Origin of the sequence: Bacillus sp. CCB-MMP212 (assembly GCF_022748145.1) — a bacterium.
Lineage (GTDB): Bacteria > Bacillota > Bacilli > Bacillales > Bacillaceae_G > Bacillus_A > Bacillus_A cereus.
Genome location: NZ_JALDQE010000002.1, coordinates 288,358 through 344,966, shown reverse-complemented (window position 1 = coordinate 344,966; position 56,609 = coordinate 288,358). Strand labels below are relative to the sequence as shown.

The following is a 56,609-nucleotide window of genomic DNA, read 5'->3' as shown; positions in this document are numbered from 1 at the left end:
TTACAAATATGTTTTCTTTTATGTAATCTCCTAAAGGTTTTTTCGAGATATGTTCTATTATATAAGCAAGAACCATATAATTATAATCTGTATATCTCCAACCTGTTCCTGCAGGAAATTCTAAATTTTGACGTCCAATCCAATTAACTAACTGTAAACGGGAAGCAGCATTCACATTCCCTTTCGCATGTTCAGGTAAACCAGAGGTATGGGTTAACAAATGATATAGTGTAATATTTTTATTCTCCGGAAATGAAGGAATATATTTATTTACATTATCTTGAATATTCAATTTACCTTGTTCTTGCAACTGTAAAATAGATGTGGCAACAACTGTTTTCGTAATAGAACCAATACGATATTTTGTTTGAGGCGTATTTTCTATTTTATTTTGAACATCAGCATACCCATATCCTTTATTCAATATAACACGCTCTTTATCTGTTACCAAAACTGTTCCATTAAATTGCTTTCCGACTAAATATTGATCTAATTTTTGAGATATGCTAGCATAATCAATTTGTTGCTCTTCTTTTTCTTCTATATTCCCTTGTACTTCTGATTCAATAGTAGGATTCACTTTAGTTGTTAATACAGTGTTTTCCTTTATATTGGGGCTAACAAGAAAATAGTATACTCCGCCGCCAACTATAGCAGACAGTGAAGCCATCACCATTACTTTTTTTATCATATTGATCCTCCATAATTCCTTCGCTAAAAATTGTCCCCCTATTCTATTATCAAACAATAAAAAAAAATCGCAACAATTTGTTGCGAAAAATTACATTTTTTCTTTTCTATACACACATACTTGATTCTTCCCATTTTTTTTCGCTTCATATAATGCAATGTCCGCTCGTTGCATTAATTCTTCTCTTGTAGTTCCTTGTTCATATAACGCAACTCCAAAGCTAGCTGTTAGCTTCGAAATTCCAGTGAATTGCTTTGTTTCAATGAAGAATCGTAATGACTCCGCAACTTGAAATGCTTCCTTTTCTACTGTATTTGTCACTAATATAATGAATTCTTCTCCTCCCCATCTTGCAAATACATGTTGTTGCTCCACTTTAGATTTCATAAGCTCTGCAAGTTGTATTAATGCCAAATCACCAAAATCATGACCATATGTGTCATTAACCGTTTTAAAATTATCTATATCAAATAAAATGATAGCTATTTTCTCATCACTACGTATTACCTTTTCCCACTCTACCTCTAGTATTTGTTGAAACTTTAAACGATTATAAATCTCTGTCAATGAATCTACCATAGCAAGTCTTTCTTGCTCTTGATAGATTTCATCTAATTCTGTAATTTCCGTGCACTTTACAATAAATCTTGATAAATCTTCTGGCAATGGTGTCGCACGTAATAAAAAAGTGGATACTACCCCTTCATAATTTAGCATCTTAATTCTTCTACCACTTGATAAAGTATCGTCTAACCATGTGATATCATGCGTCGTCGAATAGTATCCACTTTCTCTAATAAAATGTTCAGCAAATACTAAATGTTGCTCACGATAGGCAAACAGATTTTCATATCCAAAAAAAGCTAAAAAATTTGTATTACAATCAACAATCTCATCATCTTCTACTATAAATAATAGATCATTTTGAAAATCAAACATCGTTTGAAGCAATTCCTGCTGCAAACCGACTTGCCTTACTAAAGAAAGTTGATACAAACTCTTATTCACTTCCTCTAACACTGCTTGCGGAGTTACAGGAGCTATTACAATATTACGTATTCCTAATGCAAGTACATCTGTGAATTCTTTTGTTATTTGTTGATCCCAAATGACAATGAATGTACTGTGCGGAGTATACATATTCTTTATATATTTTATTTGAGAATAATCTGTTACATACGTAATGATAATGTGTGGTTTCGTTCTTTGAAATAATAGTTCGCCCTCTTCAAAACTATTTGCTATAAACATACATTTTGGATGGATATTTTCTACCGTTTGTTGATGCTTACATCCATTTTCTATATAAAGGACATTTAACTGCAGATCTTGTAACACATTTTGGAAAACCGTATTCTCTAATAAAAAATGTAGTATGTTCATCACTAGTCTTCACTCACTTCATATATCTTGTTCTACTGAATTCCTCACAAACTTTTTTAAAAGACTGTTCTCCAATAAACTTTAATTTGTGAGAGATACATATTAACAAGCTAATTGAGAATGTTATCTTCGCTTTTCACTCTATAAATTCCTTTTTTAGTGTATGATTGTAGGAATTGTATCGTTTGTATGAATGCCCTAGCTTATTTTTAAAACTTGACAATTAAAATAAAGATATTATATTCTTAAATTCGATAACTTACAAAATGTAAGTAGTGTATATTATTTTTTTGAAAATAATTCGATATACAATTTGGAGGATATACAATGACAAACGACAACTTTTTTAACGTTCTATATGAACGCACATCTACACGTGCATTCAACCCAAATAAAGAAATCTCATCTACAGAATTACATGAGATTTTAAAAGCCGCAGCACAAGCACCTTCCGCTTGGAACTTGCAACACTGGAAATTCCTCGTTTTTCAAGGTGAAGATGTACAAAAACGATTACACCCAATAGCTTATAACCAACAACAAATTCTTGATGCTTCTGCAGTAGTCGCTATTTTAGGTGATTTAGAAGCTTATAAAAATGTTGAGCCAGTATATGGTCCAATTGTAGAACAAGGATTTATGAAAGAAGAAGCAAAAGAACGCTTAGCTAAAAATATTGAATCTGCATATGCTCGTGAACAATTCCCAAGAGATGCTGCCTTTTCAAATGCATCTTTAGCAGCAATGCAACTTATGCTTGCAGCTAAAGCAACTGGTTGGGATACTTGTGCTATTGGTGGCTTCAATCCACAAGCACTGACAGACGAATTTAACGTTTCATCTCGTTACGTTCCAATTATGCTTATTACAATTGGTGAATCAACTTTAAAAGGACACCCTGCACCTCGTATGAGCGTAGAGCAAGTGAGTGAGTGGGCAAAATAATAAAAAACGAAGGTAACTACATTGCCTTCGTTTTTTTTATTCCCTGTCATACTTTTGTAATATTACTACAAATCATTCGACATTTATACTTATGGAAAAGTATATTCTATTCCCTTATCATAAATAAACTTGACGTTTTGTGTCGAATTTTGTTTAGGTGTTGAAATATACCCGTGTGTTTTTGTTACAATTGTGATACAATGATAACAAATAGATAACAAGAGAGGGATTTTCATTGAGTTCATACGGAAGCTTTATCGCACTTTTATGTTACATAGTAACTGTACTGCTTCTATATTTTATTGGTGATGCCGCAAACATCTCCATTTTACAATTCCCAAAAGAAGAAGCATTCCAATTAGAATCAGAAAAACATACTGCACGATCCATTGTACCACTACTCCTAGCTCTTCCTGTATATATCATCGTTTTATATAAAAGTAAAAAAGTGTAAAGGCTACCTATTTCATTTATTTCGGTGGTTTTTACATTTTTTGTTATATTTCCCCTATTTTAAACATCATTCCGTACTAAACACCCAGCTAGTCATTTAAAATGAGAAAATCCCCTAGAAAAAATTCCACTCTCTGTCCAGTCACTCACTACCGAACTTACATAGATTATAAGTGTGAAGGGGGTGATGAGGATTATGTTTGGATCATTTGGATGCTGTGATAACTTTAGAGACTGTCATCATCATGAAAGAGAGTGCAGACATCATGAGAAAGAGAAAGAGAGAGAAGTAGTTAGACCACAACAACCAGCTGTATGTAACGTACTTGCTAGCATTTCAGTTGGAACAGAGCTTTCTCTTTTAAGCATTAGAGGTAATGGCACTTTCAACAATGTAATTTTTGAAGGTTTCGCTAACGGTGTTGCTCTTTTCTCTGCTTTAGCTCGTAATAACAAAGACGACAAAGATAACAATAAAGACGATAAGAACAATCAAAATCGAAATACTTTTACTGGTATTTTACGTGTATGCCCAACTGATATCGTTGCTATCGCTATCTAATTCCGTTCCTTATCCTCTATAGTAAGAAAATAAGATTTATTTTTCTCATAGAAAAAACCTGAGACCGATTTCAAATCGACTCAGGTTTTTTTATTGGTTATATGCTTTTAACTAGTTCAACAACTTCTTCAGCAGTTGACATCATTAATGCTTTTTCTGCTAATGTTTCCATTTCTGCTTTTGACAACTTGCTTAGTTGTGTTCTTGCAGGAAGAATAGATGTTGCACTCATACTGAACTCATCTAAACCTAATCCTAATAATAATGGGATAGCAAGTGAATCGCCTGCCATCTCACCACACATACCAGCCCATTTGCCTTCTTTATGAGCAGCATCGATAACCATTTTTACAAGACGTAAAATAGATGGGTTATATGGTTGGTATAAGTATGATACTTGTTCGTTCATACGGTCTGCAGCCATTGTGTATTGGATTAAATCATTTGTTCCGATAGAGAAGAAGTCAACTTCTTTCGCGAATTGATCTGCTAATACAGCTGAAGCTGGGATTTCAACCATCATACCAACTTCAATAGAATCAGAAACAGTTGTACCCGCTTCTACAAGTTTCGCTTTCTCTTCTAATAAAATTGCTTTTGCTTGACGGAACTCATCAAGAGTTGCAATCATTGGGAACATAATTTTTAAGTTACCGTATACGCTAGCACGAAGTAATGCACGAAGTTGTGTACGGAACACATCTTGCTCATCAAGACATAAGCGAATTGCACGGTATCCTAAGAATGGGTTCATTTCTTTTGGTAAATGTAAGTATGGAAGCTCTTTATCTCCACCGATGTCAAGTGTACGAACAACGACTGGTTGACCTTCTTTTACACCTTCAAGAACTGCTTTATACGCTTCGAACTGCTCTTCTTCTGTTGGAAGATTGTCACGACCCATGTATAAGAATTCTGTACGGTATAAGCCAACGCCTTCTCCGCCATTATCGATAATACCTTGTACATCATTTGGTGTTCCGATATTTGCAACAAGCTCAACGTGATGTCCATCACTTGTTACAGTAGCTTGGTCTTTTAATTTTGCCCATTCAGTTTTTTGCTCTTCAAATTTCGCTTTCTTTTCTTCAAACGAACGAAGAGTTTCTTCTGATGGGTTTACAATTACTTCTCCATCTAAACCGTCAATGATAACGATATCGCCGTTTTGGATTTTCTCCATAACAACTTTCGTACCAACAACAGCTGGAATTTCCATAGAACGAGCCATAATTGCAGAGTGAGATGTACGTCCACCGATATCAGTAGTGAAACCTTTTGCATACTTACGGTTTAACTGAGCTGTATCAGATGGTGTTAAATCTTCAGCAATAATGATTACCTCTTCAGAAATTGTACCAGGATTTGAGAAGTTAATTCCTAGTAAATGTGCAAGAACGCGTTTTGTTACGTCACGAATGTCCGCAGCACGTTCTTTCATATATTCATTATCCATGTTTTCAAACATAGAAATAAACATTGATGCAACTTCATCCATTGCAAATTCAGCATTTACTTTTTCGCTATTTACTTTATCTTTTACTGGGTTTACTAGTTCTGGATCATTTAACACTAATAAATGTGCTTCAAAGATCGCAGCTTTGTCAGCACCTAGCTCAGCAAATGCGTGGTCCTTAATAGCTTCTAATTCAGTTTTTGCTTTCTCAAGCGCAGCGTCTAAGCGTGCAATTTCTGCAGCTTCGTTTGTAATTGATTTCTTTTCGATGTTAAATTCAGGATTTTCAAGTCTGAAAGCCTTTGCAATAGCAATCCCACTTGATGCAGCGATCCCTTGAATGTTAAGAGTCATTATTCTCCTAATCCTTCGTTTTTCATAGTTTCTTCGATAGCTGCTAGTGCTTGAGCTGCATCATCACCATTTGCAGTGATTTTAATTTCTGCGTTTTGTTGAATGCCTAAAGACATAACGCCCATGATTGATTTTAAGTTAACGTTCTTTCCGTTATACTCTAAGTTAATGTCAGAACCGAATTTGCTTGCAGTGTTTACAAGTAGAGTTGCTGGACGAGCATGAATTCCTGAGTCGCTAGTTACTTTAAAGATTTTTTCCATGATTATTTATCTCCTTTAAATTACAGTTTTTTTTAGTTGTATAGACGTGAGTACTACATCATCTATTGTATATAATAGGCGATGTTCGGTCAACCACATCGCCTATTATAATTATAAACATTTTGCGTCAAATTCCTACTGAATGTCAATAATAGCGGTTTCGCCCTTCTTAACATTTCCATCTTTTTTCAATTCGACTTGTTGCCCTTGTTGTAAGTTTGTAAATACAATTGGTGTAATGATAGATGGTGCATTTTCTTTTACAAATGCAAGATCTACTTTTAATAATGGTTGGCCTTGCTTCACTTTATCACCTTGTGCTACAAGTGCCTCGAATCCTTCACCATTTAATTTTACAGTATCAATACCAAAGTGGATTAAAATTTCTTTTCCGCCTTCAGATTGAATACCAATCGCATGTTTTGTAGGGAATACATTGACAATTTCACCATTAACTGGAGAAACTACTGTTCCTTCAGTTGGCTCAATTGCAAATCCGTCTCCCATCATTTTTCCTGAGAATACTTGGTCAGGCACTTCTGTAATTGGTAAGATTTTCCCTTCGATTGGTGATACAATTGTTTCATTTTCATCAACTTTTTGAGGAGTTTCTTCCACTTTTACAGGTTCTTCTTTTTCAACATGAGGTGTACGACCTGACATTATATCATGAATTTGTGATTTTAATGTGTCAGATTTCGGTCCGAAAATAGCTTGAATGTTATTTCCAACTTCAAGTACACCAGCTGCTCCAAGTTCTTTTAAGCGGTCTTTGTTTACATTCTTTTGTTCGTTAACTTGAACACGTAAACGAGTAATACAAGCATCTAAAGAAGCAATGTTTTCTTTACCACCAAGTGCTACTAATACTTCACGAGGAAGTTCGCCTGCCTCTGTTTTTCCTGCACCGTCATTCGCATTTGCCTCTTCACGACCAGGTGTTTTTAGATTCCATTTACGGATTGCAAAGCGGAATCCGAAGTAGTAAATAACTGCTAGTACAAGACCAACAATAATTACCCACCACCATGCTGTACGGCCTGGTAATACACCGAATAATAGGAAGTCAATTAAACCACCAGAGAATGTCATACCAATTTTAACACCTAAAATTTGCATTGTCATAAATGATAGACCAGCAAATACAGCGTGAATTCCGAATAATACTGGCGCTACGAATAAGAATGAAAATTCAAGTGGCTCTGTAATACCTGTTAAGAAAGATGTTAATGCTGCAGAACCTAAAATACCTGCTGCTAATTTTTTATTTTCTGGACGTGCTTCATGGTACATTGCTAAAGCTGCTGCTGGAAGACCGAACATCATGAACGGATACTTACCAGTTGTAAATGTACCTGCTGTTAATTCTACACCGTCTTTTAACTGTGCCATAAAGATTTTTTGGTCACCACGGATTAATTCGCCAGCTGCATTTGTATACTGACCGAATTCGAACCAGAACGGTGAATAGAAAATGTGATGTAGTCCAAATGGAATTAATGAACGTTCAATTAAACCGAATATAAATGCTGCGATTGTTCTATTTGCATCAATCATTTGATGTGAGAACGTGTTTAAGCCACCTTGAATGTATGGCCAAACGAAGCACATGATAATACCTACTATTAAAGAGAATGTTGCAGTTGCGATCGGTACGAAACGCTTACCTGCAAAGAAACCTAAGTATGATGGTAATTCAATGTTGAAGTATTTATTATAGCAATATGCCGCTACTATACCGACGATAATACCACCAAATACCCCTGTTTGTAGCGTTGGAATACCTAATACGTTTGCATACGCTGGATCTGCAAATCCAATTTTTACTGGGTCTGCTCCAGAACTTGTTACTTTCACTAGCTTATCTACTTCTAAGAACACACTCATCGTTTTGTTCATAATTAAGTAGCCGACGAATGCTGCTAAACCAGCTACTCCATCTCCACCAGCTAAACCAATTGCTACCCCAACTGCGAATAATAATGCAAGGTTAGCGAAAATAATATCACCAGATTGTTCCATAATTTTTGCAACCATTACGAACCAATCTGCTTTTAAAGCAGGAATAACATTTGTTAACTGTGGATTTTGAAATGCATTACCAAATCCAAGTAAAATACCTGCTGCCGGTAAAATCGCTACTGGAAGCATTAACGCTTTTCCGACTTTTTGAAGAACACCAAAGATCTTCTTAAACATGGAAACCCTTCCTCTCTTATCTATATTGATACCTTCCGACAAACGCCAAAAAGACATGAGGAAAAAAAGATAGAACGATAGCTATACAAAGGGTAGTATATCCCTTTCTCTAGCTTACATTCCTTACTTTTCTCCACTCATGCCTGATCGAATCAGTAACACGTGTCAAAAATAGGTTTACGTATAAGTTCACTATAATTAAGGCAAACGTTTTCGTTACTCACCTTAATGTGTTTGTCGAAATTTGTATAACTTTGCAATAGTTATTATACATAACTATTGTAAGCGATTCAATCATTTTTTTTAACGTTTTCATTTTAGACAAAAATATATGACTTATTACACATGCTCTGCCTTGACTAAGCGTTGCAAGTGCATCGTTAAATAAATACTTTCAGCTTCATATACAGGTAGTTGCAACTCTTTTTGCATGACCTTAACTAGCTTCCAAGCTACGTTATAGCAAACTGGATACTCCGCCTTTAATAAATCAGCAAAACTTTGCGATTCTTCTACTTTTTCTCCTTTTTTCACCCTCTCAATAGCATATTGGAGATGACGAATAAGGCGTAAATAATGAATGCTCTCTTGATCTAATGTAATTTCTAAGTTTGTCTCAATTAAAGATACAAGTTGTGCAATGAGACGGGAGTTTTGATTAACTGAAGATAAATCAGAATTTGTAAGCGAACTGTAAATGTGAAGTGCAATAAAACCAATTTCTCCTTCTGGCAATGTAATTTGCAAACGAGAATTTAAAAGTTCTACAACACCTTCCGCAATTTCATACTCCTCCGGATAGAGCATTTTTGTTTCAACTAAAAAAGGATTATCAATTGTAAGTCCTTGTTTTAACCTTTTAATTGCAAATGAAATATGATCTGTTAACGCAATATGAATATGTTCATTTAGTGGAGATTTCGCTTTTTCTTGAATGTACAGCATAATATCGTTCATCAATTCAATTAATTTTTCACTAACATGCGGCACTAATAATTTATATTGTTCACGATCACGTTCATTTTTTAAGACAAACATTTTTTCGATTTGTTCTTGCTCCAATACATCTTTCGCTTTTTTCCCAAATCCAATTCCTTTACCAATCACTACTACTTCCTCGTGTTCAGGATGGCTAGCAATGATGACATTATTATTTAAAACTTTTTTAATTTCTAGATAATTATTCATATAACACCACCCTCGTACTTAAATAGCCTACTTTTATGTTACAGAATATTCTTCTTTGTCGTCAATGTAAAACATCTGCCATTTAATAAAAATTCATTTTTTAGACATGTTTATATATGATGCGTATAATGTAAGAGCAACTGTACATAGAAAGGAGATAACAGCATGATTAAAATGTTTGTAAGTGATATCGATGGTACAATGATGCAACACGGAGGTCTTATTGATGAACAAGATGTTGCAGCACTACGCAGCCTCGCCGAGCAAAATGTTATTCTTTGCTTCGCTTCCGGAAGACTTGATAATGAAATTGCAGACTTAATGAAAGCTGTAAATACAAATTTTCATCGTATTAGTGTAAATGGTGTTTTTGTATATACACATGAAAATAAACAACTATTATCTGCAACTTTTGATTCCAGCATACTTCCCGATTTGTTAGCTATGACGAATGAAAATCCTTATTTCCGTTATGTAAGTGATGAGCATAATTATTACATTGAAGAGAGAACACCTTTTATTCAAGAACTTGAACAACAAGTAACAATGACTTCTGTTGAAGAACCAAACTTACTACAGAAGATTGATGATACAATTTTCCCAAATAAAATTTCTGTCGGTGGAACAAAGGAGAGCTTACAACTCCTTCAAAAAAAAATTGATGAAAAATTCCACGGGAAAGTTAGTACTTTCATCTCAGCAGAACAATGTTTAGATGTAATGCCACCGAATGTTAGTAAAGGCTCTGCCATTTCTGTTTTATTAAATGAGTTTCAAATAAAACCTGAGGAAATTGCTTGTATAGGGGATTCTTACAATGATATTCCTATGTTTTCTTTAACTCCTCACAGTTTTGCTATGTCGCAAGCAGATGATGCAGTAAAAAAACACGCTCACTATGTAGTAAATCACGTCAAAGATGCTGTTAACCACGTAATTGCTCATAATAAAAATACGACTCATTCCTTATAAGGATGAGTCGTATTTTTATTTCTTTACATGTTATCCATTTTCATTTCGACTGTACTTCACAAACTGAAATATACTATTTGTTACGTGCGATATTCGTAATAAATTTATAACGATCTCCACGATAAATACATTTCACGTACTCTAGCGGTATCTCACCTTCTGAATATGACCATTGACGCATTACAAGTACAGGCGCCTTTTTAGGAATATGCAGATGTTCAGCTTCATTTTCCGTCGCAACAGAAGCTTCAATTGACTGAGTAGCGCTAACAAGTTTAAAGCCCAGTTTTTTCTCTAAATGTTCATATAAAGATTGTTGCAATATCTCTTCGTTAATATCTTTTACAAGAGCTGGCGACAAATATGTCGTCTCAAAAGCAATCGGTTCATCATCAGCTAAGCGAATACGCCTCACTTCATAAACCGATTCCCCCTCCTGTATTCTCAACCGGTCTGCTATTTTAGCAGTAGCTGGAACTAGGCGGAAACTAAGTAATTGACTACTTGGGTTCATTCCACGAGAAATCATATCTTCTGTGAATCCCGTCATTCCTTGCAATTTTTGTTCCACTTTCGGAAGTTGGACAAATGTTCCAATTCCACGCTTCCGATATAAATAGCCTTGTTCCACTAAATTATTAATCGCCTGTCTGATTGTCATACGACTCACTTCGAACTTATCACAAAGTTCATTCTCAGATGGGATTTTATCTCCCGGCTTCCATTCGCCGTCCTCAATTAGCTGTTTCACCCACTCTTGAATCTGATAATAGATCGGAAATGGTGAATACTTGTCGATGTTCATCAGCAATCGCCTCACTGCATAAAGATAGAGCTTCTTGATCTGCGATTACGGTTACATTCGGATGACGTTGTAAAACTGTAGCCGGACACTCTTCACTATATTCACCTTGCAATAATTCTTTAACAGCTTCTGCCTTTTTAGAACCCATAGCAACAAGTAGAACTTGTTTCGCTTTCATAATGCTTCCAATTCCCATTGTAATCGCATGAGTTGGCACATCTTCTTCTTTTTCGAAGAAGCGAAGGTTTGCTTGGCGTGTAGATTCTGTTAATTCAACAATGTTCGTTGGAGAATTAAACGGTGTTCCTGGCTCATTAAATCCGATGTGACCGTTTTCACCGATTCCAAGAATCTGTAGGTCAACTGGGTTAGCAGTTAGAATGCCCTCGTAACGTTTGCACTCTTCCTCTAAATCACTTGCCATCCCGTTTGGTACATAAGTTTGTTTAAATGGAAGATGATCAAACAACTGTTCTTGCATGAAATAGTGATAGCTGTTTTTATCTTCATGTGGTAAATTTACGTACTCATCTAAGTTTACAGTGGTTACACGGCTTGTATCAAGTTTATTTTTTCGCATTTCTGCATAAATACCTAATGGAGAGCTTCCTGTAGCCATTCCTAATGTTGGATTTTCTTTTGTTTTTACAACTTCTTCAATTAATTTATAACCTGCTTCTGCTAGTTCTTCTGGAGTTTTTACAACAAGAATATTCATTTAATTACTTCCCTTCCTTCATATGAATTCCTAAACGAACCGTATCATATACATGTAAATCTTCATTCATCACAACAAAGTCTGCATCTTTTCCTACTGCTAATGCACCTTTATTATTTAATCCAAACTCTTCTGCTTGGTTAACTGATGTCATCAGTACTGCATCTTCGATTGAACAACCTGTAAATTCAATTACATTTCGGAAAGCTTGATCCATTTTTAGAATACTACCAGCTAACGTTCCATCTTCTAATCGAGCACTACCATCTTTTACATGTACCGGCTGTCCGCCAAGCTCATATAATCCATCTTCAAGACCTTTTGCGCGCATTGCGTCAGTAATAACACTTACTTTTTTCGGTCCTTTTAACTTATATGCTAATTTCACCATATCAGGGTGAATATGAATACCATCTGTAATTACTTCAACCATTACATCTGGATTTAATAACACATGACCAACAACTCCTGGTTCACGGTGATGTAATCCACGCATTTGATTGTATAAATGTGTCGCATGTGTAATCTTTCTATTTTTTAGTTGCGCATCAATTGCATCTGTATGCCCCATTGTGCCCACTACACCAGTTTCAGCAAGATATTGTTCAAACTCTAATGCTCCCTCTTCTTCTGGTGCATATGTTACTAATTTAATTAAATTCCCACTTGCTTCTTGCCATTGTTTAAATTGCTCAATATTTGCAGGAACGATATGTTCAAGTGGTTGTGCACCTGCACGTTTCTTTGAAACATAAGGTCCTTCTAAGTGAATATATTCGAAATGCGCTCCTTTTTCTTTTGCTTCTTTCGCAGCAGTTAGCGCTGCTTCAATTGCCTCTGGAGCTTGTGTCATTGTTGTCGGGAAGTAAGTTGTAACCCCTTCTTTTAACATTTCTTTACCTAGAGTTACTAACCCATCGCTATTTGCATCCATCGCATCAATATCGTATCCACCATGAATATGAACATCGATCATACCTGGAATTACAATCTTCCCTGTAGCATCAAAAACAGTTTCATTTTCTTGTGGTACATATTGAGCCATCAAACCAATTTCTTTAATGGTTTCTGCGTAACGGATAAATCCGTTTTCCACTATTTCTTGACCTGTGTAAATTTTGGCATTGATGACAATTTGCGTTTTCATTTTCATCGATCCTTTCCCATGAAATACCTACTTGTTATTATTACCTTATTCGCCTAGTTCCATCTTAATATATGCACGAGTAGTTGTCTATACATTCTAATGAAATTTCCTTTTTATTCAACAAAAAAGGAAATTTCTTACGTCCCTTATAATTATAATATATATTATTCATTTTTCCAAAAAGGGACAGTATCCACCCCTAATATAGAAATCACTTCAACAATGGCATTAACCCGCTAGACTCTAACATAACATGTTCACCATCTGTTTCTATTTCTACTGTACGTTTATTCGTTCTATATACCATTATACCGTGCCTTTTTAAGCGTTTTACTACACTTTGATGAGGATGTCCATACGGATTACTACTCCCGTAAGACAAAATAGCAAACTGCGGTTCCACTTTTTTTATAAACGTTTCACTTGTTGAAGTATACGAGCCGTGATGCCCCACTTTTAAAATATCTGCATGTACATCAAATTGTTTTAATATTTCATGTTCTGTCCGTACATCCGCGTCACCCATTAATAAAAAATCCGCTTTTCCATATCGCACCTTTAAAACAATTGAGGATTCATTATTTTCATCTTTTGATTTCCCATTGTTTAATACTTGTATAGAAACATGTGGATCCAGCGGTATATATTGTCCTTCCTTTACTGAAACGAAAGGTATCCCTCTTTTTTTAATATTATTCCGATATGTATGATAAGTAAGAGAACTATATGTTTTTCCGCTATCTAATATAAGCGATACCGGCATTTGCTCTACAATTGGAATTAGCCCCCCTATATGATCCATATCAGGATGGGTACTGACAATTACATCTAAATGATTAATCCCTTTCTCAATTAATTTCTGAATAATAACCTCTCCTGCTTCATAAGGTCCTCCATCAATTAACATTGTTTGTCCGTTTGGCATTATGATAAGTGTTGCATCACCTTGCCCCACTTTTAAAAAGCTCACTTTCATTTTACTAAGATGTTGCCGATGCATATGTAAAGGAGACGTAGTATGAATAGACATCATATACCTTTTAGCTGATGCGCTATTTAAAGAAAAACATAATAAAACAGAAACTAATAATAGAATAATCCGCATACCTCTCATAACTCGTCTCCTTTTTTCATTTAGTATGGCACTGTAAATAATTGATATACAAAAAAAGCTTAGCAAAATGCTAAGCTTTTATTTCGATATCTCTTGTAAGGAACCGAAGAATAAATCCGCTTCATTCATTTGTTCATTCTCTTCAGAAAGCGGCGGTAAATCATCTAATGTTTTCAATCCAAATGTGTCCAAAAATTCTTTTGTTGTTCCGTATAAAATAGGACGCCCTGGTCCTTCTGCTCTTCCCATTTCTTTTATAAGTAAATGTGAAACCAACGTTTGTAACGCCTTATCGGTTTTAACTCCTCTAATCTCTTCCATTTCAGTCCTTGTGATTGGTTGACGATATGCAACAATCGCTAACGTTTCAAGGGCAGCTTGTGAGAGTGAAGCAGCTGTTGGTGTATCTATTAATTTTTGATAATATGAAGCATGTTCTTTCTTTGTAGCAAAACGATATACTTTTGCATACTGTACAATTTGCAAACCACGGTTTGCACCTTCACATTCTTTTTGCATTTCTTCTAAAATATTAATTACTTCATTCATTTCAATTTCAAGAACTTTCGCTATTTGTTCTGGATAAATCCCTTCATCACCAGAAACAAATAAAAGGCCTTCAATAATTGACTTTTGTTCTTTCCTATCCATTTCACGAGCTCCTTCCTTCTATTTTCCCATAAAAATACACATCAAAAAACCGAATCACAATCAATGCGTTCGGTTCAATATTTCTTCTCTTGTTCCAAACGATACATTAAAACATAGCATGAGATAAAGTGTTTCTATCCCAATTTCATATACTTGCTCTATGCAGATTTATTAGAGCTTGATACGAAAATTTCATCAAAATTATGTTCTTGCTCAATTATGATTTGTTGATTTTTCATAAGTTCCAGAACTGCTAAAAATGTTACAACCATTATTTCACGTTCATCATCAACAAACAAATCATGAAAACTTTGGCGACCACCCTTTATTTTTAACTGCTTTAAAATATCAGTCATTCGCTGTTCAATTGGTATTTCTTGACGAGTAATACGTGTTGTTACAGGTTTTTTCGCCTTTTTACGGCGCATTAATTTTTGAAATGCCGCTAGCATATCATATAACGTAACATCAAGAGGCAAGCTTGTCTCTTCTTCTTGTTGCAACGATGTAAAGTCAATTGGTGGACGTGTATATAGCTGTGCTCTTTCTTGTTCTCTTTCTTTTAACTCAGTAGCAACTTGCTTATATTTCTTATATTCAATTAACCTCTCCATCAATTCTTGACGAGGATCATCTATAAAATCATCACCGTTATCAAGTACATCTTCTTCATGTTTCGGCAACAACATTTTACTTTTAATTTGTAATAACGTTGCGGCCATTACTAAATACTCACTTGCAACATCTAATTGCAGTTCTTTCATCGTATGCACATAAGATAAATATTGCTCTGTAATATCTGCTACAGGAATATTATATATATCAATTTCATAACGATGTATTAAATGTAACAATAGATCTAAAGGCCCTTCAAAAGCCTCTACTTTAAAATTATATTGCACAAAGCATCCCACCACATTTTTTCTATAACAACATAAGTATAGAGCATACTCATGTTCTATCCAACCTTTTTAAGAAATTTAATTAAAAATAGACCGATGCCTATGTCATCATGCCCACCACTTCATATGATAACAGTGTAGTAAGAACAATGTAGGAGGTCAAAAAACTATGGGTCACGTTGATTGTGGTTTTAGCGGTGGGTTCGCATTACTTGTTGTACTGTTTATTTTGCTAATTATTGTAGGAGCAGCTTGCTTCTGCTAATATGAACAATAACGGCTAGGGGGAAATCTCCTAGTCGTTTATTGTTCATATTTCTATGATACACTTATATGTATAACCGTTAGATAGGGGCGAGAAAACATGTATCCTACCGAATACATACAATTTTTAATTCATTTCCAAGGAGATTACGACTATTTTGAATGCCACGAAATACTAGAAGAGTACTGGAAGACAAAACCAAGAGGAAATCGTGATCATTACTTAGTTGGTCTCATTCAAATTGCAGTTTCTTTATACCACCAAAGACGTGCTAACTGGAATGGTTCCACAAAAATGATGAAAAGCGCAATCACAATTTTAGAAAAAAGCGGTGTGTCTTTACAACGTTTAGGAATTAATCAAGTACAACTTCTTTCCTTGCTCAATGAAAGATTGCAATCTATCCATAAAAAAGAACGTTTTGTACCTTTATTTTTACCCTTATCAGATCCATTGTTAGAGAAGCAGTGCATAGAGTTATGCAAAAAACAAAACCTCTCTTGGAAAGACTTGAATGCTATTCCAAGTGAATATATTATACACAAGCACACTTTGCGTGATCGCACAGAGGTCATTACTGAACGAAACGAACAATTACAAAAAAGAAAGCAGAGATAATAAACTACTTATCCCTGCTTTCACGAATGTATATTTTGTTCTAGCCCTTTACATTTTTCGCAAAAACTTGCTGTTTGCTCATTTCCGCAAATTGTAAACTCAAGAAATTTACTCTTTAACTCTTGAACCATCTTCGTTCCAATCCCCACATGACGGTGAGACGGATTTACACTTAAATGCTGAATTTCTAATACTTGATTCTCTTTTTTTACAATCCCCATTATTCCAACAAAATCTTCATTTTCTTTCCACAAATACAATTGCCAATCATCTTTTGCTTCATATTCTTTCATTGTCAATTGTAATGTTTTCAAATCTTTTTCAGTTGGCATAAACGAAAGAAGCCCCATTGCGATTTTTTCATAACTTTTTTTAAAACGAATTAACATAACCCTTATCCCTTCTCACAAAAGTTACAAACTAGTAATCCCCTCAATCACTCTTTTCATATCACATTCATTTTACAATATTTTCAACAGAGTGAGAAGAGTCTAAAACAACTTGATAATCATACAAAGCGAAAAGAAGAAAGTCAAATCTATGTTTCAGCACTATTCCTTTAATAAATAGAGTGAAAAAAAGAAAATTTTATATAGAATGAAAAGAAACATATCATTCAACATCACTTCATTCATAGTTACCCTAAAGCAGCACAATTCTAGCAAAATTAATATAACAAAAAGTATTTGTGGAAACATATAATGTAATGTATTCTATGTAATTTGTTAAAGGTTTGTTCTCACAAGCAATATATTTTAGCAACAATACTACTTGTATGATGCTGTAGAAGAAGTACTCAATCTCATTAAAAATAAAAAAGAGAGCAAAAGCTCTCTTTTCCCTTACCTTATTCTTCCCAAACTTTAACTTCTTTCATTACATCGCCTTGACGCATTTTTAATACTGTTTCAATACCGCTTGTTACTTTACCAAATACAGTATGAACGCCATCTAAATGTGGCTGTGGCTCATGAACAACAAAGAATTGGCTACCGCCTGTGTTACGGCCAGCGTGAGCCATAGAAAGTGATCCTACAAGGTGTCTATGAGGGTTTCCATCAGTTTCACATGGAATAGAGTAACCTGGACCACCAGCACCTGTACCTGTTGGGTCTCCACCTTGGCTTACGAAGCCAGGAATAACACGGTGGAATGTAACACCGTCATAAAATCCTTGCTCTGCTAATTTTTTAAAGTTTTCTACTGTTTTTGGCGCTTCTTCTGGGAAAAATTCCAATTCGATTTTTTCACCGTTTTCCATTAATATGTATCCTAAAGTTTTCATATGTATATGTCTCCTTTCAACTATCTCAGCACTATATTACCACATTCATGACTAGAAACAAAAAGAATCCGACAATCTAGATACTTCTTTTTTGAAATGTGGAAAAAGCTAGGTGACAAATAAGAAATATATACTATAATAACTTTGTTGCCCGAAAATTTTAGAAAGAGAAAGGGAGCGGTTTTTCGTGAAAACGAAATTATTAGCTCTGCTATTAGCTGTAACGGTATTTATGATGCCAACAGCTTCATTTGCAGACATCATCGAGGGAGAATCAATTGTTACACTAGGAGAGAACTTATCCGAACAACAAAAACAAGATCTGTTAAAAGAAATGAAAGCACCGAAAGATGCTACAATTATCACTGTATCTAATGCGGAAGAACATAAATTTCTAGAAGGCATTGTTCCAAAAGCACAAATTGGTACGAGAGCAATTTCTTCTTCTATGATTACATACACAAAACCAGGATCTGGTCTTATTGTACGATCAAAGAACATTAACTGGGTAACAGATGCAATGTACACTAACGCTTTGATTACAGCAGGTGTAAAAGATGCAGAAATTCAAATTACTGCACCTTTTAAAGTTTCAGGAACTGCAGCTTTAACTGGATTAATGAAAGCATATGAAACTGCGTCCAATAAACCAATTCCGGAAGAAGTTAAAAAAGTAGCGAATGAAGAAATGGTACAAACAGCCCAGCTTGGTGATAAAATTGGTGAAGAAAAAGCAGTTCAACTTGTTGCAAAAATTAAAGAAGAAATTGCAAAAGAACAGCCAAAAACAACAGAAGATTTACGTTCATTAATTAAAACAATTGCTGATCAACTCGGCATTACATTAACAGATGAACAGTTAGATAACCTAGTAGCGTTATTTGATAAAATGAAGAATCTTAATATCGATTGGAATCAAGTTGGTAGTCAATTAAACAAAGCAAAAGAACACGTTTCTGCCTTTTTAGGATCTGAAGAAGGACAAAGTTTTCTAGATAAAGTGAAAGATTTCTTCTCAAGTATCATTGATTTTGTTAAATCTTTATTCAAGTAAAAAAGAAGCCCGCCAGTGACGGGCTTCTTTTTTATACAAGTAACGGTAATTTCATAACAGCCTCTTCAACCGAACGCACTATATGATTTGCTTTCTCCTTTACATATGGATGGGCATGATGAAGAGTAAATGAATGCGGGGTTACTTCAAACATAGAAATATCATTGAAGGAATCTCCAATACAAGCAACTTCATTTGCTTCAATTTGCAAATGGTCCATTAGTCGCTTTAGAGCACTCCCCTTACTCACGCCTCTTGGCATAATATCAACATAGCGTTTACCTGATATAAAAACTTCCGCTTCGCCTTGAAACATATCTCGTAGCTCTTGATCTAACGTCACAATTTTCTCTTCTTCTCCAAAAACAAACAATTTTGCAGGGTGTACAGTCTTACCAAACTCTTCTTCTAACGCTTCAATTTCAGCGATATGCACGCCCATATACGCTTCAAAATTATGGTGATGTTCATTTTTCCTTTTTGTATATCGTTGCTCATTTGCACAAACAATATCCGCTAGTCCTTTTTTATGTATATATCGATATATTTCCTGGGCAACCGTATTTTCAAAACTCGATTCATGAAATAAATTCCCATCTGGAAGTAACATTGTCGCTCCATTTAAGCCAGTTGTGTAATATGGGAATGAAAACCTTTTTACAACTTCATCAATTCTGTGTGTAAAGCGGCCAGAGGCAAAACAAATATTTGTCCCTTTCTCAGCTAACCAACACAGCGCACGTTCATCTTCTTTTTGCATATGATTCACATCGTAAACGAGCGTGTCATCTAAATCACTTACAAATAATTTAATCATGTCCTCTTCCCCTTCCATACACAATATCTACTCTAAGTGTACACAAAAAATGTTTGATTTTTGTTAAAAAACAATAAATTTTTACTAAAAAAAATAAACGGGTGTATAATCCCGTTTATTTTTGTCTTTTTACATTTTGAGGTCTTACAATACTTGGTCGTACTTTTAAACTAGACATCGTTGGACGGAGTAAAATTTTTGTTAACGCGCCCCAATCAAATGGTAAGAACGGCCATAAATAAGGTGTTTGTAAACTTTTTATAGACGTTAAAAATAAAATTAATATCGTCATACCAATTACAAATCCCATCTCATGGAAGAGACCTGTTAAAATAATAACAAACAATTTCCCAACCTTATTCCCTAATCCTAATTCATAACTCGGTGTTGCATATGCACCAATCATCGAAACCGCTACATACAAAATTACTTCTGGTACAAACAAACCTACATCAATTGCAATTTGACCAATTAATATGGCGGAAATCAACCCTGCTGCAGACGATAATGGGGTTGGAGTATGAATAGCAGCCATCCTTAAAAACTCAAGTCCGACCTCTGCCATTAACACCTGTAATAGGATTGGTAAATGCGTCATCTTAGTCGGTCCAATAAAAGCAAGATTTGCTGGTAAAAGAGTTGGATCAAATACAAACACTAACCAAAATGGTAATAAAAATAACGAGAATATAACACCTAAAAAGCGCACCCAGCGTAAAAATGTACCGACAGCTGGATTTTGTCTAAACTCTTCTGCATGCTGTAAATGGTGAAAATATGTTGTCGGTGTAATCATAGCACTTGGCGATGTGTCAACAAGTACTAACACATGTCCTTCTAGTAGATGATTTGCTGCTACATCTGGCCTTTCTGTATATCGAATAAGCGGGAATGGGTTATAGCTTTGCTTTACAACAAATTCTTCTACTGTCTTATCCGCCATCGTAATTCCATCTACATCAATGTTATTTAATTCTTGTTTTATAATCTTTACTAAATCTGGATTTGCAACATCTTGAACGTATGTAATACAAATATCCGTTTGTGATCTATCTCCTACTCGAACCATTTCATTTCGAAGTCGTGGATCTCGAATTCTCCTACGAATTAACGCTGTATTTACAACGATATTTTCAACAAATCCATCCCTCGCACCGCGTACTACCTTTTCGGTATCTGGTTCTGTCGGTGTTCGCCCTGGATAACTACGAACATCAATCGCGAACGCTTCCGTTTCACCTTCCACAAATATCACAATGAGCCCTGATAATACTTGGAGCATTACCTCATCCATCGTTTTCACTTTGCTTACTTGTTGATGGATTAAGCGATTCTCTAAAAGCTTCACTGTATCTTCTTCTACATCCCTTATCTCATTTGTATCCACCGCTTCTTCTAAAATAGGGATAATATAATTTGTATCACAAAGTCCGTTTACAAATAACACACCGATTTCTTTATTCAAAATTTGAAATTTACGAATGCCAACATCGTATGTAACGCCTAGTCCAACTGTCTGCTTTAAATAATTTTCATTATCACTTATGAAAGTTGATATAGGGATATCCACTTTTTTAGGCTTCGTCATAAAAACCACTCCTTTCCAAAATTAATTGAATCGCTTTTCTAGTAATAGGTGATCCCCTCTCCCATTCATCATTCCCGCACATCTTACCAATGTCACCGACTCCAACGATGACAGGAACATTCAAGTCATCTAAACAATAAATTGTATCTCCGCTAATTCTGCCAATTTCACCATCTGGAAGTCCAAATTTATCAACACCGTATTCGGTTAAATTTCCGTTCCGATCTACACTTACATCTACACGTGCCCATTCCCAATGATGCGTATTAGACGCTACCGCTAAAATACCGAGCACATCAATTTGTTTATGGGTAGCTACATATTTTAAAGCCTTTTCACCAGATCCTTCTCCAATAAATCCACTGTCATCAAACATGACAAATACAGGGTCATATGGCGTTTGCATAATAAGCTCAACAACTTTTTTCCCTGTCAATTTGGTTGGATTACTTTGTGATGCTGAAATACACCTTCCCCCAAATTCCTTCGTTAAAAGCTCAATTGTCCGCTTTGCATATTCATCTCCATCTGTGACCAAAACAACCCTTCGTCTCATTTGATTTATCCTTTCGGTTTACATATAAGTGCTATAAAAAACGAAAACAATATCGCTGCGGAAATGCCCGCAGACGTTAAACTAAACATGCCAATACCAATTCCTAAATATCCATGTTTTTCTGCTGCATGCATTGCTCCGTGCAATAGTGAATGTCCAAAACTTGTAATAGGGACTGTTGCTCCAGCACCTGCAAACTTTATTAATTTATCGTACAATCCAAATCCATCTAAAATTGCTCCGATGACTACAAAAGTTGCCATTAAATGAGCTGGTGTTAACTTTGCGAAATCTAACAATAGTTGCCCAATTACACAAATAGCTCCACCTACAAGAAATGCATATATAAAATCCACAATTCACTCTCCTTTAACTCTCTCAAATACGACACCATGTGCAATTGTTGGAATCGTTTCTTTCTGTTGCATCATTATCGGGCTTAATAATGCGCCAGTGGCAACGACAAAAATTCGTTGTAAATTCCCTTTTTGCATCTCGTGTAATAAATGGCCATATGTGACAACTGCTGAACAAGCGCAACCACTACCACCTGCAAACACTTCTTCTTGACTTGATTCATAAATCATTAATCCGCAATCATTGTATATATGTCCAAGATCGTAACCTTCCTCAAGTAAAAGTTGTTTTGCAATCGGTGTCCCAACAGCTGATAAATCACCCGTAACAATCAAATCATAGTCATCGGCACTTCTTCTTAAATCTTCAAAATGCTGTTGAATTGTATGAGCTGCTGCTGGAGCCATCGCTGCCCCCATATCCAAAGGATTTGTGATTCCTAAATCTTGCACTTTTCCGATTGTAGCCGCCGTAATTTTAATTGCACTTTTTTCATTGCTAATTAATATAGATCCTGCACCAGTCACAGTTGAATTTGCTGTCCCTGGTTTTTGCCCACCGTACTCTGTTGGATAGCGAAATTGTCTTTCAGCCGTTGCATTATGACTACTTACTGTAGCTAAGACACGATTTGCAAATCCACCGTCTATAAAAGCTGAGCCAACTGCTAAAGTTTCCATAGACGTCGCACAGGCGCTAAACATTCCTAAAAAAGGAATGCCCCACTGACGCGCAACATAATTTGCTGTCACTGTTTGATTTAATAAATCTCCCGCTAAAAAGAAATCAATTTGCGATGTTTTTATATTCCCTTTTTGCACTGCTTGTTGAATTGAGTCTGACATTAATCTTCGTTCGGCGAGCTCCCAATTTTCCTCTCCACAATGCAAGTCATCATATGAAATATCAAAATCTTTTCCAAGAGGGCCTTCAGCTTCTTTCGGACCGACAGCAGTACCCGTTGCATTCACATATATGTCGTTTTGAAATACCCACGTTTGTTTTCCGGTCAACCTCATACTAGCCCCTCCTTTAAGACATAAAAATTTTAAAGGTATACCTTATTAACCCAATGAGATATGCACCAACAACCCCAAATACAATCACACTTCCTGCCAGTTTAAACATATTTGTCGCAATCCCTAGAACAATCCCTTCACTCTTATGTTCTAAAGCAGCGCTTGCCATAGAATTTGCAAATCCTGTTACCGGTACCGCTGATCCTGCTCCAGCAAATTGACCGATTTTATCATATACACCACACCCCGTTAAAATCGCGGATAATAAAACAAGAGTTGCAACAGTTGGGTTTCCTGCCTCTTGTTCACTGAAGTGAAAATAATGTATATAAAATTTCATCAATACTTCTCCAACTGTACAAATGAGTCCACCTACAAGAAATGCTTTGATACAATTTAGTAAATAGTTTGGCTTTGGATGATACTCCTTCACTTTATTTATGTAATCATCCTTCAATTTCTGACTTGTCATTTATATACTGCCTCCTACTTTACGAAATAAATCCAGTGGAACAACGATCCTATTACTTTCCCAAGCACAAGAGCAACGAGTAAAACAATAATCTTCCCCTCTACCCCTACTCGTTTAGCTAAAATAGGTAGAACATTTAACACCTCTGTTAATGCCGCAGCGAGCATTCCAATGAACGTACCACAAAATAGCCCTAATATAACGAGCCAATATTGCGACGTTTGAAGTGTAATGTTTTTCAAACTGCACCAAGCCCCTGTTAAAGTACCTGCAATGACTGCCCACTCAAAATATTGAATATGCTTTCCACTTCTCGTTAATTGAGCTAAACGGGGGATTATACCAAGTACAGCTAAAAATGCGACATATCCGCTACCTACCGCTATCCCTCCAGCTAAACCAATTAAAATAACAAACCCAGACTCAATCATCGGCAAGTTGTTTCATATTATCCTTGTTTTCATTAACGATTACATATTGATCAAGTGACTGTTGGTATTGAAACATCTCAACTTCTAACGGACTCGGCTCTTCATTAATTCGTTTTTGAAATACATGATTAAAGAATAGAACCATCCCTAAACCAAGACCTACAGAATAAGGAATTTGAAATAAAAGTGGTTGTGCATTAAATTCTCCAGTAATCATGTAATATAACCGTTGATGTACTTGTTGCATACTTACATCCTCATGGAAATAAATGATTGCAAGAGCTGCTCCAATGAAAAGTAAAAGCCATACAAGCCCGAAAAAAATTGGGTGTGCCTTCTTTTTTTCGTATATAATTTCAACAAGAGTTTGTCCGGAACCGAGCAAATTAATTTGTACGTGAGATGCTTTCTGTTGAATAATCTCAATTACTTTCATAACATCAATTACAACATGCGTCTTATCATGCGCTGTTATTTTGTAAACTATCTCATTTTGTAACAACTCAACTACGGAAGAATCTCCGGCAAGTTGAGCAACATCACCCAGCTTTACTTCATAAGTAGGAGAAACTTTTAAACGATTGCGCATTTTAATATAAATCGTTTGTTCCAACTTTCATTCACCCCTTCACTCTTCCTCGTAGTTGTAGTATGGTTATTGAATTTTTTTCTAATACAATTTTTTCATAAAAAAACATCTGCACCATTTTGGTACAGATGTTTTTTACTTATGCCTTTTTCTTAAATAAGTTTGCAATACTTAATGCAAGCCCTCCCCAAATGACTACTATTCCAATAACCATCATCATAATCGCTGATCCACTCATTATGAAACACCTCGATCTTTCCATTCTTTTTCAAGCTTGGCAGAATCCGAATGAATTTGTGCATCCCATTTTTTCAGGCCAATGATTATTGCAACTATGAGGAATGCTGCTGCTATCGACCAACCATACGTTACAACAAACTCAGTCGGATAATCTCCGTAGTTCTTTTTAATATTTTGGATTGTACCATCAATTAGCATATACCCTAACATAAGCGGAGTAATAACGAGTAAACTCACTCTCCAAAACGTTCCTAATTTAATATCAGATACAAAGTTTGCATGATTTTGATAAACTGGTAAACGGCGTAAAATGAGCCCTATCGTAACTACTTCCGCAAGTGCAATTGTAATTAATCCGAAATTATTAGCGAAATAGTCGACAACATCTAAGAACATAAGTCCACCACGTGTTGCAAAAACAAGAGAAACTAACACGAGAAGGGTTCCCATAATTCCAATAGTTTTTTCCCGACTTAAACTGAATTTTTCAGATACAGCGGCAAAGCATACTTCCGCGAGTGAAATAAGTGATGTAATTCCAGCAACCGTTAACGATAAGAAAAATAAAACACCAAACAACGGTGACATCGGCAATTCATTAATAATTTGGGGAAATACTACGAACGCAAGCCCAACGCCAGCACTTGCTACTTTATCAACCGGTACTCCCATATTATTTGCCATAAATCCAAGAGCTGCAAAGACCCCAATACCTGCTAATAATTCAAATCCTGAATTTGCAAATCCAGTAATAAAGGCATTATTTGTTGTATCCGAGTTTTTCGGTAAATAACTAGAATACGTAATCATAATTCCAAATGCTAAAGATAAACTAAAGAATATTTGACCATAAGCTGCAAGCCATACTTTCCCATCAAAAATACGACTCCAATCTGGTTTAAAGAATGCATCTAGTCCTTGCATAGCACCTTCCATCGTCACTGCACGAACGACGATAATAAGGAACATAACAACTAATAAAGGAATAAATATACGGTTAACAACTTCGATTCCTTTTTTAACTCCTTTAAATGCAACGCCAAGCACAATAATCCAAACGAGAGCTAACGGAATTAATACTTCCGGTACAAGTCCTCCAAATTGTCCTGGCTTATCTGCAACATGTAAGTACTCTTTAAATAAAAATGATTGCGTGTCTTTTCCCCACGCTCCAGTAATTGCAAAGTATGTATAGGATATAGACCAAGCAATAATTACTGCATAATATGTTGAAACGATAAATGTTACGCACATTTGCCACCATCCAATAAATTCGGCACGCGGGTTAATACGGAAAAATGTAAGTGGTGCTGAACCACGATGACGATGACCAAGGGCAAACTCAAACGCTAACAATGAAATACCAGTCGTTAATAATGCAAATAAGTACGGTAAAAAGAATGCTCCTCCTCCATTTTCATACGCTGTATAAGGAAAACGCCATATGTTTCCTAATCCAACGGCAGATCCGACCGCTGCGAAAATAAATCCAGCTCTCGTTCCCCATTGTTGCCTCGTTTCCATATTTCCTTCCCCCTTTATGACAAGTTCATACTTGGATTATATTTTAAATTGACTAAATTATCAATAAATTCTGTTAATTTTTGCGAAAATTAACATTTCTCTCCTATTAACGGCATAAAAAAATCGAATAGACAATTATTCGTCTATTCGATCTTTCATCTGTTTTAATATTTTCTTTTCAAGTCTTGAAACTTGTACTTGCGAAATGCCTATGCGCTCGGCTACTTCTGACTGTGTTTGATCTTTATAGTAACGCAAGTATACAATTAAGCGCTCTCGTTCATCTAGTTCTCTAATCGCTTCTTTTAAAGCAATTTTATCGAACCATTTCGTTTCAGATTGATCTGCAATTTGATCTAAAATAGTGATTGGATCTCCATCGTTTTCATATACAGTTTCATGTATAGATGAAGGGGCCCGGCTCGCTTCTTGTGCTAGAACAACTTCCTCTGGCGTTAGTTCTAGTGCCTCTGCCACTTCATTAATCGTTGGAGCCCTTCCGAATTCTTTCGAAAGCTCATCTCTCATCTTTCGAATTTTGTTTCCTGTTTCTTTTAAAGACCTACTAACTTTCACTGATCCATCATCGCGTAAAAAACGTTGTATTTCACCAATAATCATTGGAACTGCATATGTTGAAAATTTCACGTCGAAAGATAAATCAAATTTATCTACCGATTTCAAGAGCCCAATACATCCAATTTGAAATAGGTCGTCTGGTTCGTATCCTCGATTAAGAAACCGCTGTACAACCGACCAAACGAGGCGCATATTACTTTGAACGATTGTATCTCTCGCTTGTTGATCTCCATCTTGACTTTTTTGAATTAACGCTTTTAGCTCGTGGTCCTTTAACTGAGGTTTCTTCTTCTCATTTTTGACCTCTATGTCCATAGGCTATTCTCCTTAATTGCATAGAGCGTTACTATTTGATAAGTATTTTGTCAAATGGATTGTTGTCCCGAAAGATTCGTTTGAAATAACTTCTACTTCATCCATAAAATTTTCCATGATAGTAAATCCCATTCCGGAACGCTCTAATTCAGGTTTAGTTGTAAAAAGGGGTTGTCTCGCTTCATCTAAGTTAAAGATTCCAATCCCTTCATCTCGAATCGTGAGTTTCACCATTGCTTCTTCCAAAATTACAGAAATATAAACAATACCTTCTGCATTTCCTTCGTATCCATGAATAATTGCATTTGTAACCGCTTCTGACACAACTGTTTTAATCTCCGTTAATTCTTCCATCGTTGGATCTAGTTGTGCAATGAAAGCCGCCACTGTAACGCGAGCGAATGATTCATTTTGACTTAATGCTGAAAATTGAAGGTTCATTTCATTTCTCATCTATGCCACCCCCAACGTCGCGAGCGCGTGCGCTTCACTTTCTTCTAAGCGAACGATTTTGAATAAGCCCGACATTTCAAATAAACGCTTAACAGGCGGTGAAATTGCACAAACAACCATTTCTCCACCTAATCCCTTTACGTGTTTATATCGGCCTAATATAACACCTAGACCAGAACTATCCATAAACGATAAGTTCTCTAGGCTCAAAACAATATGATGAACACCATGTGTCTCAATCATATCTGTTACTTTCGTTCGCAACTCTTCAGCCGTATGATGATCTAATTCACCCTCTAGTCTCACACATAGGACGTCACGTTTTACTTCTAATTGCATGGAAAGACTCACACGATTTCCTCCTTATGCTCAAACTTTACTTATTCACATACATAAAGATTTTCGTGATATAAAATAAGAATCCTTCCTGCTGACAAAAGAAGAACTATTTCGTCATAAAGTGAAACCTTTCAGCATTATTCACTTACATACGAATAGAAAAGCGGCAAAATATTTGCCGCTATTTTGATGTTGAAAACATCCCAAAACTTCTTTTAAATAACTCCCACCAGCTCGCTGCAGCAACATCTTCTTTTGCTATAATTGTTTGTTTTAATAAAACATCTTTATCTTTTTTTATAACAAGGGTGCCAAGCGCGTCACCTTTTTTAATCGGTGCTTTTACTTTCTTTTCAGCAATTACTTCTTGTTTTACCTTGTCCATATTCTCGCCCTTCTTCATAAGAAGAGAAACATTATCTGACGCAACTAAATCTACTTTTTCTTTTTTCCCTTTTCCTACTTGAACTGTCTTAATTTTTTCGCCGCGCGTATACAATTTCTTTGTCATATATTGTCCAAATGCATAGTCAAGAAGCTTTGTCACTTGGTTGTTCCGTTCTTTTGATGTTGGTGCTCCCATGACAACTGAAATGACACGCATACCATTTTTTTCAGCCGATGCTGTTAAACAATATTTCGCTTCTGTCGTAAAACCTGTTTTTACTCCATCTACGCCAGGATAAAAACGTACTAGTTTATTCGTATTAACGAGCCAAAACTTTTTATCCGTATCTTCACGTAAATAATCTTCGTACTTACCTGTGTATTTACGAATAAGTGGATACTTCATCAATTCTCTCGCCATTATAGCCATATCATTTGCTGTCGAATAATGGTCTTTGGCCGGAAGACCTGTTGGGTTTTGAAAATGTGTATTTTTCAGCCCTAAATCTTTCGCCTTTTTGTTCATCATATTTACAAATCCTTCTTCTGAACCTGCGATGTGCTCGGCTACTGCAACAGATGCGTCATTTCCAGATGCAATTGCAATACCCTTTAACATCTCATTTACAGTCATCTCTTCCCCAGGTTCTAAAAAGATTTGCGATCCACCCATTGAAGCTGCATGTTCGCTTGCTCTAACTTTATCGGTCAGTTTTAGTTTTCCTTTTTCAACTTGTTCCATAATTAAAAGCATTGTCATAATCTTTGTCATACTAGCAGGTGGTAATTTTTCATTTGGGTTTTTATCAAATAAAACTTTACCTGTATCTTGCTCAATTACGATTGCTGACGACGCTTGTTCCGCTAACTTCGGCGTTGTTTCTTCTGTTTTCTCCTGCTTCGTTTTTTCAGATTGCGCAAAACTCACTGAAGTTCCAGAAAGCAATAACATGAAACAAACAAGTATTCCAAAAACTCGCTTCATGACTAACCCTCCATTCTATATCAGACCTATTTTTTCCAATTTATCTTTTTTAATACCAAATTTTTCTAACATTTTCAGTTGACAAACACATTCTCCCCCTATATTGTATTAAGTGTATTACACACAGTAGTACACTTAATACATATGAGGAAGGAGACATTGCTCTTGCATATTCAACTTGATCCAAGAAGCAACACTCCGATATGGGAACAAATTGTTCAAAATATAAAAGAACTCGTATTGAAAAACATGTTGGCTCCAAGTGATAAACTTCCTTCTGTACGCGAACTCGCTTCTTTACTCGTTATAAATCCAAATACAGTGAGTAAAGCGTATCAAGAGTTAGAGAGACAAGGAATTATTGAAACGTTACGAGGAAAAGGAACATTTGTATCCCAATCGATTACCCCAACATTAGACGAAAGGAAAATCGCTATGGTTGAAAAGCAATTTCATCAATTACTATTAGAAGCCTCTTATCTTGGTATTACGAAAGATAAAATTCATGATTGGATAGATTCATACTATAAAGAGATTGGAGGGAATACGGATGTTGAAAGTGACAAGCTTGAAGAAAACAATTGATAATCAAACAATTTTAGACGATGTTTCTTTCACATTACAAAAAGGTAGTATCGTCGGATTACTTGGAAGAAATGGTGCGGGGAAAACAACTTTATTACGAACGATGGTCGGCATTTTAGACCCAGATGAGGGAACTGTTACATATGAGGATATCGACATTCATAAGAATCCTGAAACGAAACAAAAAATCGTATATGTCCCGGATTCTACTAACATACTGAACGGTTATACAGTAAAAGAAATCGTGAAGTTTTATAAAGCAGTTTATACCGCATTTGATGAACCATATTTCTACGAACTACTAGAACGTTTCAACTTACCAAACAAACGAATTCGTAGTTATTCAAAAGGAATGAAGGCACTGCTTGCCATCATTTTAGCTGTTGCTGCACAGGCAGAATATATTATTTTAGATGAACCAACAAACGGACTTGATCCTATCGTTAAAAGACAGATTTTACAGTTTCTCGTTGGAGAAGTTGCAGAAAAAGAGATTACCATTTTCATATCTACCCATCATTTAGATGAAGTTGAACAAATTGCAGATACAATCATCATATTAAAAGGACATACCGTATCTTCTATTACATCACTAGACGATGCAAAATCACAATTTGCTAAAATTCAAGTTGCTTATGAACGATCATTACCTCAAAAACTAGAAAACTTAAGCAATATTAAAATATTAAATCAAACGGGAAAAGTATATACGATTTTAATTGAAGGAAATGTAGCTGTAACGCTTGAGAAGTTTTATAAAGAACAACCTATACTCATTGAAGAATTAACAATGTCACTTGAAGATATTTTTATCACTACATTTGAGGAGGATTCACATGTTTCATAAAGCTTTATGGATGAGGCAATGGAAGCAAGGAAAATATATAATTCTATTATTCTGGTTAACTAGTTTATATCAACTACCTTATAAATATTATCAAGAAGCGCAAATGCAACTAAAACTATCAAAAATGAAGTTTGGTGACTATGCATATTACTACTCCTACTATTTTCAGACATCTGATGGTGCCGTCTTCTTTCAAGGCGCTACTCTAATTGCACTCGCTTGTCTTTTAATTGGATGGGAACGTAATAATCAATCAACTGATTTTCTATTCTCGATGCCTTTTAAACGAAAGGATATTTTTTTTACAAAATGGTGGCTTGGTGTTTTGAATATTATTATAGTACAAATTGTTTGCTGGATTAGCATGTACGGAATAAAGAACATGTCGTTTCACAATGAGTATCAAACCTTTGCTCCGTTCTATAGTTACTTTCTATATGCTACCGTTGTACTTATCGCTATTTATACATTCACCTTATTTATCGGGACTTTTACTGGACATATATTTTCTCAAAGTATTTTAACTATCATTCTATTATTTTTACCATACGGTTTTGGATGGTTAATTTCCGGATTCATTTATTCACACGCACAATGGTCTGTAGATGCAATGGGAGAAATAGAGCTCCATACTCATGAGTACTTACAACATATAGGTATCATTTCACCATTAGAATATTTTTCTATTACTTATGATTACCACCCGATAGAAACATTTGATGACTATGGCAATAAACTTCCCAGTGTATCACAGGACAATCCTACGGAGCGTATTTCTGTACCTTCTCCTTGGACACTATTAACACCATTTTCTTACATCATTACCTTTTTATCAATAGCAACCTTTCTATACACACGTACACCGAACGAACAAAGTGGAAAAATACTATTGTTTCCTAACTTGCAAAAATGGTTCATAATTTGCACTGTTCTATGCTTCGGACTACTTGGTGGTAGAATATTAGGCGGACGAGATGCACTTCTGTCTTATTATGTTGGATTTTTCCTATTCGCTACCATAAGTTACTTCATTTTTACACGTCTATTAAAATTGAAGTTTGCTTTTGTAGGGAAATAAATATGCATTAAGGTGGTGGATACATGTTTCCAAAAGCATCATAGATGTGAAACTATAAACACGGAACAATGACATTAAATAGAAGCTGACGAAAAAGGTATATAATGACAAAAGAAATATGTTATGAATTATTTAACTCTTATATGAACTAAATAAAAAAGGCATTGCACAAGAGCAATGCTTTTTTATTATATATCCCGATCTAAATAAAGAGGTTATTTCACATTCTCTCTCCTATCCCCATACACCATCTCTTCTTTCATCCCAAATCCATCACCATTTTGCACAATTTGCTCTGTCGGTGCAACTACACTTTCGGCAATTTTCCATTCCCCACGCTCTTTTACGAATACTTGTAGAAAATAGTTCATGCCATCTAATTGATATGCATTTTCTTTTTTCACATTATAGTGAATCGCAATGTAGTACACTTGAATATTTTCTTTCCCTATTTTTGATACGTATTGCGATAGTCTCGGTATATAAAGTGCTGCTTTCTGAAAAGATAGTTGCTTCGCTTTAACAAGCGATGAACTTGTTACATTACGTAATGTGTCCCGATTACGAATATTATCGCTATGGTGGAATAATACTGCGTTTTGCATAGAACGAACCCATAATTTCGAATATAAGACTGTATTATCGTTTTCGATGTACTTCACTTCTTTTCGCACCACTTGGATAGGCGTATCTGCGTACGTGAATGTTTGAAAACAGAAAAAACTACCAAATAAAATGGTAAGTGCAGCAATATATTTCATAATCTTTCCTCCGATCTTTTAATTAAAGTATCGGAGTTTCAAAATATTTTTATTCAAAAGAAAAAGGATAGGAATGCTTTCGCTTCCTATCCTCATTTATTATAATACGCGGCCAAATAGTTCTAAGACCATTTCTATTTCTTGGTCGCTCCAACCTTTAAATCTCTCTTTATAATATTCTTTACGCACAGCTTCAAGTTTTTCAGTTACTTCTCTTCCGTGCTCTGTAATTTCTAAGTACACGATTCGACGATCTGAATTAGAACGTTTTCTTTCTACTAATCCTTTTCGTACGAGACGATCTGTAACAGCTGTAATATGACTGGAGGTTACGTTTACTTCACTCGCAATTTGCGAAGCCATCTGTGGACTGTTTAAAAATAACGCACGTAATACAGAAAATTCATTATATGGCATATGTTCTGCAAAACGTGTATTAATATCATTTTGTAATAAACGTATCATTTTTCGAAATGATGCAGATAAATCTAAAATCAGCGTTTCTCTTTTTTCGTTCAATAGCCTCGTCCCTTTTTTATCATATTTACACATATTATAATCTATAAATACCTATGTTGTATATGCTTTCTTTCCTCAACATTCTCATTTATGTAACTTTTTTCATATAAATTTCTTTTTTGTTCACACATATACATATAAAAAGGATGGTGATGGAAAATGCAGGGTGGAATGAATCCTTATTTACACAACGTACGCACTGCTAATACTGGTAAAGAAGCTACTATTACTGTACAAGGAGAAGGTGTTGTAAAAGCAAAACCGAATGTTGTTATATTAACACTCGGCATTCGAACAGATGATAAAAATGTAAAACAGGCTCAAGAAGAAAATGCAGTGCAATCCAAACAATTGCTGGATGCACTTAAACAGCTTGGTATTGCCGATAAAGATATAGAGACGATTTCTTATACAATTACTCCTCAATACGAATATGTAAATGATAAAGCATTGCTACAAGGATACCGTGTAGAGCATTTGTATGAAATTACCGTTTTAAATGTACAAAAAGCTGGGGAAGTATATGATATAGCCGTTTCAAATGGCGCAAATGTAGCAAAAGGGTTACGTTTCCGAGTATCTCATCCAAATAAATATTATGAGCAAGCTCTCATTCAAGCTCTGCACCAGGCAGTAGAAAAAGCTCGCGCTATTGCGAGTACATATAATTTAAATATTAATCCTGTTCCCCTCTCATTCGTTGAAGAATCTGCCCAATTACCAAGGGAGGTTACGTCTTATGCTACTTTACATGCGCAAGCAGCTCCACCTATTCAATCGGGAGAATTAGAAATTATTTCAACAATACGGGCAATTTTTACGTATTTATAAATAATTTCATTTATAAGTAAACGTTATCATTTTCCTTGTTGTAAAAACATGATGTTCTGATATAATAAAGGACGGTGAGCTCTTACGAAAGAGATATCACGGGTGGGAGAGGGATATGAAAAAGAAGGTTTAACATGAAAGGAATACTTGAAAGAACATTTAAATTAGGTTTACACGAAACATCACCAAAACAAGAAGTTTTAGCTGGAGTTACGTCATTTTTCACAATCGTATATATTATGATTGTAAATGCGTCAATTTTATCCGATGCTGGCATTCCTCTTGAAGCTGGAATTTTAGCAACTGTTTTCAGTTCATTTGTCGGATGTCTACTCATGGCATTTTGGGCAAATGCACCTGCTATTCTTGTCCCTGGTATGGGTGTAAATGCATTCTTCACGTACACAGCTGTGCATACGCTTGGACTAACTTGGCAAGAAGCATTAGCTGCTGTCTTTATCTCTGGTATTATTTTTGCAATTGCCGCTTTTACACCAATCGCTCGCGTGCTATCAGTATCAATTCCAAAGTCATTAAAGGAAGCAATTACTGTCGGCATCGGATTATTTTTAGCGTTTATCGGATTGCAAAAAGGTGGCTTAGTCGTTTCGAACCCAAATACTGCTGTTGCAATGGGTAAATTAAGTAACCCTGTCGTTCTTGCGACCGTGCTTACTCTTATCGTTGCACTTGTACTATTTATTCGTAACGTACGTGGAAACTTTTTATGGACGATTGCAATAGGAACTGGTATTGCATGGCTATTTGGCCTTGTTGATACAAGTCAAATCGGAAATAGTTCATTCTCATTCGCTAATTACGGCGATGTGTTTGGAGCTATGTCATTTGGCAAACTTTCTTCCTTACCGTTTTGGATTGCAACATTCTCCTTAAGCATGGTGCTTATTTTTGAGAACATGGGACTTCTGCACGGTTTATTAGAAGATGACCGTAAATTCCCACGTGCTTACCAAGCCAATGCAATTTCAGCAATGACATGTGGTCTATTTGGCACAAGCCCTACCGTATCAACAGTAGAGAGTGCCGCAGGTATTACTGCAGGCGGAAAGACAGGTCTGACGTCTATCGTTACGGGGTTGTTATTCTTTGCATCATTGTTTGCACTTCCGTTTGTCAAACTAATTCCTGATAGTGCCATTGCACCAATCTTAATTATTATTGGCGGCCTGATGATTACAAGCATTCAGCAAATTCCTCTGAACGATTTTTCAGAAGGATTTCCAGCGTTCTTAATTATCGTCATGATCCCGCTCACATATAGTATCGCTGATGGCATTGCGTTCGGATTTATTGCTTACCCTATCTTAAAAGTTGCTCTTGGAAAGCGTAAAGAAGTCGCACCATCTATGTATATCATTACATGCTTATTCTTAGCTATGTTTGTATTACATGCTATTGGTTAAGAAAAAACACCGGGGAAATCCTCGGTGTTTTTTACTTAAACCATCCTTTTTTATAAAACCAGGCCATCATTCCGCCGCCAATTAATGCCATTAGAAGAAGACAAATAAAATAACTATATTGTCCACCAAGCTCTGGCATATGCGTAAAGTTCATTCCATATACTCCCGCAATAAATGTTAATGGCATGAAAATAGTCGAGAATACAGTTAATGTTTTCATAATGTTATTCATATGATGTGAGTTTAATGAAAAATAACTATCCCGAATATCCGCCGTTAACTCTCGACTTGCCTCAATCATTTCCGTAAGTTTAAGTAAATGATCATGTATATCTTTAAAATAAATCTCATGATCACTTATACCGTAAAAACGAGTGGAATTCAAAATACGATACAATAAATCACGCATTGGAATAATTGTACGTCTTAACTTAGATAAATCTGCCCTAATATCAAATACTTCTTCTAGCACGGCTCCTGCTGTCTCACCTGTTAAATTATCATCAATCGCATTTAAATGATCTTCAATGTAATATACAGGTGCGAAATAATCATCTACAATTTGATCAGTGATCGTATGTGCTACATGTAAAGGCCCTTTCTTAATCCGCCTCTTCTCACCAAGTGTTTTCCATACTCTTTCAATTGCATTATTATGAGAAAAATGGAAAGAAACAATATAGCGATCACTAACAAACAAATCAATTTCATGTGGTTCTAGCCCATCTTCTCCAAACGCGTGAAGAACTAAAAAGTTATATCCATCATAAAAATCAACTTTTGGCCTCTGTACATATTCTAGACAGTCTTCAATTGCAAGGGGATGGAACTTAAAATGGTCTTGCAGAATATATGTATACTCTTCTTTCGTTGGCTTATATAAATCTAGCCAATACCATACAATATGGTCTTTCTTTGTTTCTTCTAGAGAAACATCATATAATACTTCATCTGTTTTTGTTACTGCACAAATTCTAATCATAATTTCACCCATTATTATTATAAACAAAAAATAGTAAAAAAAGCCAAGGAGAAATCTCCTCAGCTTTTTTTTATTACTTCGTTACGATACCGTGTACTAAAGTTGGTGCATCTACGTGTTCTTTAGAGATCTTCATGTTCTCATAAATTTTCGCTTTTACATCTTCAACATTTTCGCGGTTTGCGTAAATTGTAACAAGGGATTCACCTTGCTTCACGCCATCGCCTACTTTTTTGCGCAGCATTAGACCAACTGCTAAATCAATTTCAGACTCTTTCGTTGCACGTCCTGCTCCTAAAAGCATTGCTGCTGTTCCGATTTCGTCTGCAACGATTTCTGATACATATCCGTCTTCTTTCGCTTCCACTTCAATTTTAAATTGTGCTTGTGGCAATTTAGAAGGGTCATCAACAACAGATGCGTCGCCGCCTTGCGCTGATAAGAACGTTTTAAATGATTCTAGCGCTTTTCCGTTGTTCATTACTTCAATTAGCTTTTCACGTGCATCTTCTAAAGATGAAGCTTGTCCAGCAAGGTACACCATTTGACTTCCAAGTGTTAAACATAGCTCTTCTAAATCTTTCGGCCCTTTACCTTGTAATGTATCAATTGCTTCTTGTACTTCTAATGCGTTACCGATAGCTTCACCGAGTGGTTGACTCATATCAGAAATAACTGCCATCGTATTACGACCAACGTTATTACCGATGCGTACCATTGCTTCTGCTAAACGTTTTGCATCTTCATCCGTTTTCATAAATGCACCTGCTCCAGTTTTTACATCAAGAACAATTGCATCTGCACCAGCAGCAATTTTTTTACTCATAATCGAACTTGCAATAAGCGGAATTGAGTTTACTGTTGCTGTTACATCACGAAGTGCATATAACTTTTTATCAGCAGGTGTTAAGTTACCACTTTGGCCGATAACAGCGATTTTGTTTTCATTTACAAGACGCATGAATTCATCGTTTTCAATTTCCACATGGAATCCTGGAACTGCTTCTAATTTATCAATTGTACCACCAGTATGTCCTAAACCGCGTCCAGACATTTTCGCTACTGGTACACCTAAAGCAGCTACTAATGGACCTAATACAAGTGTCGTTGTATCACCAACACCACCTGTCGAATGCTTATCTACTTTTACACCTTCAATAGCTGATAAGTCGATTGTATCACCGCTATTTACCATTGCCATCGTTAAATCAGCACGCTCTTGATCGTTCATATCTTGGAAGAAAATTGCCATTGCAAGTGAACTTACTTGATAATCAGGAATATCACCATTTGTATATCCTTCAACAATAAAGTTAATTTCTTCTGTCGTTAATGCATGTCCGTCACGTTTTTTTGCAATTAGGTCCACCATTCTCATTGTGAAGTCACCCCTTCATTTGTTTTACGATTGCTTTTACTAATGCTAAGAAGTTAGCTTTAACACGTTCTGTCGTTTCAATTACTTCATCGTGGTGAAGTGGCTGATCTAAAATACCAGCTGCCATATTTGAAATACAAGAAATACCTAATACTTTCATACCAGCATGACGCGCTACAATTACTTCAGGTACTGTTGACATACCAACTGCATCTCCGCCAAGTGTACGAAGCATACGAATTTCAGCAGGTGTTTCATATACAGGACCTGTCATTCCTACGTATACACCTTCTTGTACTTTAATATTTAAGTCTGCTGCAACTTGTTTCGCCATTTCGCGAAGTTCTACTGTATATGATGTAGACATATCAGGGAAACGTACGCCCATTTCAGAATCATTCGGTCCGATTAATGGATTCGTACCCATGAAGTTAATGTGGTCTGAAATTAACATAAGATCGCCTGGCTCAAATGATGTATTTACACCACCAGCTGCGTTTGTTACAACTACTGTTTCTACACCTAGTTCTTTCATAACACGAACTGGGAATGTTACTTTTTGCATGTCGTATCCTTCATAGAAGTGGAAACGTCCTTGCATTGCTACTACTGTTACACCTTGAAGTGTACCAAATACTAGTTGACCTGCATGGCCTTCTACAGTTGATACTGGGAATTCAGGGATTTCACTGTAAGGTACTGTTACTGCGTTCTCAATTTCGTCTGCTAATACACCTAGTCCTGATCCAAGGATTAGTCCTACTTGTGGTGTCTCTTGAAATTTCTCTTTTAAGTATGAAGCTGATTTTGTAATAAGTTCACGATTCATTTGTTTATCCCCCTATTTCTTTAGCTCGTTTAAGAAGCTTGTTCCGTATTCTGGCATTTTCACACCGAAGTTTTCTGCTACTGTTGCACCAATATCAGCAAATGTTTGACGAAGTGGTAACTCTTGTCCGCCTTCTTTCATGCTTGGGCTATATGCTAATAATGGTACATATTCACGTGTATGGTCAGTACCAGGGTGAATTGGATCATTACCGTGGTCTGCTGTAATTAATAATAGATCATCTTCTTTTAGTTTTGCGAATACTTCTGGAAGACGTGCATCATATTCTTGCAGAGCTTCTCCGTATCCTTGTGGATCACGGCGGTGGCCGAATAATGCATCAAAGTCAACTAAGTTTAAGAAGCTAAGACCTGTAAAGTCCATATTTAATGTATCTACAAGCTTATCCATTCCATCCATGTTAGACTTCGTACGAAGTGATTCAGTTACCCCTTCACCATCATAAATATCAGAGATTTTACCGATAGCAATTACATCGTAGTCACTATCTTTTAATTCATTCATTACTGTACGACCGAATGGTTTTAATGCATAGTCATGACGGTTTGGTGTACGTGTAAAGTTTCCAGGTTTACCAACGAATGGACGAGCAATAACACGCCCTACCATGTACTTCTCATCTAATGTTAATTCACGTGCAATTTTACAGATTTTATATAACTCATCAAGTGGCACTACTTCTTCGTGTGCTGCAATTTGCAATACGCTATCAGCAGAAGTATAAACGATTAAAGAGCCTGTTTCCATTTGCTCTTGACCAAGTTCATCAAGAATCTCAGTTCCAGAAGCTGGCTTATTACCGATAATTTTACGGCCTGTTTTTTCTTCTAATTCATCAAGTAATTCTTTCGGGAATCCTTCCGGGAACACTTGGAATGGTGTATCAATGTAAAGGCCCATGATTTCCCAGTGACCTGTCATTGTATCTTTACCAGTAGATTTCTCTTGCATTTTTGTGTAATATCCAAGTGGTTTCTCTACTTTAGAGATACCTTTCATTTCACGAATGTTACCAAGACCTAATTTCACCATGTTAGGCATTTGTAAACCATTCATATGTTCAGCAATGTGACCAATTGTGTCAGACCCTAAATCACCAAATTGCTCAGCATCTGGTGCTTCACCGATTCCCACAGAGTCCATTACGACTAGGAATATACGTTTATATTTATTCATAACTGCGACCTCCTATAAGTTCAGTTCTACTTCTTGTAGTATGTTCAAAACGCTATAAAGTGAAACTGTTATCCATAAGAATTCTCATCGTCAAACAGTACTTCTTTAAATCATTTTCTAACCTATTTCGTTTACTTGAAACGATTCAAAAACATTTCTAGTTTTTTCTAAGTCAGATGTCAGACATCTGATATTGATATCATAACATGTTTACGCTTTCTTTTTAATACATTTTCGTAGAATTTCTCATTTTCTTCACACTTCTATTGTAATCCATTCTGCAACGAAGTGCTAATTTTTTTATGATTTATTTCTTCATAACAAAAATAAAAAGTAGCTCTAAAGAGCTACTTTTTATTTTACTTCTATTGTTTCTTCTTTATGTTCATGCAATTCGCCTTTTCTTACATGCACTTTCACTTTGTAAGAGCCGTTCTCTTTGAAAGTATGTTTCGTTTCATACTCTCCTTTATTTCCTTCTTTCGCTGGAATAAATTCGTGTTTTGCAACACCATCTTTCCAAATCTCTAGTTGTACTTCAGCACCAGTTAATGCTTCTTCTTTTTGCTTTAAATGAACTTTCATTGTAGATTCAGCATTTGCCTTTATGTCTCCAGCCATAAGATGGATCATTGTGTCACTTTTATGATCTCCATGTCCTGCACTGTGGTCACTATTTTCTTTTTTCGCATCTTCTACTTTCGCATTTCCTACAGCAACTTTATGTTCTGGCATAACGTGCATATCACGTGCATTTGTATGAGGAATAATATGGTATACTCCGTCAGTTTCAAATGTTTTCTCGACTGCATAAACACCTTTTCCTTTATGCTTACCATCTAACATCTCGTGTTTCTCGTCGCCATCTTTCCAAATTTCAAACTTTACGTCATCAGCATCCGTTACTCTTTCTTTTCCTTGTGTAACAAGTGCTTGTACTTCTGTTTTTTCACCTGGTTTAATTTCTTTCGGATTTGTTTGGACTGCTACTTTTATAGCTTCAAGTTTCTGTTCTTTTTTCGGTTCTTCTTTGTTTGTATTACAGCCAGCCAACGCTAGCATCGCGATAAATAAAGTTATAATCAGTTTTTTCATCATCATTTCCTCCTTTATACTTTATTTAGTATAGAGGAAATACATTGTAATATTCCAGTCTTCTGCTGAAAACAATATACGAAATGTTTGTGAAGTTTCTGTGAAACGGTCTCCCCCTCTTAATCTATGAAAAAAAGAGCATAGTAACTATGCTCTCGGATGAAACTGTTTATATACATCTTTTAATCTAGTTTTTGAAACGTGCGTATAAATTTGCGTCGTTGAAATATCTGCATGTCCAAGCATTTCTTGTACAGCACGTAAATCTGCTCCATTTTCTAATAAGTGCGTAGCAAACGAGTGACGCAACGTATGAGGTGTAAGCTCTTTTTCAATATTTGCTTCTTTCGCTAATCGTTTTAATATTTTCCAAAATCCTTGTCTTGATAATCGATTACCATGATGGTTTAAAAAGAGTGCATCTACTACTTTTTTCCCCATTAATTCTCTTCTTCCTTTTTCAATATACTTTTGAATCGCTTCCGTTGCTAAACTTCCTAGTGGAATAATTCTTTCTTTATTCCCTTTCCCTATGCAACGAACAAATCCCATCGTTAAATGTACATCTTCTAAATTGAGTGCAATCAATTCTGAAACACGAAGTCCTGTCGCATACAGTAACTCTAGCATCGCCTTATCACGAATCCCAAAAGCACTTGTCATTTTTGGTGTTTGAAGTAACGCCTCTACTTCATCAACTGATAATACTTTTGGTAATTTCCGTTCCCCTTGCGGCGTTTCAATATGTACGGATGGGTCGTGTTCTACCGCTCGTTCACGAAGTAAAAATTGGTGGAACGAACGAATTGATGCGATATGACGCGCCAATGTTTTCGAAGATTTTCCGTTCTCTTTTAAATACTGCAAAAAGTTAACAATGTGTAAACGGGTCACTTCATGAAAAGTTTTCGTCTGTTCCACATTTTGCAAATACTTTACGTAGCTTTTTAAATCCCGTTCATAAGATACTACTGTATTCTTTGCTAATCCTTTTTCGACAACCATATAATGAATAAAATCTTTTAATTGATCTTCCACTCTACACTACTCCCCATTTTCATAGAAAAACATCATTCTATTTACGAAAGCATCCTTTGCCGGTTCTTCATTCCCTGATACTTTTTCTACAGTCTCTTCTTTAGGTTTTTCATAACGATGATAGCTTTCATATTCTTCATTTATCCATAGTATAGCGAAATAAAACAAAATCGTACAACTTGTAAATAATAAAAATACTTTTATTCCATCAAAAGTTAATTTTAAAGCTCGGCGCATTGTAAATTCCTCCAAAATATAAGTTATTACAACATATGCCAAGCTTTCACCAATTTATACCTTATTCAAATAAAAAACCTCTTCCTAGATAAATAGGAAAAGGTTATTTTTCATCCGTTTCATTTTCTTGACAGTTTTTACAAATCCCATGGAATGTTAAACGATGATCTTTCACCTTAAAGCTCCAGTCTCGTTCTACTTTCCTTTCCACTTCACCAAGTAAATCTTCTTGTATTTCTTGTACAGCACCACATTGTGTACAAATCAAATGATGGTGGAAACGCTGCGCACCTTCTTGGCGTAAGTCATAGCGTGAAACACCGTCTCCGAAGTTAATCTTATCGACAACTTTTAACTCAGATAATAGTTCTAAAGTTCGATAGACGGTTGCTAATCCGATCTCTGGCGACTTTTCTTTTACAAGGAGGTAAACATCTTCTGCGCTTAAATGATCTTCTTCATTTTCTAGCAGCACACGAACTGTTGCTTCACGTTGCGGTGTTAATTTGTAGCTCGCTGCATGTAATTGCTTCTTAATTCGTTCAATTCTTTCTTCCATTCGGTACTACTCCCTCCTCGCCACTCTTACACCATTATATCAGAAGAAGGGCTTCTGTCAAAAGAAAAAACAATAAAAACAAATTGATAATTATTCTCAAAAAGTATTTATTTTTTATTAATAGCCTCAACGACTTCTTTCATTAAAACTGGTGATGCGTAAGCCTCCACACTAGAAGCAAGTGCTAACACCACTCCAATTACGAGAAAGAAGCATGTATAACGGATTAATAATGGTAATAGTGGCTCGGTTATTTTTCTAATAAATTGATGCCTAATCATCCGTAAAGAAAAACTTGCAGCAATAGTTGTCATAACGAGAAAGACTGGAATGATAATTAAATTTTGTGGCAAAACAGATACAAATGCTAATAATAGTCCATTCCATCCATGCTGACTTACTAAAAAACCAACTGTAAATCCAACGACAACTCCTTTTACAAATAATAAAATAAAAATAAGTGGTAATCCAATAATTGAAATTCCTAAAATCCAAATAAATCCGATGTATTTTAATTGCGAAAAGTAACTTTCTCGAAACATTTCGCCTGCAATGGCAAATTCTCCTTTAGAGACTTGTCCAAAAAAACGTTGTAAATAAAATGATAAATCTTGTTTTTGATTGATTTGTAAACTATTCACAAGAATGGCTCCGAATATTACTCCCATCAATAATAAAACGGCGTTAAATATATATAATGAAGAGTTTTCCTGTATGTGAGACATTACACGGTCTTGCCAATTTTTTCGCCACATTTTTCTTCCCTCCGTTCACACTCTTATTAAAAATGTATGAAAGAAAGAAAAAAGTATGACGAATTAACATTGAAATTCCGCTCTACTTTGCTAAACTAAAAAGTAGAGAATAGGAGGGATTTCTCTTGAAACCATTATTATTAGATTTTCCAACATTATTTCAAACTGAACGCTTGCAAGTTCGTAAACCATTTCCAGGTGATGGTGCAGAAGTATATGAAGCAATCCAAGCTTCTCTAGAAGACTTAGTACCGTGGATACCAATTAACGCTGAAACAGAAGAGAGTGCTGAAGAAATTGTTCGCGAAGCTCACGGACAGTTTTTACTTCGTGAAACACTTGATTTTCACTTATACGATAAAGTATCTGGTACATTCATCGGAGCAATTACACTAAAGCCTGAAAACTGGGATATTCCAAAGTTTTCACTTCACTTCTGGCTACATAGTGCCTATACAAAACAAGGCTATATGACCGAAGCTGTTAAAGGTGCAATTCAGTTCGCCTTTGATAAACTAGGCGCTAGAAGGATTGAAATTCGTACTGATGCAACAAATATAAATGCATGTAGCTTAGCAGAACGTCTAGAATTCATTCTAGAAGGTACAATGGAAAATGATTTCCTAGCACCAGATGGTAGCTTACGTGATGCACGTGTATATGCAAAAATCAATTAAAAAACACTCGCCTTTGGCGAGTGTTTATTTTTGTAATTGTAAATATTGTACTGCAAACATCGTCTTCGCATCATGAATACGAAGATCTTTCATAAGAGTAATCGCTTCTTCTAATGATACTTCCATCAATTCCACAAACTCATCTTCATCTAACTCAGCTTTATTTTCTTTTTTTGTCAAACCTGTCGCTTTATATACATATAAAATTTCATCTGCGAATCCTGGAGATGTATAGAAAGAAGTAATGAGCTCCATATTTTCACATACATATCCTGTTTCCTCTTCTAATTCACGAACTGCTGTTACCTCAGGTTTTTCACCAGGTTCTAACTTGCCAGCCGGAATTTCTATAATCGCCTTTTCAAGTGCTTTACGATACTGCTCAACAAGCACAATTTTCCCCTCATCAGTAATAGCAATAATAGCAACTGCACCAGGGTGATTTACAATTTCACGTTTACTCATTGCTCCATTTGGTAATACTACATCATCAACACGAACTTTTATAACTCTACCATCAAAAATTGGCTCAGTTTTTACTGTTCTCTCTGCAAGATTACTCATACTACTTCATCTCCCTGTTCTATTTCCTATTCTTTCCTCATACATTTTACCACATTGAAAGGAGCGTGATAGAAATGAAAGTTTATATTTTACCAAATCGCGTCACTTTAGTCGGAAAAGCATGGCAAATTCGCCATAAGCTAAAGCAATATAGCAAAGAGTATACAACTGTACAAGAGTGGATTACAGCAAATAAAGTGAAACATTAATCATGCTTTTACGGGCAGTTAATGCGAAGCGGAAAGTAAACGTTTGTCAACCTCTTTTCCCTCTCGTACAATAAAGGTAAGGAGGTTGACCTATGAAAAAACGTCAATTAGGAAACTCAGATTTGTTTGTTACAGAAATGGGCCTTGGCTGTATGTCTCTCGGTACATCTGAAACAGAAGCTATGCATATTATCGATGAAGCGATCGATTTAGGAATTAATTTTTTTGATACAGCAGATTTATATGATTACGGATTAAATGAAGCATTTGTTGGAAAAGCCTTGAAGGGAAGAAGAGACCAAATTGTACTTACAACGAAGGTTGGAAATCGTTGGACAGAAGAAAAAAATGGCTGGTCTTGGGATCCTTCTAAAGCTTACATAAAGACTGAAGTAAAGGAAAGTTTACGTAGACTTCAAACTGATTATATTGACCTTTACCAACTTCATGGCGGAACAATTGAAGATCCAATAGATGAAACAATTGAAGCTTTTGAAGAATTGAAAAAGGAAGGTATTATTCGCCATTACGGTATTTCTTCTATACGCCCAAATGTCGTTCGTGAATATGCAAAACGCTCAAACATCGTTAGTGTACTAATGGAATATAACCTTTTAAATCGTCGTCCAGAAGAATGGTTCCCCCTTCTAAATGAACACCAAATTAGCGTCATTGCCCGCGGGCCACTTGCAAAAGGAATTTTAACTGACAATAATGCAAGAAAGATAGAAAGAGTAAAGGGAAAGGATTATCTCTCTTATTCTTACGATGAATTACATGCAACTCTAGCAAGTGTAAAAGAAATGATTGGAGAACGCTCTTTAACAGGAACAGCTATTCAATATTGCTTACATAATAAGACTGTTGCAGCTGTTATACCTGGTGCAAGCTCTCTTCAACAATTACAGGAAAATATACGAGCTAGTCAACAGTTACCTTTAACGAAAGAAGAATATATACAACTTCAAAAGATTGTTAAATATGACACATATGCTTTGCATCGTTAAAAATATCGAATTACCGATAAAACAGAAGACTGTCTCCAGTATTAGGAGACAGTCTTTTTTATAACGTATCATATTTATCAGGATTCGTTCCTACATGTAAATCACGATTCAACGTGTTAATTTGACGTATTTCTTCTTCAGTTAGTGCAAAATCAAAAATAGTAAAGTTTTCTTTAATACGAGATGGTGTAACAGATTTAGGAATTGTAACAATCCCGCTTTGAATATCCCACCTTAATATAACTTGTGCAGGTGTTTTTTCATATTTGTTAGCAATAGCCTGAATGATTGGATGCTGGAATACTTCTCCGCCCCTCATTAACGGACTCCATGCTTCCATTTGAATTTGCTCATCTTGACAATAATTGCACAACTCAAATTGCGTCAACATCGGATGAAGTTCCACTTGGTTTACCATCGGCTTCACTTTGCAATTTGGTAATAATAGTTCTAAATGATGTTTATGAAAATTAGAAACACCAATCGCACGCACTTTACCTTCTTCATACAATTTCTCTAAAGCTCGGTACGTATCAACATACTTCCCTCTTACCGGCCAATGTATTAAATATAAATCTACATAGTCCATTTGTAATTTTTTTAAACTCTTTTCAAACGCCTCGAGTGTCTCCTCATATCCTTGATCGTCGTTCCATACTTTTGTTGTAATAAATAGGTCTTCTCTTGGAATTCCTGATTCACGTATCGCCTCTCCGACACCGCTTTCATTTTCATATACAGTCGCTGTATCAATCGAACGGTATCCAACCTCTAACGCTGTTTTTACTGCTTGTTTTACTTCGTCTCCTTCTTTTGCTTTATATACGCCTAGACCAATCATCGGCATTTTCACGCCATTATGAAGTGTAGTTGTTGGAATATGCACAGTCGTCTCCCTTTCATTGTTACATTATTTATAAGCCACAACTTTATTTCAACAATATTCATCCAAAAAGTCAAAACATACGTACAGTTTACATAACACTTTTATATAGCTAAAAAATAACGTGAACTCATTCATTCACGTTATTTTCTCTCCATTCTTTCGCTTTTTTATCCACATTGCGCACAAACTCATTTTTCCCTTCCGTATATAACGTGCCATCATATGTATACTTTTCGGCTAATTCTTTCTTTAAGGTTGCATATGCCTCTGCTTCTTCACAATGAGCCATCATATAATCACGAAACGCTAAATGCCTTACTATCTCTGGATTTCCTTTTTCAAACACGTGTAAATGATACGAACGTTTTTCCTCAGTTCCATGAATAAAATATCGGCGTCTTGAAATACCATTTTCCCCTTTTACGATGTAACCAAGCTCTATAAATCGTTCATTCCACCCATCTACTCTTTCGATATTTTCTACTTCCATGATCATATCAATAATAGGTTTAGCTGCCAGTCCGGGCACTGACGTACTTCCAATATGATGCATTTTCACCGTTTCTGGCATCGCTGATTTTAATCTTTCAGCCTCCATTTGAAATTTTTCAATCCAATGGTTTTCATGCGGAACAACGACAATTTTTCTCATTCTAACTCCCCTTTTCTTACAAGCTCGTCAAAAAATGATCAGTGGTATTTCACTGATCATTTTTTTATTATTTAAAGTCTTTCCAAGTAAGGTTACTTTCACTTAGCAGTTCTTCAAATGATTTATTCTTTTCACGTTCTTTTTGTTCTTGGCGCTTTCTTTCCAGTTCAGCTACCTCTTTTTCCTCTTCTCTCACTTGCAACTCTTTCTTCTTACTCTTTAATTGTTGCATGAGTGAATCATTTAATTGATCGCCTAATGTAAGTGTTTCTTTCTTTGGTTGATTCACTTGCGATTGTCTTTGCATTTGTCTTTGTTTCTTTTTCTTCATGCTACTCACCTTTTACTTTTTTCTCCATTATAGTAGATACACGATGAAATCGACAATAAAAAAGGGTCTTTACTCTATTATTCACTTTTTGTAAATATGTTAATTTTTCGAAAAGACTAAATTTTTATGTAGCTATAATCCTATGAATCTATTAAAATTATGTCGTATGATGTCAGATTATAAAAAGAGGAGAATTATATTATGTGGAAAAAAATTATTCCTGCCGTTGCTGTTTTAAGCACTATTACTTTTTCAAGCGTATTTGCCGCTCCCCCATCTCAGAATCCAGCTGAACAAAACCGCTACATAGACGTACAAATGCTTGGTATTAATGATCTCCATGGACAACTAGATACTGTTAAAAAAATCAATAATAAAGAAGCTGGTGGCGCTGATTACTTAGCTACTTATTTAAAAGAACGTAAAAAACAAAACCCTAATACACTTCTCGTACATGCTGGTGATATCGTCGGAGCTAGTCCACCAGTTTCAGCATTATTACAAGATGAACCGACGATTGAATTTTTAAATGATTTAAAATTTGATGTTGGTACAATCGGGAACCATGAATTTGATGAAGGCATTGATGAAATGAAACGCCTCATTTACGGTGGATATCATGAAAAAACAGGGAATTTCAAAGGGGCTAACTTCCCCTATGTAGCTGCTAACTTCTATAACAAATCAACTGGCCGCTTATTTTTACCACCATTTACTGTAAAAATGGTAGATGGTGTTCCTGTTGGATTCATTGGTGTTGTTACAACTGATACACCAAATGTTGTTATGCCTACGATGCTTAAAAATGTACAAATTACTGATGAAGTAGAAGCAATTAATAAATCAACACAACAATTAAAACGCCTCGGCGTTAAATCGATCGTCGTTCTTGCTCATGTCGGTGGAACAACCGATGAGTCTGGGGTAACAAATGGCGATCTTACTCGAATTGCAAATGAAACAGACCCAGAAGTTGATGTTATTTTCGGTGGACATAGTCATACGTATGTAAATGGTACAGTAAATAATAAACTAATTGTCCAAGCAAATTCATACGGAACGGCTTTCTCAGACGTGGATGTAACAATTGATCGTAAAACAAAGGATATTGTAAAGAAAAAAGCTGAAGTTGTTACAACGTATCATGAAGGTGTAGAACCTGATAAACAAGTAAAGAAAAAACTAGATCAATATAAAGAAAAAATCGCACCACTTGTAAATGAAGTGGTCGGAAAATCTACAGCACCTATCGACCGTAAACAAAATGATGCTGGTGAGTCCACTCTTGGAAATTTAGTTGCCGATGCTCAGCGTCAAACGATGCAAACTCAAATCGCCCTCATGAATCCTGGTGGCATTCGTAATGACTTAGATGCTGGTGATATTACGTGGGGTGAGTTATACGGCATTCAACCTTTTGGAAATCAATTGATTAAAGTAGATTTAACAGGTCAAGACATTCGCGATATTTTAAATCAGCAATGGCAAAAAGGAACAACAAGAATGCTTCAAATTTCAGGTATTCAATATACGTGGGATGCAAATAAACCAAACGGTGAAAAAGTTACAAATATACGTTTAACAAACGGAGAAGAATTATCTCCATCTAAAACGTATAGCGTAGTTGCAAATGCCTTCTTAGCTTCTGGCGGTGACGGATTCGTATCATTTAAAAATGGTAAAAATGCAGAAACTGGTCCAAACGACTTTGAAGCGTTAGTCGATTACGTAAAACAATTAAAAGAACCAATTCAGCCAGTTATTGATGAAAGAATTCAAAAAGTAAATTAAGTGTTTCTCTAATAATAAATTTTATTTTTCACGCCATAAAGGATTTGTACTGATCCTCTATTTTATACGTAATATACATCATAAAAAGGATACTCGTTCTTCCAATGAACATAGTATCCTTTTCTTTAGTTATCAAAATGTGATGTTTTGTCAACTTCATATTGCTGTAAAAATTGTTGCAACGCCTCTTCTACAAGTTTAGACTTTTGAATTCCTTTCGATTCTGATATAAGGTCCAATCTTGCTAATATTTCTGTATTAATAGAAAAGGTTCGTCTCTTTTTCTCTGTACTCTTACTCATAATTGGTGCAATTACTTCGCCTCTTTTTCTTAGTAACTCATAAATGCTTTGTAATTGCTCGTAAATTAATAATTGATAATCTGTTTTCTCATATTGAAGGGCGGTCGCTTCTTGGAGTTGTAAGTGACGTGGTTCTTCTCCATCTCCTACAAAAATACGTTTCTTCTGCTCTCCATCATATTCGTATCCAATCAATCTTAATTTCTTCGATAATGTATACGGGCTTATTTCAAGACGTTTTGCTATAATAGCGATGGATTCACGTCTGTTTAAACCATCTATAATTTCTCCAATCGTCACAATTTCCCTCCTCCCGTGTTGAAATGACACTAGTATAGTATGTTACAATGATTTTCTAACAGTATATGCAAAATGAATAGCCTGTGCGATTCATACGATTTCACAAAAGGAGGTTTTCAATATGCTTTTTCGTAGCTACACCCCTCAGTTCTATAACGAAAACAAACAACTCATTCCTAATAGTATCGCTACGATAGAAAGCGTTATGATAAATAATCGAAAACAAACTCTCCTTATGCGTGGACAAAACGTAGAGCAACCTATTTTATTATGCTGTCACGGCGGACCTGGGATGGCACAAATCGGATTTATTCGCCATTTTCAAAAAGAATTAGAGAAGCAATTTATTGTTATTAATTGGGATCAGCGCGGGGCTGGTAAATCCTTTTCAATGAAAGATTTCGGAGCAAATTTCACAATTGAACAATTCGTTTCCGATGCAAAAGAAGTGATTCAATATGTACTTAAAAGGTTCAACAAACAAAAACTATTTCTCGCTGGTCATTCTTGGGGAAGTATTATTGGGCTTAACATAGCACATCAATATCCAAAGTATATCGAGGCTTACATCGGTATTGGGCAAATTGTACATATGAAACAAAATGAAGAATTGCTATATCAACATTTAATTCATTCTGCAAAAAAACATGATCATAAAAAAGCATTAGCTTCCCTTTTAAAATTAGGCAAACCACCATTTTTAGATACGAGACGTCTCATTATTCAAAGAAAGTGGCTTGGCACATTTGGAGGCGCAATCCAAAACGGATCTTCCTTTTCTTTCATACGAAAAGGTTTCTTTTCTCCTGAGTATACGCTATTAGATTGGTTCAAGTTTCTCGCAGGAAATTTAAAATCTGGCGTTTTATGGGAAGAAATGCTGACAATCGATTTCTTTTCTTCTATCTCAAGTTTATCTATTCCAGTTTATTTTTGTTCTGGTCGCTATGATTATCAAACTCCTTATGCACTCGTTCAGGAATATTGCGATCTTATTGAAGCGCCTATAAAAAAGATGATTTGGTTCCCAAATTCAGCACATTCTCCTGATTTAGAAGAACCAGAATTATTCGCTAATTCTTTGCAATCAATTAAACAAGAGCTAGCTTTTCAGCATTAGTAACAAAAGGCTCTTTTACATTTCATAGAAAACATTTTATAATAATATGTCGCAAGTATGTATAAACATCGCAAAATATTTCATATTTACTTGTCTTAACAGAATAAAAATTTAGGGAGATTACATTTATTATGAACGCTGTACTCGTCGCAGTAGCAATTATGCTATTGCTTAGTTTGTTACGTGTCCAGGTCATTGTCGCCATCATTGTTGGAGCTTTAACAGGCGGAATTATCGGCGGACTCGGTATTTCAGAAACGATTAACACTTTTACAACTGGTCTTGGAAACAGTGCTCCAATCGCTTTAAGTTATGCAATGCTTGGTGGTTTCGCTATTTCCCTTTCCAAAACAGGACTTCCAGATGCTATGATTCAAACTGCATTAAAATGGATTGGCAATGAACAAGACACGAAAAAACAAGTTTATTCTAAAATACTTATTTTATTCATTATTTTAACGATGGCTTGTTTCTCACAAAATGTGATTCCTGTTCACATTGCTTTCATCCCCATCTTAATTCCAGCACTTTTAAAAGTATTAAATGAGCTGAAAGTGGATCGCAGACTTGTCACATGTATTATTACATTTGGATTGATTACTCCTTATATGTGGATCCCTGCAGGATTCGGAAAAATTTATCATGACGTATTACAAACCAACGCTGCGCAAAGCGGCCTTACATTTGATGTCACACTTATTCCAAAAGCAATGACTATTCCAGCAATTGGTATGATTATTGGATTATGTGTAGCGGTATTCATTACGTACCGAAAACCTCGTACGTATGAAACAGAACAAATTCATACTACCGAAAATGAAATCGTTCCCTATACAAAACGTAGCATTACTTTCGGGTTATTATCTATCATTGCTACATTAACTGTTCAATTAACAACAGAATCAATGATTTTTGGTGCTTTAGCAGGTATTATCGTCTTATCGGTTAGTGGCAGTCTACCACTTAAAGAAGCAGATGCGATATTAACAAGCGGAATGCGTATGATGTCCTTTATTGGCTTTGTTATGATTGCTGCCGCTGGATTCGGCGCTGTTCTTCGAAAAACAGGACATGTTGAATCTCTGGTGCAAACGAGTGCACATATAATCGGAAATAATAAACCACTCGCTGCATTTCTTATGCTCGTTATTGGACTTCTCGTTACAATGGGAATTGGTTCATCCTTTTCAACGATCCCTATCTTAACAACCATTTTTGTACCTCTTTGCATTCAGCTTGGATTTAGTCCAATGGCCACAATTGCAATTATCGGTACAGCCGGAGCACTAGGTGACGCAGGATCTCCAGCATCGGATAGTACCCTTGGACCAACATCCGGTTTAAATGCTGATGGTCAGCACCATCATATATGGGATACATGTGTACCCACTTTTCTACATTACAATATACCGTTACTTATCTTTGGTTTTATTGCCGCAATTACATTATAAAAAGGTGCGTATAAAACGCACCTTTTACTTTTTTATTTTTCCTTTTAATTGTTGAAAAGCTAATTTTCCATTATCTTTGACATAGCTTTCAATTGCCGGTAGTGATGAACCTATCCATTCACACTCTATGCTCCCATTAGGTCCAACAATTTTTAATTTATCTGGTATATGTATATTTAGAAATCTCGCTGACCGAATTAACTCAATAGCAATCTGATCACTTGAGGTTACAATTCCATCTATATACGGATTGTTTTGCAATAATGTAATAAATTGTTTATTTGTATACCCTTGTACACATTCTTCTCGATAAGAGATTTCTTCATCCCAAACAGCGTCTAAAAACCCTGCTATATAATCTTCCATTTCTTCACTTTCTTCTCCCTCACCGAAATATGCAAGAAAGTGACACCCTTTCTCTTTTAATAAAGAAACAGCTCTCTGTCCACTTTCATAATAATTTCCATGTGATTGTTGCTCATCGATCACAACAAACGGAAATGGAATTTCTCCTACACTTTTAAAAACTGCTCTCGTCAAAATAACACCTGCAATGTTATTTTGCTTCAGCATATGTATGTATCTATCTTTATTCTCTATATTACAAATAATGATTTGATAGCCTTCTTTATATGCTATTTCCTCAATACAATGTAGCAAAGTGATGTTTGATTGGTTACATAAATTATCTACAAGTAATGCAATTATCGTTGAATTCTCTTTAAATAGTGGCTTCGCTGCACTGTTTGGCCTATAACGTAATTCTTCAATTGCTTCCTTTACTTGTTTTACTGTGTCCTCATGAACGTATCCTTTTTCATTAATAACTCGTGAAACGGTTGCGACTGAAACACCTGCCAATTTTGCAACATCACGTATAGTTGCCACATCGTCACCCCTTAATATGGTAATAGATTACAATTTTACGGTAACCTAAATTACACTATCCGTCAAGATTAATAACTCACATTTCTGAAAATTGTTACATCATTTCACTAAACGATACTCCAACTGAATTTCATGTAAAATTGGGATATTATCATATCCAATACGTGGAATTTCTTTCTTTATTTTTCGCGCCTCCTCTACCGCATTCACATATAAATTAGTCATTACAAAATTACGTTTTTGGTAAAATCGTAACGCATTCATATTATCATTTGTTGTAATAAGCCAAACCTGTCTGCACCGTTCTTCTTCTGCAACTTGTAATACACAATCCACAAGTTTCGTCCCTATTCCTTTTCTTTCTTCAAAGCTATCTAGCGATACAATTTCGCACATATTTCCGGTCACTTCATACGTTATAATTCCGATTATTCTGTCATCTGAGAGCGCAACAAATCCTGGCAACTCTTCTAACTGATGTCCCTTACCACGTGAAACCATCAATGAACTTCCCCAGTTCTCACACATGAACATTCGGATTGTTTCTTTCATCGCTGGCGTAATTTTTTGTATATGCAGCATTTCCTATTTCTCCCCTTTTATATCATTGTGATACAATATAAGTGTATCACATGTAACGGTATTTGGAGGATGAGGTAAAGTATGAAACGTTTTTTTGCAGCATTGTTTACTATACTAGGTGCAATAACTGCCCTTGGGATTTTCTTTACAAATAAAGTGATGTACTTAAAGAAAAAAACAGAGGAAGAAGTACTCGAAAGAGAAACGAAAAAACATTTTCGTATAGAGGATTTTGATGCTCTTCATAAAGAAGAAATTCATATCCCTTCACAATTCGGATACGACCTTCACGGATATTACATTCCTGCTGGTCATTCCAATAAGTTTATGGTTTTTTGCCACGGTGTAACTGTAAATAAAATAAACTCTGTAAAATATGCAAACTTATTCTTAAAAAGGGGATATAATGTCCTCATTTACGATCATCGTCGTCATGGTAAAACTGGCGGAAAAACAACAAGCTATGGATACTATGAAAAGCATGATTTGAAATCCGTAGTTGACTGGCTAAAAACCCGTTTTGGAACCAATATTACACTTGGTATTCATGGTGAATCTATGGGAGCCGCAACAATTCTTCAATACGCAGGACTTGTAGAAGATGGCGCTGATTTCTATATTGCAGATTGTCCTTTCTCTGATTTTCACGGACAATTACAGCACCGTTTAAAGGTTGAATTCCATTTACCAAAATGGCCTTTATTACCTTTAGCAAACGCATTTTTAAAAGTTCGTGACGGTTATACAATTCGTGAAGTTTCACCAATCGACTGTATAAAAAACATTAACAATCCCGTTCTCTTTATTCATAGTAAAGATGACGACTATATTTTAGCTGATATGACAAAAGCGTTATATGAAGCGAAAGAAAATAATAAGCAACTTTATATTGCAGAACACGGTGCACACGCTTGCTCTTATAACGAAAATAAAGAAGAGTACGAAGCAGCCATCGATCAATTTTTAAACACATATGTGAAAGAAACAAAAAACAGGCTTGCATAAGCCTGTTTTTTTATTGCGCTAAAACGTCTGTAACTTGTTCCATATTTTCAGAAATCCATTGCATTGCATCATCTAACGTTGGAAATTCTGTCGTTTGAAATGTTACTTCATCTTGAAGTAACCAAACATCCTTTACCTCTTGCCCTACACCTGCAATGGACCAATGTAACAAACTATATGGATGATTATCATTCAAAAATGATGCCCACGTGCGCTCATTTGCAATGTTTCGTAATGTATGTAATTGTTTATCCATCTCTCGTCACCTTACTCTAGTCAGTTATGAAAACTATTATAACACTCTCTTCTTTCTCAAACAAAGTGCTCTTTTTTCCCCGCTATTTGCGGGCAGTAAAACTCCCATCTCAAAATTCGGCTGAAACAAAGAAGTTAGGCGGGAGATTAACTGCCCCTAAAAGCCCGATTGGTTCAAATAATAATTAGTGGGGGATGCCTCCCCCACTAATTAAAGTTTCACTTTATATTGCCAAGCACTTCCCTTGATTATATGATGAAATTAAGCGTTTGGGAAGGAGGGATAACGTTGGCAAAAGTACAAATTAAAGTAAATGATAATGGCTCTTTTCGCGTTACAGGGGACGTGGAATTAGTCGACTCACAAGGGAATGTATTCCCAGCAAAACCGGCATTTTCTTTATGCCGTTGTGGTTTATCAAAAAATATGCCTTATTGCGACGCTTCGCATAAAGGTAAATTCGAGTCTGTTGTTAGAGCACCAGAGGCAGAATAATTTTACATGTGACATGCACATTTTTTTGTGCATGTTTTTTCTTTTTAGCAACTCCGTTATATCCCTTCTCCTTACAACATTTCTAATACTTTTATTTCCATTCCAGCCTGCATATATTTTCACACAATTCTTCACATTCGAATATTTTTTACTAGCCTTTTATTTTTTTTGTGCTATAATTTGAGCAAACAGCATCCTTCGGGGTCGGGTGAAATTCCCAACCGGCGGTGATGAAGTGAAAACTTCTAAGTCCGTGACCCGTTTTCAACTCGAAAACGGTGGATCTAGTGAAACTCTAGGGC

At 35.7% G+C, this 56,609-nt stretch carries 67 protein-coding genes and 1 riboswitch (2 of these 68 only partly in view); of the genes, 20 read left to right on the top strand and 47 right to left on the bottom strand.

From position 1 onward, the window contains the following. Both MRP26_RS06625 and MRP26_RS06620 read right to left on the bottom strand, forming a co-directional pair. On the bottom strand, nt 1-691 hold the 5' portion of the coding sequence (locus tag MRP26_RS06625) for a serine hydrolase (RefSeq protein WP_142245152.1). 446 nt of this gene lie to the left of the window's left edge; the window shows 691 of its 1,137 coding nt (coding positions 1-691); it begins with the start codon at nt 689-691; the stop codon falls past the left edge of the window. Between the two features lie 90 nt (nt 692-781). Continuing rightward, nucleotides 782-2,074, bottom strand: coding sequence for a GGDEF domain-containing protein (locus tag MRP26_RS06620; RefSeq protein WP_001023187.1), 1,293 nt, complete (start codon nt 2,072-2,074; stop codon nt 782-784). A gap of 327 nt (nt 2,075-2,401) precedes the next feature. Here MRP26_RS06620 and MRP26_RS06615 point away from each other — a divergent pair, with 327 nt between their 5' ends. The 3 genes from MRP26_RS06615 (at nt 2,402) to MRP26_RS06605 (ending at nt 4,034) form a co-directional block, all read left to right on the top strand. Continuing rightward, nucleotides 2,402-3,019 carry a nitroreductase family protein gene (locus tag MRP26_RS06615; protein ID WP_000180387.1) on the top strand — a complete coding sequence of 206 codons (618 nt, stop codon included), beginning with the start codon at nt 2,402-2,404 and terminating at the stop codon, nt 3,017-3,019. A 235-nt stretch (nt 3,020-3,254) separates the two neighbouring features. After that, nucleotides 3,255-3,473, top strand: a complete 219-nt coding sequence (locus MRP26_RS06610; RefSeq protein WP_000100485.1) for a hypothetical protein — start codon at nt 3,255-3,257, stop codon at nt 3,471-3,473. A gap of 195 nt (nt 3,474-3,668) precedes the next feature. After that, nucleotides 3,669-4,034, top strand: a complete 366-nt coding sequence (locus tag MRP26_RS06605) for a DUF3915 domain-containing protein (protein WP_000468017.1) — start codon at nt 3,669-3,671, stop codon at nt 4,032-4,034. A 97-nt stretch (nt 4,035-4,131) separates the two neighbouring features. Here MRP26_RS06605 and ptsP read toward each other — a convergent pair whose 3' ends face one another. The 4 genes from ptsP to glcT all read right to left on the bottom strand — a co-directional run bounded on the left by ptsP (nt 4,132) and on the right by glcT (nt 9,494). Further along, the gene (gene ptsP, locus MRP26_RS06600) at nt 4,132-5,844 is read right to left on the bottom strand and encodes a phosphoenolpyruvate--protein phosphotransferase (RefSeq protein ID WP_000174216.1); all 1,713 of its coding nucleotides are present in this window, start codon (nt 5,842-5,844) and stop codon (nt 4,132-4,134) included. Continuing rightward, entirely contained in the window at nt 5,844-6,107 is a 264-nt protein-coding gene (gene ptsH / locus MRP26_RS06595) for a phosphocarrier protein HPr (protein WP_000411080.1), read from the bottom strand. Before ptsH ends, ptsP begins: the two co-directional genes overlap by 1 nt. Before the next feature lie 135 nt (nt 6,108-6,242). Continuing rightward, on the bottom strand, nt 6,243-8,306 hold the full coding sequence (gene ptsG, locus MRP26_RS06590) for a PTS glucose transporter subunit IIABC (RefSeq protein ID WP_061659903.1): 2,064 nt from the start codon (nt 8,304-8,306) through the stop codon (nt 6,243-6,245). 339 nt (nt 8,307-8,645) lie between these two features. Then, nucleotides 8,646-9,494 carry a glucose PTS transporter transcription antiterminator GlcT gene (gene glcT / locus MRP26_RS06585; protein WP_001067322.1) on the bottom strand — a complete coding sequence of 283 codons (849 nt, stop codon included), beginning with the start codon at nt 9,492-9,494 and terminating at the stop codon, nt 8,646-8,648. 165 nt (nt 9,495-9,659) lie between these two features. On the opposite strand from glcT, the gene MRP26_RS06580 reads away from it, so the two are divergent. Then, the gene (locus MRP26_RS06580; RefSeq protein WP_242806051.1) at nt 9,660-10,466 is read left to right on the top strand and encodes an HAD family hydrolase; all 807 of its coding nucleotides are present in this window, start codon (nt 9,660-9,662) and stop codon (nt 10,464-10,466) included. Nucleotides 10,467-10,539: 73 nt separating this feature from the next. Here MRP26_RS06580 and MRP26_RS06575 read toward each other — a convergent pair whose 3' ends face one another. The 6 genes from MRP26_RS06575 to scpA all read right to left on the bottom strand — a co-directional run bounded on the left by MRP26_RS06575 (nt 10,540) and on the right by scpA (nt 15,803). Continuing rightward, entirely contained in the window at nt 10,540-11,271 is a 732-nt protein-coding gene (locus MRP26_RS06575) for a GntR family transcriptional regulator (protein ID WP_014894892.1), read from the bottom strand. Continuing rightward, nucleotides 11,201-11,989, bottom strand: coding sequence for a glucosamine-6-phosphate deaminase (gene nagB, locus MRP26_RS06565; RefSeq protein WP_001024208.1), 789 nt, complete (start codon nt 11,987-11,989; stop codon nt 11,201-11,203). The genes MRP26_RS06575 and nagB overlap by 71 nt, the downstream gene beginning before the upstream one ends. A gap of 4 nt (nt 11,990-11,993) precedes the next feature. Further along, nucleotides 11,994-13,136, bottom strand: coding sequence for an N-acetylglucosamine-6-phosphate deacetylase (nagA, locus tag MRP26_RS06560; RefSeq protein ID WP_001987227.1), 1,143 nt, complete (start codon nt 13,134-13,136; stop codon nt 11,994-11,996). 211 nt (nt 13,137-13,347) lie between these two features. After that, on the bottom strand, nt 13,348-14,250 hold the full coding sequence (locus tag MRP26_RS06555) for a ComEC/Rec2 family competence protein (RefSeq protein ID WP_168410241.1): 903 nt from the start codon (nt 14,248-14,250) through the stop codon (nt 13,348-13,350). Nucleotides 14,251-14,328: 78 nt separating this feature from the next. Further along, nucleotides 14,329-14,901, bottom strand: coding sequence for a segregation/condensation protein ScpB (gene scpB / locus MRP26_RS06550; RefSeq protein ID WP_095690253.1), 573 nt, complete (start codon nt 14,899-14,901; stop codon nt 14,329-14,331). Nucleotides 14,902-15,059: 158 nt separating this feature from the next. Beyond that, nucleotides 15,060-15,803, bottom strand: a complete 744-nt coding sequence (gene scpA, locus MRP26_RS06545; RefSeq protein ID WP_001199751.1) for a segregation/condensation protein A — start codon at nt 15,801-15,803, stop codon at nt 15,060-15,062. A 169-nt stretch (nt 15,804-15,972) separates the two neighbouring features. Here scpA and MRP26_RS06540 point away from each other — a divergent pair, with 169 nt between their 5' ends. Both MRP26_RS06540 and MRP26_RS06535 read left to right on the top strand, forming a co-directional pair. Beyond that, a complete protein-coding gene (locus tag MRP26_RS06540; RefSeq protein WP_000510194.1) occupies nt 15,973-16,068 on the top strand; it encodes a YjcZ family sporulation protein in 96 nt (31 codons plus the stop codon). 99 nt (nt 16,069-16,167) lie between these two features. Next, nucleotides 16,168-16,686: a DUF309 domain-containing protein gene (locus MRP26_RS06535; RefSeq protein ID WP_000283610.1), complete on the top strand. Its 519-nt coding sequence runs from the start codon at nt 16,168-16,170 to the stop codon at nt 16,684-16,686. Between the two features lie 20 nt (nt 16,687-16,706). Here the strand turns inward: MRP26_RS06535 and ribT are convergent, their stop codons facing one another. Beyond that, a complete protein-coding gene (gene ribT, locus MRP26_RS06530; protein WP_025118450.1) occupies nt 16,707-17,075 on the bottom strand; it encodes a GNAT family N-acetyltransferase RibT in 369 nt (122 codons plus the stop codon). Nucleotides 17,076-17,533: 458 nt separating this feature from the next. Further along, complete coding sequence (locus MRP26_RS06525) at nt 17,534-17,971, bottom strand: peptidylprolyl isomerase (RefSeq protein ID WP_000853790.1); 438 nt, start codon at nt 17,969-17,971, stop codon at nt 17,534-17,536. Nucleotides 17,972-18,158: 187 nt separating this feature from the next. Between MRP26_RS06525 and MRP26_RS06520 the strand changes: the two genes are divergently transcribed. After that, nucleotides 18,159-19,025, top strand: coding sequence for a DUF1002 domain-containing protein (locus MRP26_RS06520; protein ID WP_242806050.1), 867 nt, complete (start codon nt 18,159-18,161; stop codon nt 19,023-19,025). Nucleotides 19,026-19,056: 31 nt separating this feature from the next. On the opposite strand, the gene MRP26_RS06515 is transcribed toward MRP26_RS06520, so the two are convergent. From MRP26_RS06515 to dacF, 14 genes are all read right to left on the bottom strand, one after another. Next, nucleotides 19,057-19,860 (bottom strand): Cof-type HAD-IIB family hydrolase, encoded by an 804-nt coding sequence (locus tag MRP26_RS06515; RefSeq protein ID WP_003271593.1) that lies wholly within the window; start codon nt 19,858-19,860, stop codon nt 19,057-19,059. A 97-nt stretch (nt 19,861-19,957) separates the two neighbouring features. Next, nucleotides 19,958-21,430, bottom strand: coding sequence for a spore germination protein SpoVAF (spoVAF, locus tag MRP26_RS06510; RefSeq protein ID WP_000165595.1), 1,473 nt, complete (start codon nt 21,428-21,430; stop codon nt 19,958-19,960). Continuing rightward, nucleotides 21,417-21,986 carry a stage V sporulation protein SpoVABEA gene (gene spoVAEA, locus MRP26_RS06505; RefSeq protein ID WP_001254416.1) on the bottom strand — a complete coding sequence of 190 codons (570 nt, stop codon included), beginning with the start codon at nt 21,984-21,986 and terminating at the stop codon, nt 21,417-21,419. Before spoVAEA ends, spoVAF begins: the two co-directional genes overlap by 14 nt. Nucleotides 21,987-21,991: 5 nt before the next feature. Further along, nucleotides 21,992-22,342 carry a stage V sporulation protein AE gene (gene spoVAE / locus MRP26_RS06500; protein WP_000345907.1) on the bottom strand — a complete coding sequence of 117 codons (351 nt, stop codon included), beginning with the start codon at nt 22,340-22,342 and terminating at the stop codon, nt 21,992-21,994. Between the two features lie 3 nt (nt 22,343-22,345). Beyond that, complete coding sequence (gene spoVAD / locus MRP26_RS06495) at nt 22,346-23,362, bottom strand: stage V sporulation protein AD (RefSeq protein ID WP_001241140.1); 1,017 nt, start codon at nt 23,360-23,362, stop codon at nt 22,346-22,348. Nucleotides 23,363-23,375: 13 nt separating this feature from the next. Then, nucleotides 23,376-23,834 carry a stage V sporulation protein AC gene (gene spoVAC, locus MRP26_RS06490; protein ID WP_089171719.1) on the bottom strand — a complete coding sequence of 153 codons (459 nt, stop codon included), beginning with the start codon at nt 23,832-23,834 and terminating at the stop codon, nt 23,376-23,378. 14 nt (nt 23,835-23,848) lie between these two features. After that, nucleotides 23,849-24,265, bottom strand: a complete 417-nt coding sequence (gene spoVAB, locus MRP26_RS06485) for a stage V sporulation protein SpoVAB (protein ID WP_000572941.1) — start codon at nt 24,263-24,265, stop codon at nt 23,849-23,851. Further along, nucleotides 24,258-24,878, bottom strand: coding sequence for a stage V sporulation protein AA (locus MRP26_RS06480; protein ID WP_053563708.1), 621 nt, complete (start codon nt 24,876-24,878; stop codon nt 24,258-24,260). The genes spoVAB and MRP26_RS06480 overlap by 8 nt, the downstream gene beginning before the upstream one ends. A gap of 115 nt (nt 24,879-24,993) precedes the next feature. After that, complete coding sequence (locus MRP26_RS06475; RefSeq protein WP_000016826.1) at nt 24,994-25,092, bottom strand: methionine/alanine import family NSS transporter small subunit; 99 nt, start codon at nt 25,090-25,092, stop codon at nt 24,994-24,996. Then, nucleotides 25,092-26,618, bottom strand: a complete 1,527-nt coding sequence (locus MRP26_RS06470) for a sodium-dependent transporter (RefSeq protein WP_029443184.1) — start codon at nt 26,616-26,618, stop codon at nt 25,092-25,094. Before MRP26_RS06470 ends, MRP26_RS06475 begins: the two co-directional genes overlap by 1 nt. A gap of 135 nt (nt 26,619-26,753) precedes the next feature. After that, on the bottom strand, nt 26,754-27,512 hold the full coding sequence (gene sigF / locus MRP26_RS06465; protein ID WP_000350729.1) for an RNA polymerase sporulation sigma factor SigF: 759 nt from the start codon (nt 27,510-27,512) through the stop codon (nt 26,754-26,756). Between the two features lie 12 nt (nt 27,513-27,524). Then, a complete protein-coding gene (spoIIAB, locus tag MRP26_RS06460) occupies nt 27,525-27,965 on the bottom strand; it encodes an anti-sigma F factor (protein WP_001243398.1) in 441 nt (146 codons plus the stop codon). After that, complete coding sequence (spoIIAA, locus tag MRP26_RS06455; protein WP_000059135.1) at nt 27,966-28,316, bottom strand: anti-sigma F factor antagonist; 351 nt, start codon at nt 28,314-28,316, stop codon at nt 27,966-27,968. A gap of 169 nt (nt 28,317-28,485) precedes the next feature. Next, complete coding sequence (gene dacF / locus MRP26_RS06450; protein WP_000831997.1) at nt 28,486-29,676, bottom strand: serine-type D-Ala-D-Ala carboxypeptidase DacF; 1,191 nt, start codon at nt 29,674-29,676, stop codon at nt 28,486-28,488. A 165-nt stretch (nt 29,677-29,841) separates the two neighbouring features. Here dacF and MRP26_RS06445 point away from each other — a divergent pair, with 165 nt between their 5' ends. Genes MRP26_RS06445 through MRP26_RS06435 form a run of 3 tightly spaced genes read left to right on the top strand, consistent with a single transcriptional unit; the run spans nt 29,842 to nt 32,186 of the window. Then, nucleotides 29,842-30,261 (top strand): GntR family transcriptional regulator, encoded by a 420-nt coding sequence (locus MRP26_RS06445; RefSeq protein ID WP_000548027.1) that lies wholly within the window; start codon nt 29,842-29,844, stop codon nt 30,259-30,261. Beyond that, on the top strand, nt 30,227-31,108 hold the full coding sequence (locus tag MRP26_RS06440; RefSeq protein ID WP_242806049.1) for an ABC transporter ATP-binding protein: 882 nt from the start codon (nt 30,227-30,229) through the stop codon (nt 31,106-31,108). The genes MRP26_RS06445 and MRP26_RS06440 overlap by 35 nt, the downstream gene beginning before the upstream one ends. Beyond that, on the top strand, nt 31,098-32,186 hold the full coding sequence (locus MRP26_RS06435) for an ABC-2 transporter permease (RefSeq protein ID WP_071729733.1): 1,089 nt from the start codon (nt 31,098-31,100) through the stop codon (nt 32,184-32,186). The genes MRP26_RS06440 and MRP26_RS06435 overlap by 11 nt, the downstream gene beginning before the upstream one ends. A 215-nt stretch (nt 32,187-32,401) precedes the next feature. On the opposite strand, the gene MRP26_RS06430 is transcribed toward MRP26_RS06435, so the two are convergent. Next, complete coding sequence (locus MRP26_RS06430) at nt 32,402-32,947, bottom strand: hypothetical protein (protein WP_000873787.1); 546 nt, start codon at nt 32,945-32,947, stop codon at nt 32,402-32,404. Between the two features lie 99 nt (nt 32,948-33,046). After that, the gene (locus tag MRP26_RS06425) at nt 33,047-33,466 is read right to left on the bottom strand and encodes a MarR family winged helix-turn-helix transcriptional regulator (protein WP_001003307.1); all 420 of its coding nucleotides are present in this window, start codon (nt 33,464-33,466) and stop codon (nt 33,047-33,049) included. A gap of 159 nt (nt 33,467-33,625) precedes the next feature. Here MRP26_RS06425 and MRP26_RS06420 point away from each other — a divergent pair, with 159 nt between their 5' ends. Both MRP26_RS06420 and MRP26_RS06415 read left to right on the top strand, forming a co-directional pair. Next, entirely contained in the window at nt 33,626-34,297 is a 672-nt protein-coding gene (locus MRP26_RS06420) for an SIMPL domain-containing protein (RefSeq protein ID WP_001161449.1), read from the top strand. A gap of 134 nt (nt 34,298-34,431) precedes the next feature. Further along, nucleotides 34,432-35,721 (top strand): NCS2 family permease, encoded by a 1,290-nt coding sequence (locus tag MRP26_RS06415; protein WP_000676248.1) that lies wholly within the window; start codon nt 34,432-34,434, stop codon nt 35,719-35,721. A gap of 31 nt (nt 35,722-35,752) precedes the next feature. Here the strand turns inward: MRP26_RS06415 and corA are convergent, their stop codons facing one another. The 9 genes from corA to spoIIM form a co-directional block, all read right to left on the bottom strand. Further along, nucleotides 35,753-36,715: a magnesium/cobalt transporter CorA gene (corA, locus tag MRP26_RS06410; RefSeq protein WP_002026281.1), complete on the bottom strand. Its 963-nt coding sequence runs from the start codon at nt 36,713-36,715 to the stop codon at nt 35,753-35,755. Between the two features lie 61 nt (nt 36,716-36,776). After that, nucleotides 36,777-38,081, bottom strand: coding sequence for a pyrimidine-nucleoside phosphorylase (locus MRP26_RS06405; RefSeq protein WP_069356161.1), 1,305 nt, complete (start codon nt 38,079-38,081; stop codon nt 36,777-36,779). Nucleotides 38,082-38,088: 7 nt separating this feature from the next. Next, entirely contained in the window at nt 38,089-38,910 is an 822-nt protein-coding gene (locus tag MRP26_RS06400) for a purine-nucleoside phosphorylase (RefSeq protein WP_001078446.1), read from the bottom strand. A gap of 12 nt (nt 38,911-38,922) precedes the next feature. Next, the gene (deoB, locus tag MRP26_RS06395) at nt 38,923-40,107 is read right to left on the bottom strand and encodes a phosphopentomutase (protein WP_016080381.1); all 1,185 of its coding nucleotides are present in this window, start codon (nt 40,105-40,107) and stop codon (nt 38,923-38,925) included. 354 nt (nt 40,108-40,461) lie between these two features. Beyond that, entirely contained in the window at nt 40,462-41,205 is a 744-nt protein-coding gene (locus MRP26_RS06390; protein WP_242806048.1) for a FixH family protein, read from the bottom strand. A 144-nt stretch (nt 41,206-41,349) separates the two neighbouring features. Continuing rightward, a complete protein-coding gene (gene xerD / locus MRP26_RS06385) occupies nt 41,350-42,240 on the bottom strand; it encodes a site-specific tyrosine recombinase XerD (RefSeq protein WP_000390088.1) in 891 nt (296 codons plus the stop codon). A gap of 6 nt (nt 42,241-42,246) precedes the next feature. Further along, nucleotides 42,247-42,477 carry a YqzK family protein gene (locus tag MRP26_RS06380; RefSeq protein WP_001250432.1) on the bottom strand — a complete coding sequence of 77 codons (231 nt, stop codon included), beginning with the start codon at nt 42,475-42,477 and terminating at the stop codon, nt 42,247-42,249. A gap of 103 nt (nt 42,478-42,580) precedes the next feature. Further along, on the bottom strand, nt 42,581-43,036 hold the full coding sequence (gene fur, locus MRP26_RS06375; RefSeq protein WP_000392657.1) for a ferric iron uptake transcriptional regulator: 456 nt from the start codon (nt 43,034-43,036) through the stop codon (nt 42,581-42,583). A 107-nt stretch (nt 43,037-43,143) separates the two neighbouring features. Beyond that, nucleotides 43,144-43,761, bottom strand: a complete 618-nt coding sequence (gene spoIIM, locus MRP26_RS06370; protein WP_013142149.1) for a stage II sporulation protein M — start codon at nt 43,759-43,761, stop codon at nt 43,144-43,146. A gap of 155 nt (nt 43,762-43,916) precedes the next feature. On the opposite strand from spoIIM, the gene MRP26_RS06365 reads away from it, so the two are divergent. Next, entirely contained in the window at nt 43,917-44,468 is a 552-nt protein-coding gene (locus MRP26_RS06365) for a GNAT family N-acetyltransferase (protein ID WP_000803479.1), read from the top strand. A 24-nt stretch (nt 44,469-44,492) separates the two neighbouring features. Here MRP26_RS06365 and MRP26_RS06360 read toward each other — a convergent pair whose 3' ends face one another. After that, the gene (locus MRP26_RS06360) at nt 44,493-45,032 is read right to left on the bottom strand and encodes an NUDIX hydrolase (RefSeq protein WP_000067041.1); all 540 of its coding nucleotides are present in this window, start codon (nt 45,030-45,032) and stop codon (nt 44,493-44,495) included. A 74-nt stretch (nt 45,033-45,106) separates the two neighbouring features. Between MRP26_RS06360 and mciZ the strand changes: the two genes are divergently transcribed. After that, entirely contained in the window at nt 45,107-45,241 is a 135-nt protein-coding gene (gene mciZ / locus MRP26_RS06355) for a Z-ring formation inhibitor MciZ (protein ID WP_000870302.1), read from the top strand. A gap of 92 nt (nt 45,242-45,333) precedes the next feature. Next, complete coding sequence (locus MRP26_RS06350) at nt 45,334-46,248, top strand: aldo/keto reductase (RefSeq protein WP_242806047.1); 915 nt, start codon at nt 45,334-45,336, stop codon at nt 46,246-46,248. A gap of 58 nt (nt 46,249-46,306) precedes the next feature. Here the strand turns inward: MRP26_RS06350 and MRP26_RS06345 are convergent, their stop codons facing one another. The 3 genes from MRP26_RS06345 to MRP26_RS06335 all read right to left on the bottom strand — a co-directional run bounded on the left by MRP26_RS06345 (nt 46,307) and on the right by MRP26_RS06335 (nt 48,117). Further along, nucleotides 46,307-47,134 carry an aldo/keto reductase gene (locus MRP26_RS06345; protein ID WP_088022433.1) on the bottom strand — a complete coding sequence of 276 codons (828 nt, stop codon included), beginning with the start codon at nt 47,132-47,134 and terminating at the stop codon, nt 46,307-46,309. A gap of 127 nt (nt 47,135-47,261) precedes the next feature. After that, entirely contained in the window at nt 47,262-47,786 is a 525-nt protein-coding gene (locus tag MRP26_RS06340) for a GrpB family protein (RefSeq protein ID WP_001227176.1), read from the bottom strand. A 67-nt stretch (nt 47,787-47,853) separates the two neighbouring features. After that, the gene (locus tag MRP26_RS06335; RefSeq protein ID WP_144465044.1) at nt 47,854-48,117 is read right to left on the bottom strand and encodes a YqkE family protein; all 264 of its coding nucleotides are present in this window, start codon (nt 48,115-48,117) and stop codon (nt 47,854-47,856) included. A gap of 201 nt (nt 48,118-48,318) precedes the next feature. Between MRP26_RS06335 and MRP26_RS06330 the strand changes: the two genes are divergently transcribed. Then, nucleotides 48,319-49,908 carry a bifunctional metallophosphatase/5'-nucleotidase gene (locus MRP26_RS06330; RefSeq protein ID WP_197242717.1) on the top strand — a complete coding sequence of 530 codons (1,590 nt, stop codon included), beginning with the start codon at nt 48,319-48,321 and terminating at the stop codon, nt 49,906-49,908. Nucleotides 49,909-50,033: 125 nt separating this feature from the next. Here MRP26_RS06330 and MRP26_RS06325 read toward each other — a convergent pair whose 3' ends face one another. After that, complete coding sequence (locus MRP26_RS06325) at nt 50,034-50,510, bottom strand: ribbon-helix-helix domain-containing protein (protein ID WP_000151933.1); 477 nt, start codon at nt 50,508-50,510, stop codon at nt 50,034-50,036. A gap of 121 nt (nt 50,511-50,631) precedes the next feature. Here MRP26_RS06325 and MRP26_RS06320 point away from each other — a divergent pair, with 121 nt between their 5' ends. Both MRP26_RS06320 and MRP26_RS06315 read left to right on the top strand, forming a co-directional pair. Then, entirely contained in the window at nt 50,632-51,630 is a 999-nt protein-coding gene (locus MRP26_RS06320) for an alpha/beta fold hydrolase (RefSeq protein ID WP_053563703.1), read from the top strand. A 131-nt stretch (nt 51,631-51,761) separates the two neighbouring features. Further along, a complete protein-coding gene (locus tag MRP26_RS06315; protein WP_000994810.1) occupies nt 51,762-53,081 on the top strand; it encodes a Na+/H+ antiporter family protein in 1,320 nt (439 codons plus the stop codon). 24 nt (nt 53,082-53,105) lie between these two features. On the opposite strand, the gene MRP26_RS06310 is transcribed toward MRP26_RS06315, so the two are convergent. Then, entirely contained in the window at nt 53,106-53,969 is an 864-nt protein-coding gene (locus MRP26_RS06310; RefSeq protein ID WP_242806046.1) for a LacI family DNA-binding transcriptional regulator, read from the bottom strand. Between the two features lie 99 nt (nt 53,970-54,068). Next, a complete protein-coding gene (locus tag MRP26_RS06305; RefSeq protein ID WP_000902437.1) occupies nt 54,069-54,551 on the bottom strand; it encodes a GNAT family N-acetyltransferase in 483 nt (160 codons plus the stop codon). A gap of 81 nt (nt 54,552-54,632) precedes the next feature. Between MRP26_RS06305 and MRP26_RS06300 the strand changes: the two genes are divergently transcribed. Further along, nucleotides 54,633-55,556: an alpha/beta hydrolase gene (locus MRP26_RS06300; RefSeq protein ID WP_000819230.1), complete on the top strand. Its 924-nt coding sequence runs from the start codon at nt 54,633-54,635 to the stop codon at nt 55,554-55,556. Between the two features lie 10 nt (nt 55,557-55,566). Here MRP26_RS06300 and MRP26_RS06295 read toward each other — a convergent pair whose 3' ends face one another. After that, nucleotides 55,567-55,812, bottom strand: coding sequence for a DUF2552 family protein (locus MRP26_RS06295; RefSeq protein ID WP_000360796.1), 246 nt, complete (start codon nt 55,810-55,812; stop codon nt 55,567-55,569). A gap of 288 nt (nt 55,813-56,100) precedes the next feature. Here MRP26_RS06295 and MRP26_RS06290 point away from each other — a divergent pair, with 288 nt between their 5' ends. Further along, a complete protein-coding gene (locus MRP26_RS06290; protein WP_001151582.1) occupies nt 56,101-56,307 on the top strand; it encodes a CDGSH iron-sulfur domain-containing protein in 207 nt (68 codons plus the stop codon). A gap of 190 nt (nt 56,308-56,497) precedes the next feature. After that, a riboswitch (FMN riboswitch) is annotated at nt 56,498-56,609 on the top strand; it runs 32 nt beyond the window's last position.

What these genes read in the sequence shown, in the direction of transcription:
- MRP26_RS06305 (WP_000902437.1), bottom strand. Translation starts at nt 54,551, where the DNA reads ATGCTGCATATACAAAAAATTACGCCAGCGATGAAAGAAACAATCCGA.
- spoVAD (WP_001241140.1), bottom strand. Translation starts at nt 23,362, where the DNA reads ATGAGGTTGACCGGAAAACAAACGTGGGTATTTCAAAACGACATATAT.
- MRP26_RS06330 (WP_197242717.1), top strand. Translation starts at nt 48,319, where the DNA reads ATGTGGAAAAAAATTATTCCTGCCGTTGCTGTTTTAAGCACTATTACT.
- MRP26_RS06380 (WP_001250432.1), bottom strand. Translation starts at nt 42,477, where the DNA reads ATGCGCCGAGCTTTAAAATTAACTTTTGATGGAATAAAAGTATTTTTA.
- MRP26_RS06575 (WP_014894892.1), bottom strand. Translation starts at nt 11,271, where the DNA reads ATGAACATCGACAAGTATTCACCATTTCCGATCTATTATCAGATTCAA.
- MRP26_RS06295 (WP_000360796.1), bottom strand. Translation starts at nt 55,812, where the DNA reads ATGGATAAACAATTACATACATTACGAAACATTGCAAATGAGCGCACG.
- MRP26_RS06620 (WP_001023187.1), bottom strand. Translation starts at nt 2,074, where the DNA reads ATGAACATACTACATTTTTTATTAGAGAATACGGTTTTCCAAAATGTG.
- glcT (WP_001067322.1), bottom strand. Translation starts at nt 9,494, where the DNA reads ATGAATAATTATCTAGAAATTAAAAAAGTTTTAAATAATAATGTCATC.
- MRP26_RS06540 (WP_000510194.1), top strand. Translation starts at nt 15,973, where the DNA reads ATGGGTCACGTTGATTGTGGTTTTAGCGGTGGGTTCGCATTACTTGTT.
- MRP26_RS06320 (WP_053563703.1), top strand. Translation starts at nt 50,632, where the DNA reads ATGCTTTTTCGTAGCTACACCCCTCAGTTCTATAACGAAAACAAACAA.
- spoIIM (WP_013142149.1), bottom strand. Translation starts at nt 43,761, where the DNA reads ATGTCTCACATACAGGAAAACTCTTCATTATATATATTTAACGCCGTT.
- nagB (WP_001024208.1), bottom strand. Translation starts at nt 11,989, where the DNA reads ATGAATATTCTTGTTGTAAAAACTCCAGAAGAACTAGCAGAAGCAGGT.
- fur (WP_000392657.1), bottom strand. Translation starts at nt 43,036, where the DNA reads ATGGAAGAAAGAATTGAACGAATTAAGAAGCAATTACATGCAGCGAGC.
- MRP26_RS06405 (WP_069356161.1), bottom strand. Translation starts at nt 38,081, where the DNA reads ATGAGAATGGTGGACCTAATTGCAAAAAAACGTGACGGACATGCATTA.
- ptsP (WP_000174216.1), bottom strand. Translation starts at nt 5,844, where the DNA reads ATGACTCTTAACATTCAAGGGATCGCTGCATCAAGTGGGATTGCTATT.
- dacF (WP_000831997.1), bottom strand. Translation starts at nt 29,676, where the DNA reads ATGAAGCGAGTTTTTGGAATACTTGTTTGTTTCATGTTATTGCTTTCT.
- MRP26_RS06555 (WP_168410241.1), bottom strand. Translation starts at nt 14,250, where the DNA reads ATGAGAGGTATGCGGATTATTCTATTATTAGTTTCTGTTTTATTATGT.
- MRP26_RS06525 (WP_000853790.1), bottom strand. Translation starts at nt 17,971, where the DNA reads ATGAAAACTTTAGGATACATATTAATGGAAAACGGTGAAAAAATCGAA.
- ptsG (WP_061659903.1), bottom strand. Translation starts at nt 8,306, where the DNA reads ATGTTTAAGAAGATCTTTGGTGTTCTTCAAAAAGTCGGAAAAGCGTTA.
- spoVAF (WP_000165595.1), bottom strand. Translation starts at nt 21,430, where the DNA reads ATGACGAAGCCTAAAAAAGTGGATATCCCTATATCAACTTTCATAAGT.
- ribT (WP_025118450.1), bottom strand. Translation starts at nt 17,075, where the DNA reads ATGTTAATTCGTTTTAAAAAAAGTTATGAAAAAATCGCAATGGGGCTT.
- MRP26_RS06335 (WP_144465044.1), bottom strand. Translation starts at nt 48,117, where the DNA reads ATGAAGAAAAAGAAACAAAGACAAATGCAAAGACAATCGCAAGTGAAT.
- deoB (WP_016080381.1), bottom strand. Translation starts at nt 40,107, where the DNA reads ATGAATAAATATAAACGTATATTCCTAGTCGTAATGGACTCTGTGGGA.
- sigF (WP_000350729.1), bottom strand. Translation starts at nt 27,512, where the DNA reads ATGGACATAGAGGTCAAAAATGAGAAGAAGAAACCTCAGTTAAAGGAC.
- spoVAEA (WP_001254416.1), bottom strand. Translation starts at nt 21,986, where the DNA reads ATGAGACGAAGGGTTGTTTTGGTCACAGATGGAGATGAATATGCAAAG.
- MRP26_RS06340 (WP_001227176.1), bottom strand. Translation starts at nt 47,786, where the DNA reads ATGAGAAAAATTGTCGTTGTTCCGCATGAAAACCATTGGATTGAAAAA.
- MRP26_RS06605 (WP_000468017.1), top strand. Translation starts at nt 3,669, where the DNA reads ATGTTTGGATCATTTGGATGCTGTGATAACTTTAGAGACTGTCATCAT.
- MRP26_RS06315 (WP_000994810.1), top strand. Translation starts at nt 51,762, where the DNA reads ATGAACGCTGTACTCGTCGCAGTAGCAATTATGCTATTGCTTAGTTTG.
- scpB (WP_095690253.1), bottom strand. Translation starts at nt 14,901, where the DNA reads ATGGATAGGAAAGAACAAAAGTCAATTATTGAAGGCCTTTTATTTGTT.
- MRP26_RS06470 (WP_029443184.1), bottom strand. Translation starts at nt 26,618, where the DNA reads ATGGAAACGAGGCAACAATGGGGAACGAGAGCTGGATTTATTTTCGCA.
- MRP26_RS06350 (WP_242806047.1), top strand. Translation starts at nt 45,334, where the DNA reads ATGAAAAAACGTCAATTAGGAAACTCAGATTTGTTTGTTACAGAAATG.
- MRP26_RS06535 (WP_000283610.1), top strand. Translation starts at nt 16,168, where the DNA reads ATGTATCCTACCGAATACATACAATTTTTAATTCATTTCCAAGGAGAT.
- MRP26_RS06420 (WP_001161449.1), top strand. Translation starts at nt 33,626, where the DNA reads ATGCAGGGTGGAATGAATCCTTATTTACACAACGTACGCACTGCTAAT.
- corA (WP_002026281.1), bottom strand. Translation starts at nt 36,715, where the DNA reads ATGGGTGAAATTATGATTAGAATTTGTGCAGTAACAAAAACAGATGAA.
- spoVAC (WP_089171719.1), bottom strand. Translation starts at nt 23,834, where the DNA reads ATGACAAGTCAGAAATTGAAGGATGATTACATAAATAAAGTGAAGGAG.
- MRP26_RS06615 (WP_000180387.1), top strand. Translation starts at nt 2,402, where the DNA reads ATGACAAACGACAACTTTTTTAACGTTCTATATGAACGCACATCTACA.
- MRP26_RS06415 (WP_000676248.1), top strand. Translation starts at nt 34,432, where the DNA reads ATGAAAGGAATACTTGAAAGAACATTTAAATTAGGTTTACACGAAACA.
- MRP26_RS06300 (WP_000819230.1), top strand. Translation starts at nt 54,633, where the DNA reads ATGAAACGTTTTTTTGCAGCATTGTTTACTATACTAGGTGCAATAACT.
- MRP26_RS06390 (WP_242806048.1), bottom strand. Translation starts at nt 41,205, where the DNA reads ATGATGAAAAAACTGATTATAACTTTATTTATCGCGATGCTAGCGTTG.
- spoVAB (WP_000572941.1), bottom strand. Translation starts at nt 24,265, where the DNA reads ATGATTGAGTCTGGGTTTGTTATTTTAATTGGTTTAGCTGGAGGGATA.
- MRP26_RS06515 (WP_003271593.1), bottom strand. Translation starts at nt 19,860, where the DNA reads ATGGAAGGGGAAGAGGACATGATTAAATTATTTGTAAGTGATTTAGAT.
- MRP26_RS06435 (WP_071729733.1), top strand. Translation starts at nt 31,098, where the DNA reads ATGTTTCATAAAGCTTTATGGATGAGGCAATGGAAGCAAGGAAAATAT.
- MRP26_RS06400 (WP_001078446.1), bottom strand. Translation starts at nt 38,910, where the DNA reads ATGAATCGTGAACTTATTACAAAATCAGCTTCATACTTAAAAGAGAAA.
- ptsH (WP_000411080.1), bottom strand. Translation starts at nt 6,107, where the DNA reads ATGGAAAAAATCTTTAAAGTAACTAGCGACTCAGGAATTCATGCTCGT.
- MRP26_RS06580 (WP_242806051.1), top strand. Translation starts at nt 9,660, where the DNA reads ATGATTAAAATGTTTGTAAGTGATATCGATGGTACAATGATGCAACAC.
- MRP26_RS06360 (WP_000067041.1), bottom strand. Translation starts at nt 45,032, where the DNA reads ATGAGTAATCTTGCAGAGAGAACAGTAAAAACTGAGCCAATTTTTGAT.
- MRP26_RS06475 (WP_000016826.1), bottom strand. Translation starts at nt 25,092, where the DNA reads ATGAGTGGATCAGCGATTATGATGATGGTTATTGGAATAGTAGTCATT.
- nagA (WP_001987227.1), bottom strand. Translation starts at nt 13,136, where the DNA reads ATGAAAACGCAAATTGTCATCAATGCCAAAATTTACACAGGTCAAGAA.
- mciZ (WP_000870302.1), top strand. Translation starts at nt 45,107, where the DNA reads ATGAAAGTTTATATTTTACCAAATCGCGTCACTTTAGTCGGAAAAGCA.
- spoIIAB (WP_001243398.1), bottom strand. Translation starts at nt 27,965, where the DNA reads ATGAGAAATGAAATGAACCTTCAATTTTCAGCATTAAGTCAAAATGAA.
- MRP26_RS06440 (WP_242806049.1), top strand. Translation starts at nt 30,227, where the DNA reads ATGTTGAAAGTGACAAGCTTGAAGAAAACAATTGATAATCAAACAATT.
- MRP26_RS06430 (WP_000873787.1), bottom strand. Translation starts at nt 32,947, where the DNA reads ATGAAATATATTGCTGCACTTACCATTTTATTTGGTAGTTTTTTCTGT.